Origin of the sequence: Streptomyces kanasensis (assembly GCF_043077165.1) — a bacterium.
Taxonomy (GTDB): domain Bacteria; phylum Actinomycetota; class Actinomycetes; order Streptomycetales; family Streptomycetaceae; genus Streptomyces; species Streptomyces changanensis.
On the sequence record NZ_JBIBSF010000018.1, the window covers coordinates 14,956 to 70,616 of the forward strand.

Below are 55,661 nucleotides of genomic sequence, written 5' to 3' on the forward strand. Positions count from 1 at the left end.
GTGGGGGGCCGGGGAGGTGGGGCTGGCGGGTCTTTGGTGGTTTTACTCACCGGACGCCACTCAAACGGCGGGGGCCCCGGCCCCCCCCCCGCCCCCCCCCCCCCCCCCCGGGGCCCCACGCGTTGATGCACCTCAGCCCGCCGACCCTGGCGGAAGGGTCGGGTTCAGGAGATTCTCAGGCGAACCTTCCTGAGCCGGCACCGTGGGCGATCCGCCGGGGGGCGGGAAGTCGTACGACTCCGCTGCGGGGGCCGTCTGTGTCGCGGGGGGCGCGACGTCTGTCTCGTCGGCGGACGGAGGCGAAGCGGCCGCATCGTCGGCGGATGGAGCAGGCGAAGCGGCCACGGTCGCATCGTCGGCTGTGGCTGTGACTGTGGCAGGGGAAGAGGCCGACGGGGTCGCGTCGTCGGCTGGACCCTCGGCGAGCGCCGCCACCATCTGCTCGAACGACTTCTTCGCCGCCCGAACCTGACCGACCGACATGCCCAGCCGCTCGGAAGCCTCCTGCGCGGGAACTTCGGTGTCGAGCATCTCCACCACGAGCGCGTCGAGCTTCTGCCGCTTCTCGACCAGCTGGCTGTTCCGCTCCTCACGGAGCTTGGCGACGCGACGCTCCGTCTCCGCGTCGAAGTCGTCGATCTCTTCCTGAATCAGGATCGCTGCCTCGGCGATGCGAAGACGCTCGTTCTCCAGCTCCCGGAACCGCGCCGCCTTCTCCCGCGCGGCCTCCCTTGCCAGCACTGCCTTCGACCTGCGTTGCGGCTTCTGCGCCATGTGCTGCTGCACCTCCGTGTCATGTGACTGCTCCGCTCATTCTGCCTGCTGCGGCCCGCTCTCCCGTGGCCGCCCGCCCGGGTGCCCTCGGCGTGGCGGGGACCAGAGCCGTTGCGGGGAGATGCGGCCGAAGGTGCACCCGCACCACAGGTGACAAGCCAGGCGGATGCCGGCGCGCGAGCTGAGGCCAGTTCTCGTGACACCGCACGTGCCCGTGCGCCGTTCCTGGCGGAAGGGTGCATGCCGCGCCGCAGGCGCAAGGGCCGTTGTCGCGCCGACCGCGCGTGCCCGCCCGATGCAGCGGGCCATGCGTCGGCATCGCCCGTGTCGCGCCGCAGGGGTGATGCGGGCGAGTGCCGGGGCCGGGCCCCCCCGCCCCCCCCCCGGGGGGGGGCGCGGGGGGGGGGGGGGGGGGGGGGGGGGCCCCCCCCCCCCCCGCCCGGGGGGGGGGGCGGCGCCGGGGTGCGGCGGGCGGGTGCACCCGCGACGCTGGAAGTACCGCATGTGAAGGAGGGCGGGCCGATGCGGGGCAACTGCACCGCGGCCGCACCGACATCGTCGGTGCGGCCGCATCCACCTGCACGGAGCGAGCGCATGGGCCCGCCCGTCTGTAGTGCACGTACGACGCACCGCCGTGCTGGCGACGAGCAACGAGGCGCTGCGGCAGCGATACGCCACGTCGTCTCGGCTCAGCACCTGACGCGTCCACAGGTGACGCTGCCGGTACGCCTTTCCACAGCCATGTCCGGAGGACCTGACTATGGAAAGCCGCCAGACGAAGTCTGTGACCGTCCTGCTCTTTCAGCACGTCGCCGTCCAGCCTCACCGTGATCGTCGCAAGCTCCTCCACGTCTCGTCTGGACGCGCAACGTGCTTCAAGATCATTACGGTCACACCTCTTGCATTATGAATGTCCCAGGTAAGATCCACCGCATGATGACCGTCCACAAGCTCAGCGCTGGGGACGGGTATGCCTACTACATCAGCGAGACCGTGAGCGCCGACCAGCAGCGCGAACGGGGTCAAGAGCTGGGCGATTACTACACCGCCAGCGGCAATCCGCCCGGCCTCTGGATGGGCTCCGGCATCGAGGCCCTGGGCGTCTCAGGCAACGTCACCGAGGCACAGATGAAGGCCCTTTACGGTGAGGGCCTCCACCCGGATGCGGACCGCATCATCGCCGATCGCATCGCCGCCGGAGACACGCGGAAGCAGGCGATGCGGGCCGCGAAACTGGGCCGCAAGTACATGACGTTCGTCGAGAAGGACACTCCGTTCGGGCGCAAGCTCACCGAGGAACTGGAGACCTTCAAGCGGCTGCACCACCGCGAGCCGAACGCCAAGGAACGGGCGGAGCTCCGGGGCAAGGCCGGGGCCGTGCACTTCCGTGCGGAGCACGGCCGCAGCCCTGCATCGAAGGAAGAACTGGGCCGGTTCATCAAGGAGCAGGAGGGCGGCAAGCAGCGCAATGCAGTCGCCGGATACGACCTGGTTTTCAGTGCACCGAAGTCCGTCAGCGTCCTCTGGGGGCTCGGGGACGACAGCGTGCGCAAGCTGGTTGAGCAGGCCCACGTGCAGGCCCTCACTGAGACCCTGGAGTGGCTGGAGCAGAAGGCCGCGATGACCCGCACGGGCACCAACGGCATCGCCCAGGAGGACATCGCCGGCGGCCTCATCGCGACCCGGTTCCGCCACTACAGCAACCGTCTCGGACAGGCCATGCTCCACGACCACGTCGTGGTCAGCAACAAGGTCCAGGGGCGTGACGGCAAGTGGCGTGCCCTGGACGGGCAACTGCTCTTCATGCAGGGCGTCGCCGCCAGCGAGCTCTACAACCAGCGCGTCGTCGAGGGCGTGTGCGAGCGTCTCGGCCTGCGCGCCGAAGCCCGCGAGGTGACCCCCGGAAAGCGTCCGGTCATGGAGATCGCCGGCGTCGGCCTGGACCTCATCGAGGCCCACTCAGGCCGGGCCATCTCCATCAAGGAGCGCACCGCCGAACTGGTCGAGGAGTACCGCGAACGGCACGGCTACGAGCCGTCGGCCAAGGCCCTGCTCGCCATCACGCAGCAGGCGACGCTGGACACGAGGCCGGACAAGGAGGCGGCCAAGCCGCTGTCCGACCTCCGTGACGAATGGCGCCAGCAGGCCATCGAGGCGTTCGGCGCCAAGCGGATCGACGGGCTGCTCGAAACAGCCCGAGCGGCGGCCGCCCAGGCCCGGCCCAGTGCCGAAGCCGTGCCCCATCTCGACATCGACAAGGCCGCGCGGGAGGTCCTGGAAACCGTCTCCGACCACCGCAGTGTGTGGGGCCGCAGGCAGGTCCTGGCCGAGGCCCGACGGTGGGTCCTTCAGGCCACGACAGGCGCGGCACCGGGCGGTGATCTGGCCGACCGGATCACCGAGCGGGTCCTGGGAACCCAGAGCATCGACATCACCCCGCCGGACCTGAACCCGGCCTTCGCGCCCCTCACCCGGGACGACGGCAGCAGCATCTACCGGCGCCGTGAGAGCGAGCTCTACACGAGCGCCGCGGTCCTCGCAGCCGAGGACCGGATCGTCGCCGCCGCCCGCACGCGAGTCATCCCCGCAGTCTCCAGCGAGGTGTACGCGGCAGTCGAGGCGGCCTACCAGGAGGCCAACCCGAACCGCCGCCTGGACGCCGGACAGCGCGCGCTCGCGCGGACCTTCGCAACGTCCGAGCGCCTCGTCGCGGCGGGCATCGGTCCCGCCGGCGCGGGCAAGACCACCGCCATGAAGGTGGCCGCCGACGCGGTCCGCGCCAGCGGCGGCCGCGTCATCGGCATGGGCCCCTCGGCCCGCGCCGCCGCAGAGCTCTCCGCCGGTCTTGAGGCACCCGCATTCGTGATGCACGACTGGCTCGGAGCACGCGAACGCGCCCAGGCGGGCAAGCGGATCGGGCCCGAATACGCCCTGGGGGCCGGGGACGTCATCATCGTCGACGAGGCGGGCATGGCGGGCAGCAAGCGGCTGGCCGCCGTCATCGCTGAAGCCGAGCGCGCGGGCGCTGTCGTGCGCCTGATCGGAGACCCCTTCCAGCTCTCCGCCGTCGAGAGCGGCGGCGCCCTGCGCCTCCTGGCAAACACCACCGACGTGGTCGAGCTGGAGAGCGTGCACCGCTTCCGCACCCCCGGCGAGGCCGCCGCATCCCTGACCCTGCGCAGCGGCGAACCCGACGCCGCATGGACCTGGTACCTGGACAACAACCGCGTCGTGGCCGGCACCCGGGAGCAGATGGTCCACCAGATTTTCGCTGACTGGCAGAGCGACATCGAGGCCGGGCGCACGGCCCTGATGATGGCCGACGACAACGCGAGCGTCGCCGAGCTGAACGCGCTCGCCCAGGCGTACCGGATGGGTGCCGGACAGCTCGACACGAGCCGCACCGTGGCCGTGCGCGAAGGCGTCGAAGCCCACCGCGGCGACCTGATCGTCACCAGGAAGAACGCCCGCACCAACCTGCTCAGGAGCGGCAAGGACTTCGTCAAGAACGGCGACCAGTGGCAGATCACCCAGGTCCTGGACAACGGTGACATCGAGGTCCGCCACACCGACCACGGCGGGCGCACCGTGCTGCCGACCGAGTACGTCGCCAAGCACGTCGAGCTGGGCTACGCGAGCACCGGCCACCGCGGCCAGGGCGCCACCGTCGACACCGGCAGCGGACTCCTCACCCGCCGTACCGCCCGTGAGTCGGCGTACGTCCAGACCACCCGGGGGCGCCAGGAGAACAGGCTCTACGTCGTGCTCGATGAGGGCATGACGATGCGCGACGTCCTGGACACCATCGCCCGGAACTCGCAGGCATCCGTCTCCGCGACCGAGGCCATCCGGGCCGAGCAGGACCGCGCTTGGGGCATCGGCCAACTGGCCGCCGAGTACAACGACGTGCACGCCCGCGCGCTGTCCCTGCGCTACCAGGGCATGGCCCGCAACGTCCTCGGGTTCGAGGCCGAGTCGATCATCGCTGAAGATGCCTGGCCGGCGGTCGAGCGCGCGCTGCGCGACGCCGAGCGTGCTGGATTCGCGCCCGAACGCATCCTCTCCACCGCCTTCTACGAGCGGGATTTCGCGGACGCCGAGGACAACGCCGCCGTACTGAGCTGGCGCATCGACAACCACGTGGCGGAGGCCCGCGACACCCTGCGCCGCCTGGAGGAGCAGGGCGTCACCCGCCCGTTGAAGGACCTCACCGACGCACAACTGGACAGCCTCGCGGAGCGCGCCGGCGAACGCCGCACCCAGGCCCTGGACGAGCTGCGCCGCGCGGACGCCCGGGTGGACAGTCAGCCCCGCCCGGTTGTCGTCGACGGTCTGCCCGTTCCGGCCTGGCCCGGCCGGGAGCACGGCGATCTCACCCGCGCCCAGCTCTCCCAGGCCATCGCCCAGGCACGACGTGACGGCCGGATGGCGGGCCGGGAAGGCGACCGGGAGGAAGCCCGCGCGGCCGCGCTTCGGCTCGGCGCGCTGAAGGAAGAGCAGCGCCTTCGCTCCTCGATGGACTGGCGGGACCGCGCCCGTGAGGAATGGCAGCGTGAGCCCGGTATCGGCCATGCCCACACCGCCGGCATGGACGGCGAAGCCGTCGCCGCCGAGATGCGCGCCAACCTTCACGACCAGGACGAGGCACGCCAGAAGCTGGACCGCGCCGCAGTCGTCGACCAGCGCGTGCAGGCCGAACTGCGCCTGCGCCGACTGCTGCCCGACGGCCCCGCGCCGACGCCGGACAACACCGGTCCGCTGCCGGAGTGGCTGACCCCGCGCGAGGTCGAGCGTGACCAGCACGCCCCCATGTCCTGGCTGGAGCACCTGAACGCTCGCCGCCAGGTCATCGACGCCCGCCTGACGCAGACCGGCCAGGCCCTAGCCGCCGATCCGCCCGCCTGGGCCAAGGATCTGGGGCCGGTCCCGTCACCCGGCACCGAACTGCGTGAACTGTGGGAGAGGACCGCCGCTCTCGCGGACGCGTGGAGGACGCAGCGTCAGTTGCGCGATTCCGAGAACGGCATCGGCGGCCAGCCCGTCGGCGGCCGAGACGCGGATGCCTGGCAGGTTCTGCACGACCAGGTGGCCGAGGTCGGACGCCGGGCCCGTGCCACCGAGGCCGCCGCCCGCCGAGGCGACGCGCTCGCCGACACCTGGACCACCCCGGACGCCGCGACCTCCCGGGACACGAGCACTGCGCCCGCGCCCGTCGCGGTCGCAGAGGAGAGCATCGAGCCGACGGAGACGGTCATGGAGGAAGGGGAGGACCTGGCCCTCGCGCCCGAGCCGCAGCAGGCAGTTGAGCCGGAGGCCGCGCCCACCGTCGAGGAGGAGCCGGCGGAGGTGGTCCGTGAGGACGAGCAGCTCGCCGAGCCCTTCGTCCAGGCGGTCCGCGAGGACGTCGACGAGGCGGCGGTCGCGCCCGCCGACGAGAACGAGGTGGTCGATGCGGCTGCCGACGTCGAGCTGCCTGCCGACGTCGAGCGGACCGAGGAGGTGGAGCCCGCCCGGCCCGAGGACACGCGCGCCGAGCCGCCCGCGCCGGAGTTCACCGTTCCCGAGGAAGATCCGCAGCAGTCCGTCCCCGCGTCCGACGCGGGGGAGATCCGCACCGGTGACGACCAGGTGGCCGCCGAGGACCCGCAGCGCAGGGACGAGGAGGACCGGCAGGAAACCGCGCCGGCCGTCGCCACGTGGGAGACGCGGCCATACGGCGCTCTGCCCGACTCCGCGCTCTCCGACGCCCTGGCCCAGACCGTGGAAGCGGCGGCCGCCGCCCAGGAACAGGCCGCCGCCCAGGAGGCACGTGCCGCCGAGCTCCTCGCGGCCATCGCCCCCGGCGGCCCGGTGGAGCAGAACGTCAACGCGCGCGCCGAACGCGTCCAGGCCATCCAGGACCTGCGGGCATCGGCGGGCCAGCTGGAGCAGCTCAGCGACCAGGCAGAGCGGCAGCGCGACGAGATGCGTCGCATCGAGGCGCGGCTGGAGGAGAAGAACCGGCTGGGCAGGCCCGCGGTGCGCGGTGAGGAGCGGCAGCAGATGGAGACGAGCCTGGGTCGTCTGCGTACGGCGGTCGAGGACACCACCACGGCGATCGAGAGCACCCGGCGCCAGGAGGAGGAGAGCCGCCGGGCGGCAGGCAACCCGGCGGAGCATGACCGGGTCCTGGCCGACTGGGAGAAGGCGGGCGGATCGCGGGAGGCCGTGCTGGAGCGCACCGTGGCCGCGCGCCAGCGCCGCGCGGAGAACGCGCTCGCGGAGGCCGGCGCGGCCCGGAACCGTGTGGGCCAGCTCGACGGTGCCGCCGCGCAGCTCCGGCAGGAGATGAACCTGCGCGATGCCCAGCCGTACGCGCAGCGCATCGCGGAGGACGCCCAGCGTCTCCAGGTGCAGCAGCAGGCCCTGGCGGCCGAGCAGCAGCGTCAGCAACAGCAGCAGGGACCGCAGATGCCCGGACCGGACCAGGGGCCCAGCCGGGGCACCCCGAAGGCGTAGCCGGACGTAGAGCGGCGCCCCACTGAACTTCGGTGGGGCGCCGCTCTATGTGTGGGGGTCGGTCAGCCTTGCGCCTTGGCCGCCTCCGCGGCCCGCGCGGCCGCCACCATCCGGGACACCTCCGCCTGCGCCGGGTGGTGGGCCGGGGCTGTGAGGAACTCGGGCTCGCCGTCCATCCACTGCTCCAGGAGCTCGCCGTCGGGCTTGGGCCGCGGCGGCGGGTCCTGATGGGTGCCGTTGGCCTGGCAGCCGGGGCTCCCCAGGTGCGGCGTGAGCGAGTGGAGCGAGGTGAGCCACTCGATCTCGGCCCGGGTGGACATCTTGGCCGGGTCGCCCGCGTACGTACGGACCCACGCCAGGAACAGGGCGGTCAGGTGCTCGACGATGTCCTCGTGCCGGTGCCAGCACTTCGGCATCTTCGAATGCAGCTTGGGGTGGGCCGTCAGCAGCCAGTCGACCCAGCCGGTCAGCTCCAGCAGCCGCGCCTCACGCTCTTCCGGTTCCATGGCCCGCCACACCCAGCGGGTGATCGGCTCCGGCTTGCTCTCCTCGCCGTTCACGGCACTCGGCCCCGCGGCCGGCGGCGCCACGGCGGTGGGGTCAGACATCGGACGCCTCCAGGGCAGTCGGGGCGGACTTCGTCAGCGACGGGCCCGGGGCGGGCCGTGCCAGCCACTTCATCAGGTCCTCGTCCCGCCAGGTGAGCCGCATGTTCACCTTCACCGGCGGCAAGTTGCTGTACTGCGCGATGGCCGTGAACTTCGGCATCTGCATCAGCTCGTGGATCGGCGCCAGGTCCGTCTCGACCTGGGTGGTCGACGAGGAGCTCTGTCCGCGGCCCGTCGACTTCGTGGTGCGCTCCACGTACGTACGGCCGTAGATGCCGGAGAAGTGGCGCAGGGTCTCGGGGTCGCCGCAGCCCGGCAGCAGCATCCGCAGCCCCGAAGCGCTGAGCACGGTGTTGGCGGCGTCGTGCCCGAACCGGGTCCGCAGCTGCGACAGGTCGTGCCAGACGGTCAGCACGGTGATGCCCATGCCCCGGCCCGTGGTGAGCACTCCCGGCAGTCCGGGGTAGCGCAGCATGTTGCCGGCCTCGTCGACCATGACACCCAGGCCGGGGGCGAGGGGGACGCCGGTGCGAAGGTAGCGCTGCTCGGCGCCGTGGATGATCGACGCGATGATGGCGGTCAGCAGCGGCGCGTACCGCTCGGCATCCGAAGGCGCGGCGACCAGGCAGACGGTCGCGTTCTCGTCGAGCAGCTGCTCCACCGTGAAGTCGGTGCCGGACGCGGTGGCCCGCACCTCCTCGTCCCTGTAGACGCTCGCGATCACGTTCAGCGTGAACTGGATGCTGCCGATGCCGTCGTCATGGAGCGTGACCCAGGGCCGGGAGTAGTCCAGGGCGACCTCGGGGTACTGCGGTTCGAGGACCGCCTTGACGTGCTCGACCGCGTCCTTGCCCAGGGCCAGCCACTCCCGGAACGCGTTGATGCCGCCGCCGGTGATGTTGGCGGCGAGCAGCAGGCCCTTGAGGATGCCGCGGGCCTGGTCGATCCAGGGGGCGGCGCGCTTGTCGTGGCCGGAGGTGGAGGCGTTGGCGAGCCACTCCGCCATTCGGTCGGCCGACTTCGGGTCCTTGGCGTAGTCGACGGGAGACCACCGGGCGGTCCTGCGGCCAGGGATTCCCGCCGGGGCGATGACGTACACCGGCCCCAGGTGCCGACGGCTCTCGTAGATCACATCGAGGTCCGCGGCCTTGACGGTGGTCACGACCAGCGGGCCCCTCCATTCGGCGGCGTTGCCGAGGACCAGGCCGGTCGTCTTCGTGGAGCCCGGGACGCCGAACACGGTCGCGCTGATGTTGGGCTCCGCGGCGAGGATCTTCTTCGTGAGCTGTCCCCGCCCGGCCGTGATCCGGTTCGGCCGGTTGACCGGGTCGGGATCGACGGCGAGTTCCTTCTCCGTCTTCACCCCGCCCCACTGGGCGCCGCCGAGGTCCTTTTTGCCGCCGAAGGCGCGAAGCAGCACGGCCGCCGCGACGATCAGGAGGACGACGAAGAGGACGACCACGAGCCAGAACGCCCAGGTGGGAGGAGCTGGTTCGTAGACCGCTCCAGGACCCTGGCTGACGGTCAGGAGGATGGTTTCGGGCAGGCTCTTGCTGGACGTCGCCCACCCGTTGCCGGTCACCAGCCCTGCCACGGGCGCAGCCGCCAGCACGATCGCGCTGGCGCCGAGGACGAAGCCGATGCCGAGGGCGGCTAGGAGGGTGTTGTCGTCCATGCTCTTGTCGTTGGCCACTCAGACCACCATTCGTTCGTCTGTCTCGAACAGCTCCTGCTCGATGTGGCTGAGCATCAGCTGGACGGCGTGGCTCCCGCCGCCGCGGCCCACCTTCCACAAGGCGCGGCCGCGCTGGCCGGCTCCCCAGCTTCCGATCAGCTCGCACTCGGCGTCTGTCAGGCCGATCGCCTCGCGCGTGATCTGGAGCGGCTTGGTGTCCTGGGCCAGCTGGATGCGGGTCTCGCAGGACGCGATTAGGTCCTTGGCGATGGCCACGGCCTCCGAGCCGGCCGCACCCACGGACTCGAAGTCGCTTAGGCGGTGCGTGGCCAGTAGCTGGATCGTGCCGGTCGCGCGGCTGAGCCGGAGATCGGCGTCGATCTTGCGGACCATCGCGGCGCCGCCGGATCGCATCTGCCGCCACAGCTCATCGCGCACGACGATCCAGGGACGCTCGCCGGGGCGGTCGATCGCCGACTGCGCCCAGGAGGAGACACAGGTCAGGACCATCGCCACGGTCTCGTCGCCGTACTGCTCCAGGGCGGAGATGTCGACGCTCTGGATCGGGGCGTCCCAGTCCAGGCCGATCGAGGTCTGCTCGTCGAACAGGCCGCCCAGGTGGCCGGTGATCATCCCGCCGAGCGCGGAGCGCAGGGACGCCATGTGTTCCCGGGCGAGCTGAATGTCGTCGTCCCGTACGCGCAGCTCCCGCGCCATGGCCTGGCTCGGGTCCCGCAGCTTGGCGTAGACCAGCGGGAGGGTCGGCACGCTCAGGTTGCTCTGCCCGTGCAGCTCACCGGTGACCTCCCGGACCGCGACGTCCAGGCACTCCTCCTCCTGCGGCTGGAGGTTGCGCCGCAGCTGGAGCTCCAGCAGGGCCTTCAGCAGGGTCAGCCGCCTGCGGTGGATCTCCTGGAGGCGCGCTTGGAGCACGGCCTGGTCCCTTATGTTCTCCAGGTCGTAGCCCAGGGGACCCGCGTCCAGGGGGTTGAGCCGGCCCGGCAGGCCGGGGCCGAGCCGGACCGGCTCGACCCCGAGGTGCTCGCACAGCCTCTTGTACTCGCCCTTGACATCCCCGGCGATCAGCGTGCGGTGGCCCAGGGCCATCAGCCGGAAGCACAACGCCTTGATGTGCGCCGACTTACCCGAGCCCGGAATGCCGGTGATCATGACGTTGGGGTTGGTGGCGAGGCCCTCCTTGACCCAGGCGGCCGGGTGCGCCGAGAACGCCTGCATGGTGAGGGTGTTCCACCCCATGTAGACGCCGATCGGCGGGAGGCTCGCCGCGTGCAGGAAGGGATAGATCCCGCTAGCCCGCTCGGTGTCGGCCCGGAAGACCTCGGCTTTCGCCAGCGAGGCGGCCCGGCCCGCGAAGGGCTGTGCCCAGCCCTTCCGCGGGGCGATCCGCATGGCCGCCTCGGGACTCTCCAGCAGGCGGGACCGGCGCAGCTCCCGTGCGGAGAGCTGCTTGGGGATCGGCGCACGCTCCATCTCGTCGAGGAAGTCCGCGAGGCGAGATGCCTTCAGCTTCGTGTCGTCGCCGGCGTCACCACGGCGGAAGAAGAAGCTCATCAGATGGCCATCCTGCGGTCGGGCAGGCCCTGGCCGAGCGGCAGGGCGGCGACGGTGAACGCGTCGTCCTGGGCGCCCCACACGCGCCTGATCTCCAGGCCCGCGGACGAGGCGTCCGCTTGGAGCTCGGCGCAGGCCGTCTCCAGCTGCTCCAGGTCGGTCACCGTGACGGCGATCAGCGCCGTCAGGCGGACGACACCGTGGCCGCTGGCACGGGCCACGTCCTGAGCCCGTGCGGTCATCGCCTCGCGGCGCTCGTCCTCACTCTCCGCCCGGCCGGTCTTGGCCCGCAGCTTCCTCGCTGCGTCTCGCTTGGTCTTCTCCCGCGCCAGTTCCTGCCGAGCCTTCGCCGGGCCGATCGGCTCGTACACCAGGGTCAGCGAGCGCCGTGCGTTGCTGCGGGGGCGGAGCAGCGGCTGGAGGAAGGTGGCGTACACCTCCGACTGGGGGAAGTCGCGGACCTGGTAGCTGACGGTCCATGCGCCATCGTGCTTGTAGAGGCCCCAGACGGTTTCCGTGGCCGCCGGCCCCGCGAGTTCCGGGGTGACGCCCTTCGCGGCGCCTTCCCAGTTCGGGTCGTCCGCCGCGGTGGCGCGCGCGGACAGCGCCAGTTGCGCCTCCGGGTCGAAGGCCGTGCGGATCACCTGCGCGACACCGCGGGGCGGGAGCCACTCGACGACCTGGAGACCGGCGCTCGACAGGGAGCCCGACATGGCGTTGATCTCGCGGACGAGAACGGCAGCGGCGCCGATCTGGCCGCCGCCGGCGCCCTTGATGGCGAGCCGTGCGCGCGGAGCGGACAGGGTGATGGACAGATAGGTCTCGCGGATGGTGGCGGCCGGGCCTGCGCCTTCCATCAGCTCGTCGAGTGCCTTCACGGCGACGGCGGGGGCGTCCGGAGAGGTGTGGCGCTCGGTCCACGAGCGCAGGGCGGCCCCGTCGTCGGGCAGGCTGCGCTGGTGGACGGAGATGCGGGTGATTGCCCCGTCCTCCTTGCACTGGGAGCGCAGGAACGCAGCCCAGCCCTTCACGCGGACGTTCTGCCTCTCCGTGTCGATCAGGGCGAGACCGGGGAAGGTGACCCGGCTCACTGCCGTGTAGGTGTTGTCGACCGGGTTGTGCATGATCCCGATCTGGCCGCCGAGCCCGTCGGGGGCTTCCAGCAGGTGAAGCCGGGCAAGACGTCCGGGCAGGTCCATCGGCTGACTGCCGTCTTTGGCCCGGGGAGCAAAGACCCCGGAGAAGAAGAGGTTGCGGTTCGTTGCCACTGCGATCTGGTGCCTTACTGCGAGGACGATCCATTCATCTGCCGACAGGCCGAGTACGCGGCCGTACGCGAGCAACAGCAGCAGGGCGGCCATGGGCAGGGCGAAGAAGGCCGAGCCCCACGAGCGGGTGTAGATGGGGATGAGAGCGATGACCGCAGAGGAGGCCACCAGGGCGAACCCCAGGCCGCTCAGGTTCCCCATGAAGCCGCTGCGTTCCGACTGCCAGCCGCCGTAGAGAGCCGGTTCGGTGTTGGACACAGGGCGTCAGCTCCCTTCGGTTGAGGTGGGCGGAGGCCCGGCCGGGACCTCGCGGCTGCCAGCGTCCGGCGGCCGGGGCGGTGGCGGCGCCGGAGTCTCCTGGTGGGGCGGTTGCGCGGCTGGTTCCGCCGGAGTCGAGGCCGCCGCCGGCGGCGGGCTTTCACTGCCCCGAGGGGATACGACCACGTGTCGGCCGCCCTGGGCGGGTGTGCCGAGGCCCGCGTTGGCCGCCGCGTTCTGGAATGACGACTCGGCCATGTCCTTGCCCATGGCCGCGACCTGGAGCCCGACGCCGACGACCCCGCCGGCCTTGCCCATGAAGCTGCCGCTCTTGGTGCCCTTCATGGCCTTGGACCAGAAGCCTCCGCCGCCTCCGCCGTCTGCGGCGGCGGACGTGGAGTTCTCGCCTTCCAGGGCCTTGGTGTAGTTGGCGCCGCCGCCGGAGGTGCCGGCGCCGCTGAGCGAGGGCTGGTTCCCGCCGAACATGGAGCTGACGGAGCTGCCGACGCTGCTGATCATCCCGGAGGCCGTGCTGTTGCCGTCGCCGTTGCTGGTGATCGTGATGAATTTGGCCAGCACGGGCCAGCTGGTGCCCGCGACGATGAAAATGATCAGGCCGACGATCACGTTGCCGACGCCTTCGGCGGACGACATCGAAGAGAATCCGATGCTGAAGACGAGGACGATCGTCGGCTTCATCAAGATCAGCGCGATGAGCGCGTTCCGCGTCTTCGGCCACCAGTCCTTCGTGGAGTCCGACATGGAACCGGCCAGGGCGATCGGGGTCATCACGAGCAGGATCATGATCCCGGCCTGGCGGACCAGCATCTCAATCCACAGCGCGCCGATGGCGAGGATGCACAGGATCGAGATGATGATCACGAAGCCCACCGCAGTCGGGGCGATGCCGCTGCCGGCGATCAGCGCACCGCCCGCCGCCGTGGCGCCTCCGCCGACGAGGCCCGCAAAGAGCGCGCCGAGCTGCTTCTCCATCGCCTTGGACGCGTCGCCGTTGGGGCTCCCGCTGTCGAAGGTGTAGTTGATCAGCGCCGTCGAGAGGGTGTCCGACCAGTCGAGAGCCACCTTCGTGGCGAAGAGGTACACGCCGAGGATGACCCCGTACTTCGCCAGGCCGACGACGGCAGTGACCAGCGGTCCGCCCGACTGGGAGACCGCCAGCTTCGAGAACTGCACGAGCAGCATGAAGGTCGCGATGATCAGTGACAACCCGGTGGTGATTCCCAGGACCGGGCCGATGCCCGTCTTCGACAGGTCGATGGTGCTGATCTCGTTGAAGGCTACGGCGAACTGCTTCAGCACCCACACCACGGAGTGCCCGAGCATCGCGGCCGCTTCTTCGAGGGCATTGGCCGCCATCTCGGAAATCTTGCCGGCCACCCAGTCCAGCGGTGTTTTCGCGGGCAGCGGGTACTTTGCCGCAGCTTCCGCGTTGCACAGCTGGAAGGACTTTTTGTCCGTCTTCACGCATTTGACGAGATATTCGTGGTATTTCTCGTAAGTCGGTGCGCTTTTGTCGGCCGTCTTCTCCCAGCGGGCGAGCTCCCTGAGCTCGAACTCGTTGGCCTCCTCCGGGTCAGTCGACCCTTCGCCGATGCAGACCGACCTGCCCTCGGGGAAGTCCTCGCAGTCCACGGGCGCCCGGCAGTTCAGGCGGTCCTTCTGGTTGGGCGCGTCCAAATCGCAGTACTCGCCGGTCTGCTTGTTGATGCCGATCCGCTGGCCGTGGCTCAACTCCGGCGGATACGGGTCCGGAGGCTTGGCGCCGGCCAGGGCTATCGACATCCCCGACGTCAGCACCAGCAGAACGGTGGCCAGCAGGGTGATCAGACGTGCGAGGTGCCTAACCATCGGCCACCGCCCTCCAGCCCTCCGCCCATGCGTACTTGCTGGCCGGGTCGTAGGCGTGGGGGTACTTCACCTTGGCCGTGTACTGGGTTTCGGTGGTGACCTTCCAGTCGTTGCCCTCCCACTTCAGGACCAGGTTGGTGACCTGGTCCTTCAGTGGGTTCTCGTCGGCTCCTTTGTCGCGGATGGTGGCATACCGGTCGAAGACCATCCAGACATTGACGATGTCTCCGCTGGTGTCGAGGGAGCGCGTGAGAGCCGCCTTCACGTGGGTGCTGAAGGTGATCCCGTCCGGGGTGCCGCCGGAGGGCGGCAGGCCGACGCCCTCGCGTACCTTGCGGACCTCGGTGACACCCTGGTCGATGGTCCCGGGGGAGTCCTTGGAAGCGATGGCAGTCCACTGCTTCCGTGCGATCACGTCGTCCAGGAGGTCGAGGTCCTCCCAGTAAGAGATCGCGGCCGACGTCGCGCCGAGTGAGGAGTGCTCGAACCCTGTACCGATCCCCTCGGCGTTCGACATCGGCTTGAGCCGCGGGATGCTGGGCGCGTTGGCCGGGGTGAACTCCTTGTGGGACGGCGCCGCCGAGCCGCCGCTCGAAGCGACGCTGGGCGCAGCCTTCGGGTCCTGCTTGAGGTCCTCGTCGCCAGCGTTGAGCGTCATGACTCCGAGGACCCCGCCGGCGGCGAGGGCGGCCACGACCGCGGCCCCCATCAGGGCCAGCCGCAACCGTGCCCTGCGGGCCTTGCTGTCGAAGTCCGCCATCACTGCGCCTGCGTCATCGTGTAGAAGCCCCATACCAGGCCGGACGTCACGCCGATGCCGATGCCGGCGATGAGCGACCACACGATGGCGGACTTGCCGCGCGAGGCGAGCTGCGCGCGCTCGCTGTTGTGCCCGATCGCCACGCAGGCCCAGCCGGTGAGGCCGCCCAGCACCGCGAGGGAGAGGCCGACGCCCGCTGTCCAGCCGAGGATCTTGCCGGTCGGGGTCTGGAGCGTCCCGGGCAGGGACGGGGTGAAACCCGGGATGACGGGCGCAGGCGGGTCAGCGGCCAGCGTGACGAAGTCGTGGGCGGTCTGGAGCATCTGGCTCATGACGTGAGGACCCCTTCAGGAGCAGGTTGGGCAGGTCGAACAGGGACTGCTTGAGTGGACAGGCTGGCTGGGGCTGCGGCTGGAGGCAGCGGATCGCCCCATGTGCGGTGCGCCGATGCGAGGACCGCCTTCACCAGGGCGGCGCCGGCTTCCGCCGTACGGCGGCCGAGGCGGTTCGCCTGGGCCAGCCCGTGGTTACGGATGTGCGGATCGAACGGCACGGTGACCACGGCCGACACCTGGGACTGGAGCATGGTGGCGGCTGCCTTCACCGCTGCGGGCAAACGCCCCTCACCCGGTGCGGTCAGCGCCACGACCATGCGCCGGAGCGGCAGCCCCTCGGCGGAGGCGGCTTTGACGGCGGTCTGTAGAGCGGCCACTCCGGGACCGGTCGTTGGGGCGCAGAGCACGGGGATCGCGAAGGGCAGCGAGCACCAGGCGGCCGTCAGGCCGGGCAGGCGCTCGGTGCGCGCGGTGACGATGTCGTGGGCTATCGGGTGGGAGGTGTCGGCCACAGTCGTCTGCCAGCCGCCCCCGGCCGCCAGCTGATACCAGGCAGCCGGCTCGGCGGGCAAGGGCAGAGGGCCGTGGTTCCACTCCCGGTGGTCGGTGAGTACGGCCCACTCACCGCCCGGTCCGATACACCGCGAGGCGGCCGCGTGGACCTGCGCACGGGTGAACGGCTGGTCCGGCGGAACGGACGCCAGCCCCGAGCCAGGACTGCTGGGCCAGGACGGCCACGGCGACGCGAGGCGTGGTGCGGTGTCGAGCACGACGCTGGTGCCCAGAAAGGTCGATGAACAGGCCAGGAGGCCCGCAACAGTTGTGCGGCCGCTGCCGCCGCCCGCGCCCAACACCGGTAGGAACAAACGGCTTCGGGCAGGCAACGTCACGACCGTCGGTGATTTCCTAGCCAACGCTCCCCCGCATTGCAACTGTAACCATCACGGCAATCACTGGATGTGAACACGTGTCCGGAAGTGTATGTCGGGCAGTCGCCACACTAGTGGTGCCCTTGGGGTGCACTGGGTGTCAATTCCTTTATGCGCCAGGCCACTTGTGGTCGTTTGTGAGTCTTGGCTCGTCTTTGAGCCCATATGTGGCAGCTCGTGCGGGTGATCACTCGGCCACCCGTCTTACTTGCTTTGGGGGTGGAAATGTGGTGTGGCAGGGTGACGTTGGTGCCGCCGCAGGGGGACTGGTGAACGGGCAACGTGCCGACGGACCCGCTCCGCCCTCTTGGCGACGGCGCCGACCGGCGCACGGCGTACGCAAGGGGGAGTGGCTTGGAGGCCAAACGGGGGATCGCGCTGCTGGCCGCGGCATTCGTCGTCAGTCCGCTGGCGTTGGGGCTCGGCATCGTCCTTCTCGTCGCAGCATCTGACGATGACGACGGCGGTAGTGGTGGCGGCTTCGAGCTGAGCGCTGGAATGCTGCGCGTGGGTCCGGGATACGTGCCAGCCGAGTACGCAGCGCTCATCGAGAAGGCCGCTGCGGCCTGCGACCAAGGCTTGTCTGCGGGCATTCTGGCCGCCCAGATCAAGGCAGAGTCGAATTTCAATCCCAAGGCCCAGTCGAAGGATCCCAGGACAGGAAAGCCGATCGCTGACGGAATTGCGCAGTTCATTCCGAGCACATGGGCGTCTTCGGGAATCGACGGAAACGGTGACGGTAGGAAGGACGTGTGGGACCCCGAGGATGCCATTCCGTCCCAGGGTAAAATGATGTGCGAACTGCTGAAGACCGCCAAGAAGCATCCGCAATACAACGGGTCACCGATAGAGCTGGCTTTGGCGGGTTACAATGCAGGATGGGGGCGGGTGCAGCAGTACAAGGGCGTTCCGCCGGCCTCTTTCGCCGATGGGCAGACATATAACTACGTCAAGTTCATCCTGGAAACCCAGGCAAAGCTGACCGCTCCGGACGCATCGGGAGACCCTGAGATGTCGGGGGAGTGGACGCGTCCCGTCAACGCTGCGCTGGGAACGCCATACCACCAGTCAGGCGGTATGTGGTCCAGTGGATATCACACGGGTATCGACTTCTCCGCAGGTGTCGGAACGCCGATAAGGGCAGCCGGGCCTGGGAACGTCGTTTCGGCCTCAAGGGTCAACGCCTATGGGCGGCAGGTGATCATCCGTCATGCCGATGGGATGTACACCCAATACGCTCACATGTCGGAGCTGAAGGTATCGGCCGGAGACACCGTCAAAGGTGGCCAGGTCATCGGTCTCTCCGGCGCCGACGGCAACGTATCCGGGCCGCACCTGCACTTCGAGGTACGTACCGGCCCCGAATACGGAACGGACATCAGCCCGGTGCCCTACCTACGCAAGAAGGGCGTCAACATTTAGCCCGCCGGGCACCGAGAGCGCAGCGAACAGGCACCTACCCCGAGGGACCACCGTGCACGACGAAGACCAGCAATTTCGGCCGTGGGGCACCGTGACGCCCGACTTCTGGGAGAGCAGACAGGCTCCGGCTTCCGGTCCCATCACGGACCGTCCAGTCCCGTCGTCGGAGCCCGCCGTCCCGCCCCAGCAGGCCCCGCCGGCCGAGGACACTGGGCGCCCTCCCGCTGTCCTCACCAAGACCGAGACCGTGGAGGAGGTTCAGCGCGAGGCCGCACCGGTAGCCGCAGATGCCGCTCCCGCCCGGCAGGCGGCCGCCGTATTGTCGAGTTCGCCGGAGGACGGGCCGCCCGCGGCTTACCAGTACCGGATAAACGCCGTCGTCGCCTCCTTCGGCCGGCCCGACGACCGCGAGGGCCTGGCGGCCGCGGCCATCGAGGCCGAGAAGCTCGACCAGGAGTTCACCGCGCAGTACGGCCAGCAGCACCCCCACACCGTCCGCCTCCGCGAGATCCGCGGCTGGCTCGCCCTCCTCGCGGGCCAGCCGGCCGTGGCCGCTCGCTGGTACCTGCACACCACCGGACTCCAGATCGCACTGCACGGCGCGGCCCACGCGGAGACCGAAGGCTCCGTGCGGCGAGCCGTCCACACCTGGCAGCAGGTCAAGGACCCCGCCGAGGTCGTGCAGATCGGGGGCGATCTGGTCAAGGTTGTGACCGCCGCGCTCGGAGAAGGCAGCGACGCCGCGCGCTACATCCAGGCCCGCGTCGCCCGATACCAGCAGCCCCCGCAGTAGATCAGCGCCGCCCACCGTGAGCCCCCGGCCCCGCCGGGGGCTCACGTGCGTCCTGGCCGAAACAGCCAGTCCGTCCTCGCCATTGGCCTGAGCCGCTTGACGCTTGTCGGGGTGCCCCGACAAACTCACCTCTTGTCGGGAAACCCAGACAGGGATTGCGGAGGGTATCTGTGACCACGTACAGCACCAGCTACACGGGCACGCAGTGGAAGATCGCGCAGGTCGAGCTGGACCCGGAAACCCGGACCCCTGCGACGACCGTGATGGAGCCGAACGAGTTCGCCGGCCCCACCGCCTTCTGGCCCGACGGCACCACGTCCTACGTCCTGCACTTCAAGGGCGGCCACACCAGCTGGACCGTCGCCGACGAGGCCGACACCGCGCTGCGGGCCCTGGAGGCCCTCCGGGGAGGAGAGGAAATCACCCCAGAGGCGCTCCGGGCGTACCTCCGCGACGTGCGGCGGCTGGAGACGCGCATGACCGCGCTGAAGGAGGAGTTGCTGCTGTTCGCCCGCGAGTCCGGTCCGAACGGTCGGGCCCGGCTGCCCTTCCGGGACATTGGCGAAGAGCTGCGGCAGCACCACAGCACCGTGGCCGAGCGCCACCAGCGCATCCTCGACGGCGACACCGCCCAGTGGCGCGGCTGGCTGACCCAGCACACGGAGCGCGCGTCCATGTACGCCAACGGCGGCGAGCTCCCCAGCCACCCTCAGCCGCAGCGCGAGCACGAGACCGGCGTCTACGACAGCCAGGAGGAGCCGGGGAAGGTGCACGCCCGCTGCCGCTGCGGATGGTCCGGCCCCGCCGGCACCAACACGGTGGCCGCCGCGCGGCAGGGCAAGGCCCATGAGGATGGTCCGAACGCGTGAACCCCGAGGCGGCCGACTGCTTGGAGGCGTGGCGGCCGCCCCGGGGGCCCTCAGTCCCGAAACGACGAAACGAGGAACATCCATGATGACCGACCGGCCCGCATCCGTGCAGGCCCTGGCCTTAACCGGTGCACTCCTGGCGACCTGGGACGCGCTGCATCCTCTGTTCGACCAGTGGTTCCAGAGCAGCAGGGACGCGGCGAACAAGGGCGCCTGCGGGCGCCACCTGGTCTACCGGGACGGCACACCCGTCGGCGAGGAAGTTGAGGGTGAGGACCGCACGGGCCAGCCCACCATGACCGCCACCCGCCTGGGCTGGATCAGCGCGGCCCGGCACGTCGCCAGCTACTCCGCGGGCCAGCTGACGGGAACGGTCCTCCTCACCCGCGTGCTCGGCTACCGCGTGCCCGCCTCGGCGCTGCTCGCCGGCGCGGGGATCAACGCCCTCACCCACCTGGTGATCGACAAACGCCAGCCGCTGCTCTGGCTGGCCGCCAGGGCGGGGAAGAGCGGATACGTCGAGCACTGCACCGTCGTGCGCCGCCTCGATGAGGACGGCGTCGCCCAGGTCGAGGAATCGGGCCCCGGGAGTGCGGCTTTCGAACTCGATCAGGCTCTCCACCGCGCCATCGGCGCCTTCGCCGCCGTCACCACGACGTGGCTGGCCATCCGCTCGATCAAGAAGGGACGTACACGATGACCGAGGACCTGTGGAGCCTTCTGCGCTGGACGTACAAGGTGCAGCGGATGGGGGACGACCTTCGAGTAAGCGATGCCGCCGGCACCACCACGCCCGAGCAGGAGCGGGAATACCGGCTGCACCGCGCCGTGCTCGCTCAGCGGCACCTCGCGGCCGCTGCGGCCACCGAAAGCGACCCCGAGGAGGCCCGCCAGGACGCCGACCTGACCGCGAGTCTGCTGTGGAAGCACGACACCCTGCACGGCAGCCACCGCGGCCCACTCCCCGCGACGCATCCGGGCTGGAAGGCGTCGAACCTTAGCGACTACGTCCGCCAGGAGGCCGACGCGGCGGGCCTGAACCCCTGCTGACCTGCCGCCGCGCACCGAACGCCCCCGCCAGTTCGTGGGGGCGTTCTGCGCGACTGTCTACGCCTTGGGGGACACCAACCCCCGGCCCGGATAGGGGTCCGGAACCTCGTGGAGGGCCGCACCTTGCCGTCCGGCTATCGGGATGCTCACCCCGTGCATCCACCGGTAGAGCTCCTCCCCGTGGTGCGTCCCGTACACGTACCGGACCTTGCTGCTGTCCGGAGCCGGGCTGTTCACACCGCGCACGACTGAGGGGCCCGACGGATCCGTCGGGCCCCTCAGTCGTGCCGAACCGCACCTTTACGCCAGCGCGGCCTCCTTCGCTGTCTCGCTCACATCAGCCGATCGCTGCTGCCCGACGGTGGGCTCTTCGTCCTTCTGGCGCTCCCGGGGAACATCCGCGTCAGGCGCCTGGGCTTCCGCGGCGTGATGCTGCGGTGCGGGCTCCGGAAACGCGGCGGCCGCCTCGCGGCGAGCTCGTGCGGTTTCCGCCTCCATCGCCACACGCCGCAATTCCGGCAGGAGCTGCTTGACGGCCGTACGCACCGCCCCCGGCTTCATGAGGCCCTCCTGCTTTCCGTCGCTGTCGATTCCCAGCCCTGCGGCCTGGCCCAGGGCCATGTTCGCCCGGTAGGCCGCCCCGTTGGCCACCTGGGCATTGGTGTCCAGCACTCTCAGGTCGCCGGCGAGGATCTGTGCCACCAGGGCGTCCCGGAGCTGATCCTTCTTCGGCTTGCTGCTCGAAGCGTCCAACGGCTGAACCGGCTCCGACTGGACGGGAGGCAGGGCGACGGCCGGGGAAGGAGCGGGAGCCGGCGCCGGTGCCGCCGGGGGGCCTATCGGCCCGGCAGCCGCCTCACTGCGTTCCGCGACGGGCGGGGCGACCGGTACGTGCCGGGCCGGAGCGGGACGGGGCTCTCGCGGTGCTTGAGGAGCGGGTACCGAGCGGGGCACCTCCTGCGGAGCCAGCCGGGGCTCTGCTCGTGGCGTCGGCTCTTCCTCGTCCGGCCTCGTGTCCGCTGCTGCGGCCGGCGCAGGCAGCGGCGTGCGCGAGCCGGGGGCGCGGACGTACTGCAAGGTGTCGTGCAGATCCGCACGCCACTGCTTCCACATCTCCCGGGGATAGCCGATGAAGGGAACCCACAGCAGCAGGCTGTAGCCCCGCTCGTGCTTCTTGGTCTTCTTCTTCGGGTACTTCCCCAGGACCAGCTGCTCGACCTTCTTGAGCAAGGACTCCAGGAAGATGGCATACACCAGCGGAGGGATGACCGCGACGAGTTGCCCGCCGAGGGTGGGCGATTCCCCGGGAGCGTGCGGGGTGTGCAGCAGGTTCATCACGGCCGAGGCCACGATGAACCCGACCAGGTAGAAGCGGGTCAGCTGGCTGGAGCGGGCAGTCAACGCCTCGAACAGCCGCAGCAGCGACAGGCCGAGAGCACCGGCGTCCAGCAGGAGAGCGAACCCCGTCGCGGCGGTCAACGATCCTCCGTTGCGGTCGAAGGCGTACGCCTTCTGTGCGCCGAAGCTGAGCCAGGCCGCGATGCCCGCGATGCAGAAGATGATGACGAAGGAGACCGAGAGGCTGATGACCGCGAGGCGCCGACGCCAGGTCTTGCGCCGCTCCTCCGCCAGCTTCTCGCGGTCTTCCGCGGACAGCTTGTCCTGCTCGCGCGTACGCCGGGAACGGAGTACCAGGGCCACGATGCCGAAGACGCAGAGCGCCGCGAAGCCGATGCCGGCGGGCAGCAGGAACTTCTCGTCCATCATCCTCGGGAACCCTTCCCCCGGTTCGTGGCCACCGCGGGCAGGAGGGGCCTGCGGCTGATGTCCGCCGCCTGGTGACGCATGGACACTCCAATCATCGGTTCAGGGGCTTCGGGCTCCATAACCCTAGGGCGCGGCACCCACAGCACCCGCAGCATCCTCCTCCAGCTCCGCAGCCTCAGCCGCCTCTTTTCCCAGGGCGTCGGGACGCCTGTGGACCTGTATCGCGTGATACAGGTCCACAGGGCGCGAAGTTGTATCGCGCGATACAGGCTGGAGCGCGGCTACTGCCCGGCCGGGTCCTCTCCGAGCTCGGAGAGGATGGTGCGGGCGACCATCAGAGCGACTTCAGGCTGAGCCCGTGCGACCTCGCGGACCCTGCCCTCGTCGAAGGTGCCGGGACTGGTCTGGAACCGCAGGACAGGCATAGTCGGCGACGGGGCCGGGTCCTCATTGCCGCCTGCCGGAGTCACCGCCAGGTCCAGCTGGTCACGGACCTTCTCAAGGGACGGAGCGCTGGTGTCGCCGGTGGCTTCGGCGGTGGTCCACACGAGGCGGACCTTCTCCTTGCCGTGATTGGTCAGTACAGGCGAGAGGACATCGATCTGGCGTACGCCGAGAGTTCCGACATTCAGCCCCGCCAAAGCCTCCATCAGCGGCTCCTCCTTCACCATGCGGAATGCATGTTGTCGGGAGACCTTCACCAGCCGGAGCCAGGCCGACCACGACCGGCACGGCTTGCCGGTCGACGGGTCGATGATGTGCTGCCAGGAACCGCTGGAGTGCGCGAGGCGAACTGCCGGCCCGGCGTAGTGGAAGTACGCGGCCAGCGCGCGCTTCTCCATCGCGTCACGCAGGGTCTGCGCGGCGTGCAGCCGCTTCTCGCACGCCGTGATGATCTGGCCCGGGGCGCCGTCCTGTGGCAGCTCCGCGACGAGCGCTTGGTGAATGGCCGTAGGAAGGCCCTCGGTCACGGCCGTCGGGATGGCCGACCTAGAGGGTTCGACCTGGGCCTGACTCCCGGCCCCCTGTGCTTGGCCCTCGGTACCGTGGGGCTCATCGCCGGTGCCCTGCGTCGGCACCGGCTGGGAGGCTGCCCCCGGCTGTCCGGCCTGGTCGACCGTGTCGCGTGTCACGACTACGGGGAACCCTGTCACAGGTGGGAAGACCTTGCGCCCGCTGCCCTGCGGGGCGGTGCCGGCGTGCGCCGCGTCCGACCCGGTGGGAACCTGTGCTCCCTTGACTGCCATCAGACCGCCACCTTCTCCAGCTCACGCTTGACGATCAGGCCCGTCCCCAGGGCCTCCTCCCGGGTGATGATCTGCGACTCGACGAGGAGCGGGATGAAGTTGACCAGGTCCTTCCAGCGGGGACGCTCTTCCTTGTCGGCGGCGGTCAACTTCTTGTCCTCGAACGAGTCGGTGGCGGGTCCGGGGATGCGCCCGTAGGTCCGCTTATAGGCGACCAGCATCGGAATTTCCGTGTCGAGAAGCGGGTACGGCCCGCCCTCTTGGTCCTCGTTGAGGAGGCGCTCGCGTGCGTCGATCCGATCGTTGCTGTTCTCGCAACGGCTGAGCACGTAGTACAAGGACAGCGGCTTCCCCGTGTTGTTCAGGGCCGCCCCCATGAATACGGCCTCCCTGGTCTGCGGAGCCTGCTCAGTGTCGCCCTCATCGGGGCACAGCGGGATGAGGAGGATGTGCACCCGGCGCACCGCCGCTAGGAAGCACTCGTAGTTGCCGCCGCCGACGTCAATCACGATGTCATCGACGTCCCCACGAGCCCGGACCTTGTCGATCTCCTTGTCGAGGTCGGCGAACGGGTGCCGGATGACCTCGAAGGGCCACGGGTAGTACCCACGCATTCGGGCCTTCACCGGCCACTTGCTGCTCGTCTGACTGGCACTGTCCGCGTCGAACATCACGACCTTCCGGCCGAGGATGACCGCCAGGAACAGGGCGATCAGCTTGGCCAAGCGGGTCTTGCCCGTGCCGCCCTTCAGGGCTCCAACTGCGATGACGCGGGGCTGTTTCCGCGGCGCGGTTTCAACGGCCGGAGGCCCGCTAGGCTCAGGAATGGCTTTCGTCACGGTCTTCCTCGCAAGGTGGATTCGGTGGGTGGCCTGTCCGGCGCTTGCCGTCTCTGGCAGGGGGCGGGCGCCGGAGCATTGCCCGCAGGGGAGCGTAGCGGCGCGGGCCCTGCGAGACGGGTAGGACCGTGTGAAACGGGCAGATGCGGTGCGTACGGAAACCCGCTCGATGACACGTCCCTCCAACAGCCCAACCGCCGTACCGAGCCGCTCAGCGTTTCCGTTAAGCATGCCGCACGCCCCCACGCCGGCACCCAGATGGAAGCTCGCCATGCTCGCTGATCTCGACATCTCCCGCCTGAGACTCCAGGTCCGGGGCCTTCCCGTGCTCAGCGCATCAGCTGAGCTGGTCCGCGGTCATTTCCACGACCTGGAAGACCTCACGGACTCGATCAGGGAGGGCTTCGGCCCCGGGGGCAGCTGGTGCGAAGTGGGGCAAGACCTGCACACAGTCACGCAAGGAGACGCGGAGATCCGTCTGCGCCAACGAGAGGACGGCTCGGCCTGGCATGCGGACTACTTCCAGGCTGGATGGCTCAGCGGCAGGTTCGACGGCGTGCCCGCGGAACGGCGGCTCGACGTGGCTTCCTACGTGGACCGCACCGACGCCCTGACCGAAGGGCTCCTCCAAGCGTCCGACCTGCGCGCTGCGGCAGCCGAGGGTGGGTTCCCCGCGGTGGACCGCCTGGTCCGCCACCACGTCCGCCTCGCCGACGAGAGGTACGCCGCGCTCGACGACCTCGTAAGCAACCTGGTCACCAACGAGGGGCGGCTCCCAGGATGGGCCCTCAACTTGGTGCACCGTGAGGCAGACGATCTCAACGCGACGCGCGAATGGATGACCAACGCTGTCGTGGAGTACCACCACGGCACCGCCGGCAAGCGCCCGGACACGATCTTCGGCGGCATCCAGTTCGACTTCACGCACTTCCTGTTCAACCTCGTCCCCGGCCGGGCAGCGTAGATCCCGGCCCGAGGCCAGACCTGCCGGTGGGGTCGCTGGTCCCCCTGGAGAAGCCCCTGGAGCATCGTTGAGGTGCGGTCAGCGGTCAGGTGGTGAATGGCGGCTGACAGGTCCGTCGGCGGTCGGAGCCGGCGCCGTGAGGGCGAGTCCTGGCACCGGACCGTCAGGCGTTCAGGCCGAGGACCACGGCGACGGACCCGGGGCCAGGTACTCCTGCAGCGCCCGCTCCCGCCACCGCTTCGCGCCCTCCGTGAAGTGCGTATCGCGCCGGTTCGTGGCCATGTGCGTCCGGGTCAGGTCGATGACCCAGTCGTCGACCTGGTGGCGCTTCTCCAGGGCGTCCAGCGCCTCGCGCATCCGCATCCGCTCGTCGCTGCCCTCTTCGGCGGCAAGACGCCTTTTGTTGAGGGCGTCCATGATGCAGATCTGCCCGACGCGCAGGAAGTCGCGGTACTCCTGCCCGCCCTTCTCCAGCCGGGCCGCGGTCTGCTCGGCGGTGAGCGCACCGCAGCTGCGCGCGGCGAGCGCGGCCGCCAGGGCTACCGCCTCCTGGCGGCGCTTCTCGTCGTAGCGGACGGTCCCCTCGGCGTACGACTCATCGGGGTGCCGGTCCATCAGCGCCCGGCCCTCCTGCGTCCAGTCGTGGGCCCAGGCGTCCGGGTAGCGCGGCCCCCACGTCTCGGCGAACGGGAACGGGCCGCCGGTGCCGACCCGCAGGAGGGCGGCGGCGATGCTCGCCGGGTTGCGGCCGCCGACGAACCAGCCGAGCGTCTCCCAACCGCTCTCCCCCGACCAGACCCGCAGGTCGTAGGTCGGCGGGTGCTTCTCGCCCTGGAACCAGGTCGGCTCCGGAGTCGGGTCGGTGGAGGCCGGGCGGCCCTTGGGCCAGGCGTTGAACAGCAGGCGGGGCACCACGGGGCGGTCCGGGTCGGCGTTGACCAGGTGGACGCGGGCGGGCAGGGTGCCCAGGTCGGTGGTGGAGTGCTCCCAGACCTCTGCGCGCAGGTCACCGCAGTCCCCGCCGGCCGGACGGGACGGGCTGCTCAGCCGGTGGGCGACCAAGGCGTCGGCCAACAGGACGGCCTTGTCGAGGCGGTCACACCAGGCCCGCGTCCTCCAGCTCGGCGCGCCGCCCGAGTGGTCCTCCCCGATGATTCCGTCGGGCACGTAGTAGCTCCGCACCTCGAAGGGCAGATCCGGGCTGGGGCACATCGGGTCGAGGGCGGCCGGGAAGGCGCCGGGCTGCTCCACCGACCAGCCGTTGTGGGCGTACCGCCAGAAAGGCTCCCGGTTCGAGCACCAGACCACCGGCCACAGAGCGGCGACTTCCACCCGGCCGTCGTCCAGGCGGTGCGGCACGGGCACCCGCGTGCCCTTGGGCACCGCCCTGATGCAGTCGGGTACCTCGTGGATGACGATGCCTTCGGCGACGGGGTCGGCGACGCCCCAGCGGACCCCGTCGTCCCGCTGGACCATTGTGGTGCGGGCGCCTTCATCCCACCGCACTGTCACCGGCACGGTGCCGTGCTCGGCGACGACGGCGGACAGCGCCGGCACCACCACGTCGTCCCACTCCGGGAACGGCTCAGAGGCCGGATCCTGGGCGGCTCGCAGGGCGGCGGTGAACTTCTCGCCCTGGCGCGCGGCGGCGCGGGCCTTCTTTGAGGCGCTCGGCTGCTTCTTCGGCGGCATGCGTACTCCAGACGCGGCGGTCTCCCACGCTTCCGCCGGCCAGGTACGTCGGGGCCGAGCAGGATGACACGGTGGTGCTTCTCTTCGCGGGCCCCGGGAGACCTTGACCGGCTGTGCCCGGGCGGCGTGGGCGCCGGGCGGCGGTGGACGGCAGTACGCGGCTAGCCGTGTGGTGCAGCACCACGGTAGCGCCCCAGATCAGGCGACGTGTGAGCATCGGCAGACTCCCCCTTCGGCGGGACGGGCCCACGCGGATTGCCGGTCTGCCGTGGTGCCGTATAGGCCGCTGCGGGGAGAACTGCACGAAGGTGGGCGACCGTGTCGAAAGTTGAGGCCGGTGTGACTGCGGTGGCGAGAGCCCACCGGGCGGGGTCGGCCCGGCCGAACGTCCGCGTCCGCACGCCCTCGTCCGCGGTCCAGAAGGCAGTCCGGGCCGTGACCGTGAGGGCTAGGCCAAGCCGGCGTACGCGATGGCCAACACGGTGAGCACCAGGGTGTCGCGGCCGATGAGGATGACGGCGGTGACGTGCCCGCGAGCGACGGTGCGGACGGTGCCGTCGTCGTGCCCGTAGGGCTCAGAGCAGCCGAGCGGGTCGCCTTGGGCGTCGACGAGGCAGACGGCGAGGTCGCGGCGCGCGCGGTCGGGGAGCTGCTTGTAGGTGTCGAAGACGTCGTCGGGGAAGTTCAGGCGGTAGGTCACGCCGCTCCCCGGCCGTGCTCGTCCCGGGGGTCGGCGTCGCGGAGAAGGTCGGCGGTGCGGTCCTCGCCCGCGAGCCCGTCCGGCAGGCTGCCGCCGCGCGCCGCCCAGGACCGGGCGGACTCGATGCGGCGCTCGGCGGCCTGGAGCTGCTCGGCGGCCGCCGCCCACCGTTCCAAGACCGCAGGGAGTTGGTCGAGGGGGGTGAGGTTGACGTCCTGGAGGAGCTGCTGGCGCAGCGCAGAGTGCGGCAGGGCGTGGTGGAGCCGGTCCACCGTCCAGGTCTCACGTCCAGTCATCTGGCACCTCCCCTGAGTCGCGTCACGGCATACAGTACGCCCGCCCAAGGGGCCGGCAGGAAGACAGCAGGCACCTCTGTGGAGAAACCCCTGGCCACCCGCTGATTCGGATGGCCGGCTCTGCTGCGCGGACTGCTTCGCGTCGCCGGATGGCGACAACTCTCGCATCAGCAGGGGTGCGGAGACCTCGCCGGCCCCGCGAATAACGTGACGAAGTGTCGTTCTGAGCAGCGAGCAACCGGTACCGAGGGACCATGACCACAAGAGGTGGGCCGATGGCCACTGGAGCGAGTGGGTCCGCTGGAGGCGCCGCGGCGACGACTGGCGTGCCGAGTAGAACCAGACGGCGTACGTCGCACCACTGACGGAAAGTTGGGCTCGGACCGAGTGATCGGGCCGAGCCCAGGTGCTTCCAGCTGCAAAATCTCAGCCGTCGGGGTCGAGGTCCACGAGTTCAGCTGCCTCCTCCAAGGTCCTTCTCCCCTGCTCCGTGGCCGCCGGGGGCTGCCCCGACCTCTTGGCGTACGCCCGCGTCTCGCGCACAACACCGCGCACGTACACCAGGAGGTTGGCGCGCTCGGAGGCGGTGCGCCGGTCGTCGATGGCCTCGGCGAGCTGCTCCCACCAGAACCCGTCGTCGTCGGGGTCGGCGGGGATCTCTCCCACCTCGTAGTGGTTCAACAGAGCACGTGCGACGGCGTCCAGATCGGCGTAGCGCGCTTCCCCAGCCGCGATGAACTGGGCTTCCGCGAGACGCGCCTCCATGGCCCGTCGGTCGATGAGGTGGGCGACCTGCGGTTGCCGCCGATCGCCGGGGCGGCCCTTGACGGTGACGTACAGCCGCTTCCGAAGGTTCATCGCGCTTCCAGGATTCGGCTCCCCGAGCCGGTCGAGGTACCGGAGCCTGAGGGCCAGTTCTTTCCACGAGGTCCCGCCGGCGCGGGCGTCGTCGATCGCGGAGAGCTGGAAGGGGTCGGCGGCAAGGCGCAGCCACTCGGCCAGCTGCATCCGTAGCACTGCCGCCCTCCGATACGTCTCGCCCGTGAGCCGATGGGCGTGCTCCTGGGCGAAGGTGAGTACACCGAACAGCTCCTGGTCACCGGGCCAGCGCTCCAGGTACTGCTCGTCCTTGCCGGCCTCGCGGTGCAGTTCGTACAGCTCGGCGGCCAGCACACGCGGTGTCTCCTCGGGGGCCTGCCTCGCGGGGCGTGTCTCGCGAGTTGTCGGCGGCGGGGACTTGCGGGAACGTCGCATCGTCGTCTCGCTCTCCTAGGGAGCGGCGCTGACCTGCGCGTTTCAGTCTGTCGTGCTACATCGCCGAACGGCCGCCCGCCGTAGCGTATCGCCTTCAACGCGCTCTTTTCCTACTAGGAAACGTCATGCGCATGACACGCCAAAGGTTGGCGAGAGCGCCCTATGAGCGGCCTTGCTCGGTGTCAACGAAATGGTGACAATGTGTACCCGGCGAGGTGCGTAAGGCGACACGACCGGCTGGTCGAGCACGAGGAAGCCGGCCGGGGACGGGACGAACGACCCGGAGACCGGTCGTTTAGCGGCGAACGACAAACCGGCAAGCCTGAGGTGCCTGGGGCCTACGATGAGCCGGTGACCGAGACGCTGCCCCCTGCGGGCATTGACCTCTTCGACGTTGCACGGCTCCAGTTCACGGAGGCCGAGGAGCCGCCGTTGTCACCTTCGGATGAATTGGCCAGAGACCGCGTGTGGACCGAGGCCACCCAAGCCAATCCAACGCTGTTCGACGGCCCTGTGGTGGCCTGTGGAGGGCTGGAGTGGACGGGCCCGCGCGTCCTGCGGCTCTCCTGGGTGCGTGTGACCTACCGGCACTACGCCCTTCGGCGTGTCCCCGGCGCCACGGCGCTGCCGTCGCTGTTCGTCAATGTGGTTCAGCCGACCGATGACGGCCGTGTGCTGGCCGCGCGGATGTCGTCCTCCACGGCCGCCCCGGGCCGCTGGCAGCTGCCGGGTGGATCTGTGGAGCCTCCTCAAGACGGGCAGGTCTTGGAGGCGTCGGCGCTGGCCGAGCAGGCCGCTCGGGAGCTGGCGGAGGAGCTGGGTGTCGGCACAGCCACCGAGGACCTGACGCTGTGGGTCGTCACCCGCGGCGAGAACGGCAGTGTCGGCGCGACGTACCTGGCCCCGCCGCTGCCCGAGGCGACGCTGCGCGCGGCGTTCTGCGCTGCGGCGGCGGCAGAGCGCGCGAAGGGCCGCATGCCTGAACTCGACGACATCGCGCTCCTCCGTTCGCCGGAGGAGCTGGCTGGCCTGACCGGTACGCACGCGGACTACCTGGAGCCGATCGTCCGCCGCTACGCCGGGCGCCGCTGAGGCTGGGCGGCCTCGTTCAAGCGCCGGTGAGGAGGTCGCGCCCCCGTTCGTCGAGGTCGGCCACGCACCGCAGGCCGCGGGCCCGGAACCTCGCCAGGTCGCTGCGCATGCGGGAGACGGCCTTGCGGGTGCGGACGGAGTGGACGCCGTCCATGTGGTCCAGCGCCCGATGCCAGGTGGCGCACGCCTGCTCGATGCTGCCGCGCTTGAGGTGCATCTCGGCACCCGCGACCAGGTCCAGGGCGACGATCCGCGCGTAGGTGTCCGCCGGGCGGGCCGCGGCGGCCAGTGCGTAGTGCTCGGCCGCGGCCCGATGGTCGCCGATGGTCTCGTGGACCTTGGCGGTGCGGGAGTACACGGACGCGGCGGGTGGGCCCCAGGCCAGCGCCCAAAAGGGCACCTCGTCGCCCGGGGCGCTGGTCAGGAGGGCGCGGGCGTGTTCGGCCTGGACCAGGGCGGCACGGTGCTTGCCGCTTTTGGCCAGGGTGTGGGCGTGGACGACGCGGAAGAGGGCTTCGGTCTGGGCGTCGACCTGTCCCTTGGCCCGGTTCAGGCCGGTCTCGGCCAGGCTCATGCAGTGCTCGGGGCGGTGGAGCTTGAGGCCCTGCATGGCCATGGTGCGCATCACGAAGCCGTCGTGTCCCGGGAGGCCGGATTCGGCGGCCAGGGCGTAGGACTGGAGGTAGTAGCGCTGGGCGAGGCCCTGCTGCCCGGCGTCGTAGCTCTTCCAGCCGAGCAGGTGCACGCCTCGGCTGGCGGCGGAGAGCATCTGCCGGCGGACTTCGTCGGTGCGGAAGCGGGCCCGGCACAGCGGGGCGACGTCGTCGCGAAGGTAGGTGACCAGGGCGCTGCGGCCGTGGCGGCCGCCGTGGCGCTCGTCCATCTCGGAGAACGCGCGGATCATGTCGCGGACGGCGGCGACTTCCCCCATGCCGACGGTGTAGCCGGTGCGGGCTGCGGCGGTGCGGTCAGCGATGTCGTGAAGGTGATGCAGGGGCAGGGCCGCGGCCGCCGTGGAGTAGGCGGAGGCCGTCAGGAAGCGGCGGCGGTCCAACTCGTACCTCCACATCGGCAGCAGGGCATCCAGGGGATCGGCCCCAAGGGACAGTCCGATGGTGTCATCTACGGCTTCGGCTGGGGAGGGCAAACCGAGGTCGGCGGGCGTCAGGAGGCGGCCCAGGCGGCGGGAGAGCGCGACCGCGAGGTAGCGCGGGGTGTCCCCGCGGGGCACGGAGCCGGAAACCCAGTGCTCGACGTTGGACTTGTTTGTGCGCAACCGGGCGCCGCATTCGGCGGCGACCGCGCGGACTGCCCTGGCTAACGCCTCGTAAGTGAACCCGGATTCTGCGACAAGCGCGCTGAGCTGGACGTTCGGCGTGCGCGTGGTCATGAGCACCTGCCCCGTATACGCGATATACCCCTTGCCCTGCCCGTTACCGTACCGCCGCGACCGCGCCGCCGGTTGACTTCTCATCAGGCACCGAGCCCGGCGGCCGGCGTCAGCGCCGCCCCGGATCTGCCCACCGCCCACGTTCGCAGACCGCATGTGCTGTGCCATGCGCTGAGGAGGGATCGCCATGGAGGAGTGGGATGAGCGCTGGATCGCAGGCAGGGCATCGGCGCTGCTGGCGGCGGAACACGAACGGGTCCCCATCGACGCGCTGAGCGCCCGATGGCCGGGGCTGTCGTTGGAGGCGGCCTACCGCGTTCAGGCCGCGGCGGTCGGACGGCGGATCGCAGCCGGCGCGCGCGTCGTGGGTCACAAGGCCGGTGTGACGTCAAAGGCCATGCAGGAGCAGATGGGCGTCGAGGAGCCGGACTCCGGTGTCCTGCTGGACGACATGGTGCTGCCCACCGGCAGCGCCTTGGACCGATCGGTGTTGATGCGGCCGCGGGTGGAGGCCGAGATCGCGTTCCGGCTCGGCTGCGACCTGGCGGGCCCGACCGTGGGCCTGGAGGAGGCACAGGCGGCGGTGCAGGAGGTGTTCCTCGCCCTGGAGGTGATCGACACCCGCTTCACCAGCTGGCGCATGACGGTCGCAGACAGCATCGCCGACAACGCTTCCTGCGCCCGGGTCGTCACCGGCCCCATGGTGCCTCTGACCGCGGACATGGACCTGGCCGCCGAGCCGCTGGTCGTCAGCGTCGGCGGCGCCGCCGTTGCCACCGGGGAAGGCCGCGCGGTCCTCGGCGACCCGCTGCGTGCCCTGGTCTGGCTCGCCGGGCGGCTGCACCGCTTCGGCGGCGGCCTGCGTGCCGGCCAGGTGGTCCTGGCCGGAGCCGTGCACGCCAGCCTGCCCTTGGAGAACCGCAACACCGTCCGCGCGCATTCGCCGCAGCTCCCACCGGTGGAGCTGCGCGTCGTCTAGCCCTGGGCGCCGGACAGCCCCCACCACCCCTACCCCTCTGAGCGAAGGAGCGGCCGATGGTTGCTGATGGACAGCGTCTGCGTGTCGCCGTACTCGGCGCGGGCCTGATCGGCATCGACCTTGTCGACAAGATCCGCCGGTCGGCGCGGCTGGAACCGGCCCTGGTGGCGGGCCGCGACCGAAACAGCCTGGGTCTACGCCGGGTAGCCGACATGGGCCACCCCACGACGGCCGGCGGGATCGACGCCGTGGTCGAGGCCGGACCCTTCGACGCGGTCTTCGACGCCAGCAACGCCGACAGCCACGCCGAGCACTGGGCGGCACTGCGCCCGACGGGCACCACCCTGATCGACCTGACCCCCACGGGCCTCGGCGCCGTCGCCATCCCGGGCGTCAGCAGCCACCGGTCGGCGGCCCGCCGGCACCTGAACCTGGTCAGCTGCGGCGGGCAGGCGGCCATCCCGATCCTGCACGCCATCTCCAAGAGCTGCACCCCCACCTACATCGAGGTCATCTCCACCGGGGCGAGCGCGAACGCCGGACGGGCCACCCGCCTGAACCTCGACCAGTACATCGCCACCACCTCCGACGCGATCCGGACCTTCACCGGCGTCCGGGAGGCGAAGGTCATGGTCAACCTCAGCCCCGCCCGGCCCGCCCCTCCGTTCCGGGTGGCCATGACCGTTCTGGCAGACGGCATCCGGCCCGCACCGGTGCGCACGAGCATCGCGGCCGCCGCCCAGGCCGTGCGTGCCTACACACCCGGGTTCAAGGTGGCCTCACTCTCCGTGGACACCGGCCGGATTTCGGTCGCGGTGGAGGTCACCGCCGTCGGCGGCCGCCTTCCTCGCCACGCCGGGAGCATCGACATCATCAACGCCGCCGCCGTCCTGCTCGCCGAGCAGACGGCCGCCGCCCCTCGATGAAGGGAACCGATCTCATGGACAGCACCGGGACCGAGCAGCCCCCGATCCTCCTGCACGACCCGACCCTGCGCGACGGCCACCACGCGGTCGGCCACCAGCTCGACGCCGACCAGCTCCGCGCCTACGCCACCGCCGCGAACGCCGCCAACGTGCCGGTGGTGGAGGTCGGCCACGGCAACGGGCTGGGTGCCTCCAGCCTCCAGATCGGCCGCGCCAAGCTGGATGACCCCACGATGCTCACCGTCGTCCGCGAGGCCCTGACCTCCTCCAGGATGGGCGTCTTCATGGCCCCCGGCTGGGGCACCGCCAGCGACCTCGCCGCCGCCGTCCGCCACGGCGCCGACGTCGTACGGATCGCCGCGCACTGCACCGAGGCCGACGTCACCGAACGCCACCTCGGCGCCGTCCGCGAGCTCGGCGCCGAAGCCCAAGGCGTCCTGCTCATGAGCCACATGGCCGGCGCCGGCGAGCTGGCCGAACAGTGCGCCCTCATGGTCAAGTACGGCGCCCAGGCCGTGGGCATCATGGACTCCGCAGGGCACTACCTCCCCGCGGACGTCACCGCACGCGTGCACGCCATCGCCGCCGCCGTCGACGTCCCGGTGATCTTCCACGGCCACAACAACCTGGGTCTGGCCGTGGCCAACTCCCTCGCCGCCGTGGACGCCGGCGCGTCCATCATCGACGCGACCGCCCGCGGGTTCGGCGCCGGGGCCGGCAACACCCAGCTCGAAGTCCTTGTCGCCGTCCTCGACCGCCGCGGCATCGCCACCGGGATCGGCCTGCGCGAGATCCTGGCCGCCTCCGACGTCGCCGCCGACCACCTGATGAAGACCCCGCCGTCCATCGACTCGATCGCCGTGGTCAGCGGGCTGGCCGGAGTGTTCTCCGGCTTCAAGCGGCCCGTCCTGGAGATCGCCCGCACCGAAGGCGTCAACCCCCTCGACCTGTTCCTCGCCCTTGGCGAGCGCCAGGTCGTCGCCGGGCAGGAAGACCTGATCGGTGATGTCGCCCGGCAGCTGAAGGCCGCCGCCCGATGACCCGTGCCACCCCAGTGTCCCCTCGCCCCGCCCCGCCGACGGGCGGGCACTCCTCCGCCTCGCGCACCTGACCCGGCCCCCACCACTAACCGCCTCGCTCCCCGGAAGGAACCCAACATGACCGATGACCTCACCCGCCTCCTGGTCGACGACCTCAGGCTGCCCGCCGACCGGCTCACCGACGACGCCAGCCCCGACCAGGCGGGTCTCGACTCTCTCGCCGTTGTCGAGCTGTCCTTCCTCCTCGCCGACCGCTACGGCATCGACGTCGCCTACAGCGACATCGAGCGCGCCGGCACCCTCGGCGACCTCGACCACCTCATCACCACCAAGCGCAGCGAAAGGTGAACAGCCGCATGGCCAGCACCAGCCGCAGGCCCGGACGGGCCTGGATCATCACTCCCGGCCTTCGCAGAGACCGCTTTGCCGCCGCACGCACTTCCGGCGCCGCGGTCGCCCTCGTCGACATCGAGGACTCCGTCGCCCTCCCCGACAAGCAGGCCGCCCGCACCGCCTCCGAAGACTTCTTCGCCGTCACCGACCCGCCGTGCACCCTCGGCATCCGAATGAACAGCCTCACGACGATCGAGGGCATCAAGGACCTCCTCGCCCTCACCAGCTACGCCGTCCGCCCCGACCTTGTCCTGGTACCCAAGGTGGAATCCCCCCGCGACATCGAGCTGGTCGCCGCCGCGCTCGACGCCGACGGATACACCCCGGACATCTGGGCACTGATCGAAAGCCCCCGGGCCTTCACCGCCCTCACGTCGATCATGCGTGCGCCCCGGCTTGGCGGCGTCGTCTTCGGTTCCGCCGACTATGCCGCCTCCGTCCGCTGCGGCCTGGGGTGGGACGCCCTGCGCTACGCCCGCTCGGCCCTCATCAACGCCGCCACCGCGGCGAACATCCCCGCCATCGACGCCCCCACCTGGGAGCTCGACGACCCCGACGCCCTGCTCCGCGACGCCGAGCGGGCCAAGGAGCTCGGGTTCTCCGGCAAGGGCTGCGTCCACCCCCGCCACGTGCAGGTGATCAACGACGTCTTCACGCCCACTGCGCAGGAGATCACCCAGGCCCGCGCCATCGTCGCAGCCGCCGACGCCAGCGGCGGAACGGTGACCACCGTCGACGGGCAGATGCGCGGCACCCCCTTCTTCAGCGCCGCCCGTGCGCTCGTCGCCGAAGCGGACCGCACCTCGTGAGCGCGCGCCTGCCCCAGGGCTACCGCCAGATCGGCGAGAACCGCGTCCGGGAGAACGTCGGCCTCTCCTACCCCGATCTCGTTCCCGGCCTGATCATCGAGCACCGGCCAGGTCGGACCGTCACTGAACTCGACAGCCTCCTCGGCGCCGCCCTGAGCGGCAACACCGCCCCCATCCACACCGACGCCCACTACAGCAGCCAGACCCGCTGGGGCCGCATCCTGGTCTGCTCCGGCGTCACCCTCAACCTCGTTGGCGGCATGACCGTCCGCAGCATCAGCGGCCTGACCACTGCCAACCTCGCCGTCGACCAGGTGCGCTTCACCGCCCCTGTCCACATCGGCGACACCCTGTACGCCCAGACCGAGATCCTCACCTGCCGGGTCTCCGAAAGCCGCCCCGACACCGGGGTCATCACCTGCCACACCACCGCCCACAACCAGGCGGGCACCAGCGTCCTGGCCTTCCACCGCACCTTCCTCCTCCCCTTGGACGCCGACGCCGCCCGCGACGCCACCCACTACTGAAGGCGGATCATGGACTGGCCACTGACCTTCGCCCCAGCCGATGACGGACTGTGGGAGCAGTACGACCAGCTCGCCACCCGCGCCTACGGGCACCCGATTAGCGACATCAACCACCTGCGCGCGCACGCCGACCTCCAGGTCGCCCTGCGCGGCGGCCGGGTCGTCGCCGGCGGCCTGGGCCTACTCGTCGACCAGTTCTTCGGCGGAGCTCCCGTTCCCAGCGCCTGCCTCGGCGACGGGTGCGTCGCCCCCGAAGAGCGCGGCGGCCACCTGGCCGCCGGCATGACGGCCGCCAGACTGCGCCCCCTCACCGAGCGCGGGGCGGTGATCTCCGCGATCACCACTTCCTCCACCGGCTACGCCCGCCGCCTCGGCTGGGAAGCCCCCGTCGACGTCCTCGCCTGGTCGATCGCCACCGACGACCTCAAGCGCTCCTTCACCAGCGAGGACTTCGAGATCGAGCACGGACTGACGGAGGAGGGCGAGGCACTCCAACGCCACCTCGCCCGCCAGTGGAACGGCCCCATCTGCCGGCCTGCCTGGTGGACGAAGTGGAAGCAGTCCAAGAACACCCTCACCACCTACCGCTTCGCCCGGCCGGGCCACCCCACCGCGGGCCTGCTCAACCTCGCAACCCAGCGGCACGAGCGGCACGGCATGAGCCTGACGGTCCACGACTTCTGGGCCGCCAGCCAGCCCGCAGCCGGGGCGATGCTCGCCTTCCTCGGCCGCCACAGCACCCGGGCCCGCGCCATCACCTTCCGGCGCGGCGCCCTCCCGCCCTACCCGACCCTCCTGCACGGCTTGCGCCACCACCGCGCCGCCGCCGAAGCGTGGCACCCCTGGATGCTCCGCGTCCTCAACGCTCCCGACGCCATCCGGCTCCGCGGCTGGCCCGCTGACCTGACGACGGCCATACCAATCGAGATTGAGGACGGGACCGGCGCCTGGGGCCGCTGGATGCTGCGGATCGAAGGCGGAGCCGCCGAGATCGCACCCACACGCGTCGAGGGGCAGGTCACCTTCACTCGGCGCCAACTCGCCGTCTGGTACGCCGGCGGATACCGGTCCACCACCTCAGCCCGCATGGCCGGAGTCCACGCCGTATCGGAGAAGGCGCTCGCCACCCTCATCGGCAGCACAGCGCAGTTCGAGCCCTGGCTGCCCGACCACTTCTGACGCCTGCCGGTAGGGGCCCACGCCCCCCGGTCGATACCCCCTGGGGTCGGCCGGGGGGCGCACGTACGCTTCAGACCCGTCGAAGGGCTCGCCATCCAACTGCGAGCCGTCCGGCTCGTGCTGGAGCATGCCGGTGCCGTCCGCGGAGATGTCGATGTAGTCCGGACGTTCCCGGCGGCGGGGTCAGCAAGCAGTTGGGGCGCTGGCTCACCCCCCCCCGCAGCCTGAGTGGAGACGCCGAGGAGGACGCGGCCGCCGGGGCGGCTCTGCAGGTTCGTGACGCGCGCGATGTCGGCCTCCGGAAGCGGAACAGTCCCCGCCCGGCGGCGTAGCCGAGGGCGGCCGCGGCGCCCCACAGCGCGCCGGACAGCCACAGGTGGTCGAACAGGAGCCGGGAGTGGGCGGTGACCGTGACGGCCGCCGCAGTGCAGGCGACGGCCGTAATGGATGCGACGAAGGGCAGGCTGCTGTCCGATGCCGGAGCGCCGAAGCGCGGCCTCACGGCCCGGTGCGTCACGGTCTACCTCCTGGTGGCAGGAGCTCCTACAGCATCAAACGGCCGCCGACACTCCAGCGCCTGTCACCGAAAAGTTGACACTGCTACCGGTCGGGCTACGCCACCCGCTTGATCCCCGCCACGAGGTCCCTCATCTCCGCGCTGGCGCCGCTCTCGTCCAGGTGCTGGGTCAGGAGGTCGTGCTTGTCGGCGTCCAGTTCGCCGACCGCCAGGCCGGTGTGCAGGAGGGCGCTGGCGATCAGCGTCCTGATCACCTTCTCCGAACACGTCTGCGTGAGGATGGTCTGGAACAGCGTGGCTGTCGCTTCGTCGCCGGCCGCAGAGGCGTCGATCTGCGCCCGGAACAGCATGGACGCCCGGAGCTGGTCCCGAAGGGCCTCGCGCTCCTCGGGGCCGTCGGCCGCCTCCGCGAGCAGGTGGTCCTCCAGCTTCTTGGCCCGCTCGACATCCCCGGCCTTCAGCGCTTTCAGGATGGCCTTCGCCTGCCGGGTCTCGTAGGTGTCCGGCAGCTGCTGATTCGTCACGCGCGGTCCCCCTCGTTGGTGGTCTCCGTCGAGGCTAGGGCGCTGCACCTGCGCCAGGCGGGGGATCGGCGGGAAGCGGCCTGAATGTCTCGTCTCAACGAACCGAGTCGGCATACCAATCTGTCTCATCGAACTCAGTCGGCGCAGGTCGGCTGGCCAGAGCGAACAACCCACGCCGAGGACGGCCGTCTCAACGAAGTCAGTCCGCCCTGATCAGCGGTTTGGAATCGACTGACTTCGTTGAGAACGGACACCTGAGCTGACACCCGATGGTGCAGAATGACCAGCCGGCAAAGGGATAATTAACCTGTCACCGTGATCCCCGGAGGGAACCGGAGTGTCCACGAGCACTGACGAGGACCGCTATCCGGCGGTCGAAGAGCTGTCCGCGCTAGTCCAGAAGGTGCTGGCCGACCCGGACACCACTGACTCCGTCGCCCATCACGTCCGCTGGGTCTACCGCATCATCCGGAAGGCGCTGGAGCGGGAGGACTACAAGGAGCGGTACGGCACGTCGCTCCGGGAACTGCTCGGACCCGGGGCCACCGCCTTGTGCGAGCTGACCGACAACGGGGAGCTGCGCCTGCGGGGATACAAGAACAACCCCAAGGGTGTGACCACCTCACAGCGGCGCAGGTCGAGCATCCTGCGCCGGCTGGCCCGCGAGGCCGGAGTCCCCAGCGGCGCCATCTCCTACCCCAAGCCGCCCCGGAAGCCGACGATGCCGGCCTGGGCCCGAAGCCAGCTGCACAACGGGCTGAAGACGCAGGTCGAAAAGCAGCCCTCCGACCCCGGCCTCGCCCGGCTGCTCGTCGTTGTCGGCCTGGTCCTGGACGCCGCCCCCCGCACCGGCGAACTTTGCACCTGCGGCATCGCCGACCTGGCTCCCGATCTGTCCTGGGTGAAGATCATCCGCAACCCGCAGGCGGTCAGCTCGGACCTGCACCTCACCGAGGTCTGGCCCGTCTCACCCATCACCCAGGCGGCGCTGGAGAATTGGCTGCCGATCAGGGCCAAGCTGATCACCGGCCTGCAAGGCAGCAAGAACGCCCTGCTCGTCTCGCACGGTCACGGCGCCTACCGGCGCGGCACCCCGCTGGGCAGGAAGGGACTCATCGAGAGCTACGTCGCCCAGGTCGGGGAGCTGAAGGGCGCGGTGACCGGCAGCGGCGGGAAGGGCTGGGAGCTGCCGGAGGGCCTGGAGCAACTACGGCTCGGGGTACAGGAGCAGCGCAGCGCCTACACGGCTGAGCAGGCGGCCGGAGCGAAGACCCCGCACTGGGGTCCGGCCGTGGTGCTCAACCCGCTGCTGCCGGAGGACGTCGAGAAGAAGAAGACGGCCGCCGCGATGGCGAAGGTCGTCCAGGCCGTCGACGCTTTCCACGCCGCTCGCGAATCTGCCGGCGACGAGACCGACCCCGCAGTTCTTCGGGCCCGGCGCACGCTGCGGGACGCGACGCGGATGGCGTGGGCGCGGGCCGACCACAACACCACCCTCAAGCTTCTCCACCAGGCCCAGCTCGCCAACGATGACCTCTCGGCCGCGGGCTACAGCACAGCGCTGCTCAACGCGTTGGAAAGGTCATAAGAGCGGTCGATCATTACCTGCCGGTGCGTGTTGCTCGCCCGCGCTGGGTGTGACTCCCTCCTGGAAATCTTGGAGCGCGAGTTCCGCACCACCAGCGCCCGTCCGTCCACGACAGCCTTGCCCACCCACCTCTAGCGTGCGGCGGGAGTCCGCCAGGACGGCCAGTCGAGGGTGCCGGAGTGTACCCCGAGGCCGCCGCAGTGCAGCCTGCTCTACCGTGGGCGCGCCGGCGTTGACGCGGGCGGAGTGGGATGAGCCTGTACGGTGCCGACCAAGGCTTGGGCGCGTTGGCTGGTCCGCCCCCCCCGCCCGACCTGCTACACCGGGACCCTGACCCTTGAGCGTCGGGCGGGAGGCGGGGCTTGGGTCAGCCCGTCCGCCGAGGAAGACGGGCCGGGGCCTGGGCGGACGAGGCTCGGGCCGAGAACGCCGCGTGGTCGCGGCGCAGGATCCGGTCCATCGGTCGGAGGGGACGGGGCCGGGCGCGGCGGGCTGCCGTGAGGCACAGCCACCGGGCGCAGCGCACGAGCACGAAGGTCACGCCGCTACCTCCACGGCCGGCGCCTGGGGGATCTGCTGCGCCAGGTGATGGACCTCCGACCAGCTCGCCGGCGTCACCTCGTGCAGGCTGAGAATGGTGTGCGCGCCGATGGTCCAGTTGATCCCGGGGGAGTAGTACGGCACGTGGACCAACTGCTTGGTCGCGATCCGTTCCAGGGTGGTCGGGTCGTACACGTCCCCGGTGACGCCCCAGGACTCCGGGCGCTTGACCCAGGCGAGTACACAGGCCCGCCGCAGATGCGGGCATGCCTGGGCCGCTTCGATCGCGCACGGAGGGCACACCGGCGGCGACACCGTCCGCTCACCCTCGCGAACCGGCTCCGCGGCGCCCACGAGGAACAGGTACCGCTGGGCGCCGTCGACTTCGAGGCAGGGCCGGGTGCAGACCTGACACAGCAGGTCGAGCATCGCCCGCCGCTGCCGCAGAGCGTGCACGCGGGCGAGGTGCGGCACGCCCTTCCCCCGGGCGATGGCCATGCGCATTCGCAGCGCACCATGGGTGTCCCGGTCGTAGGAACTCTCCGCCTGGAAGCCGAGGGCCACTCCGCCGCCGGGGCCGGGGCGCCGCAGCAGTGGCGGCACGGGCAGGAGCTGTTCCTTGCTCCAGGCCGTGATGTAGGGGACGGTGACGCCCTGGTACCGCAGGCGCCGGGGGGTCATGGTCATGGCCGAGCTGCTTCTTGGGGGCCGTGGTCGGGCCGACGGACGGTGGTGTGCGGCACCGGACTGGGCGCCGGCGGCACCTGGTCGAGAGCGTTGAGGAGGGCATGGACCAGACGGGCGAGGTTCTGCGCGCGCACGACGATCCCACCCACCGAGCGTGCCGAGAGGGGCGCCCGTAGGCGCCCGCCCGCCTCGCTGAGCGTCGCGCCCGTCCGGGACCACAGCGGCGAGCGAGGAGCCAGCGAAGAGCGCGCGGTCCTCAGCTCCTCTTCAAGGACGAGGCCGTGGGCCTTGAGCTGTTCGACAGCCTGCGCCGCGGTGTCGGCATCCGGGAGGCCGCCGGTCAGTCGCCAGGCGAGCACCGTGTCGGCGAGGTCCCGGATGTCGGTCCTCAAGGCGGTGTTCACAGCTTCCACGCGAGCACCTCCTCCCGGGTCAGGAGCCGGTACTGCCAGGCGAGCTTGGCCAGGTGCGCGGAGTTGCGGGCCCCAAGGGCGGCCATCAGTCCGCGGATGTCCTCGCTGACCAGCGCCGCGGGCCGCCGCACCGCCGCCGCGATCTCCGCCGTCCGCTCGCCTCGCACGACCAGCGGCACCAGCACCCGCTGCTCGCGGGAGATGCACAGCCCTTCGACGTCCAGAAGGTCCGGCGGGGTGATGGACTTGGTGGCGTACGCGGTGGCGATGGCGGCCGCGGTCCGGCGCATGCCACCCAGCTTCTCCTTGGCGTGCTGGAGGTAGCCCTTCGCCGTCATCTCGCGCAGGCCGATGTGCTCGGCGGCCGCGGCCAGCGTGCTGCCGTCGGCCAGGGCCTCAAGGAGTTGCCTCTCCCGAGGAGCGAGGGGAATCTTCAGGGCGGTGGTCGCGGACACCGTGGTCCTTCCTGTCGTGTCGAGTGAGTGGTTCGTTCGTCTGTCCGGGAGTACGGGTCATGGGGCGGCGTCTCCCAACAGGTCGAGGACGGAGAGGACGGCCAGGGCGAGACGGCGCACGTGCCCGAGCGTCTCGTCGGGCTGGGGGTGGCGGGCGCTGACGTCAAGCAGGCGGAGCATCGCCTCAGTGGGGTAGGGGTGGACCAGGCGCGGCACCACGCCGATCAGCAGGACAGTCGTCGCCCGCAACCGCTCGGTGATGAGGAGAATTTGGTCCGACGTGGGGTCGGCGTGCCAGTCCAGGACCGCGTTCAGGTCGGAGTAGACCTGGTCGGTGACCGCCTCGGCGGCCAGCGACCGGCGCAGGCCCGCCAGAGCCCGACGCACGGTCGCAGTGTCGTTGCAGACGTACCCCGCGAGGGCCGGGTGGGTGGTGGCGCTGCCGGTGACCGTGACCATCACGGCCTCCCCGAGGGGAGCGGCAGGACGGCCCAGGTGGTGTGGCCGTCGGGGCTGACGCCCCACGTGGTGGCCAGGGCGGCGACGAGCAGCAGCCCGCGGCCGCACTCGTCCGCCTCGTCGGCCGGCCGCAGCCGCGCGGGGGCCGGGTTGTCGTCGCTCACCTCGATGCGTAGCCCGTCGGCGCCCGCGGCGACCGTGAGCCCGACCTCGCCCCGGCCGTGCCGGATGGCGTTGGTGACGAGTTCGGACACGACGAGCTGGGCGGTGTGCAGCACCGGCAGCAGGCCGCGCGAGCGCAGGTAGGCGGCGGTGATCCGGCGCATCTGCCGCACCCGGCAGTCGTCGGGGAGGAAGCAGACCGCGAAGCCGGGGCTGCCGATCGCGGCCGCCGGCGCGGCGGGGACGAGGTGGCCGGTCACCGGCGCCTCCCCGGCACACGGGCGGGGGCGACCAGCGCGACGAACAAGCCCCGCGCGTGGAACCAGGCGAGCTGCCGCTCGTAGACGGCGGCCGCCGGGCTGATGACGACGGGGGAGAGGACGAGGGCGCCGTCGGCGTACCCGGCGGCCAGGTGCATGCGCAGCCCGCACCAGCCCGGCCGTGCCTCCGGGTCCGGGCCCCGGTCGGTGTCGGTGTAGCGTCCGGCGACCTGCCACTTCTGCTCTTCGGCGTATGCCTGCGCGCGGTCCAGGAGGTGCGGCGGCGTGTACAGGCACACCCGCGGCGTCCGACCGGTGGCCTGCAGCCGCTGGAGCGCCGCGTCGAGGTGTTCGCGGCGTGCGGCCGCGAGCCGGACGTAGGGGTCGGGCACGAACCGCGCCCGGCCGGGGTCCGGCCCGTCGAAGTAGAGATCCTCGTCCGGGTCGTAGGCGGTGCTCTGGCACATGCGGTGGGCCTCGGCTTCGTCTCGTCGTGAGGGGGGTGCGGAAGAAGGGGCCGGCCGCCCCCCTGGCCGATGGAGGGGGCGGCCGGGACCCGCGCCGCGGCGGGCACCCGGGTTACGCCTGCGGCGGGGCCGGCCCACCGAGCGCTCCCCTCGCGCGTCGTGACGGGGACGGCGAGGGGGCGGCACGCACTGGGTGGGCCCGCTGGTACCGGCCGCCGCGGGGGAGGCGGCGGCCGGCGCTTCACTGCCGCTCGACCGAGCGGCTCAAGATGCCCGGGAGGTCTACGTCGTGCGGGGAGGGCGCCGGCTGGTACCTCCACAGCACCCGCCGCAGCAGGCTGGGGTCCGTGAAGTGGCGCACCGGGGGCCGCAGCCAGAACCGGCCGGGCCCCTCCCTACGAGCCTGGGGCGGCACGGCGAACTCCACGGGGCCGCTGAGGCACAGGCCGAAGGGGTGGTCCATCCAGTGGCGGATGGTGCCGGGAGGGACCAGCCAGCACAGCCAGTCCTCCGCGTCGATCACCGGCCCGCACCCACCCGGCTGTATGCGGCTCATCACCTGGACGGCGAAGAGCGCGTCGACAGACGCGGCGGTGACCACCAGATCGAACGCCCCCACGCCCAGCCGCATCGTGCCGCCCTCGCTCGGCAGCCACGTCTCCAGCTCCGCGCCGAAGACCGGGCCCGGGATCCGGAGCGGGTGCGCTCCGGCGGCGCGAACAGCGGAGCGGTGGCCTACGGCCATCCGTTCTCCCCCGGTCTTGGGGGTGGTGCTCTGACGCATGCTGACCTCGGCTTCATCAGGTGGAGACCGAGCCTCCAAGACGCTGTCCCTTCGGCGTGGTCTTCCAGCGAGAGGATCGCGCCGACGGAGGGTGCCGATCCCGGAGAGCCCTGTGGGAGTCGGCACCACGAGGAAACCGCGTCGGCGCCAACCTCAGCCAGGAAATTCGGACAGCAACTGGCTTGTGGATACCGGAAATTCTGCATTCAACAGCGAGACTCGCCACCTGGTGCTCGATACGCTGTGTGCATGACGGCTAACGTCACCCTGAGCGCGCATATGGAGGCGGCTGGCCTCGGGCAGGCACACCTTGCCCAGCGCTTAAACGATCACATCGCACGGCTCTACGGCGAGCCCGGGAAGGTCAGCGACCGCCATGTGCGCAACTGGCTGACCGGAAAAACAGCCTGGCCTCAGCGAAGACAGCGGGCAGCACTCGAAGCAGAATTCGGCCTGAGCGCGGAGCGTCTTGGCTTCACCCCCCCTCCGCCCCGCAGCCGCCTTGCGCAACTGGCGTCGGCTGCTTCCGTCACAACAGAGCCGTTGGAGGATCCCGTGAGGCGCCGCAAGTTCGCCGTCGCCGCGACCTCGCTTGCCGCCGCGAGTCTGCTACCGCCACAGGCTGGGGCTCGACCTCGCGTCGGCATGAGCGACGTCAAGCGGCTGGAGACGGCCTTCCTCGACCTCGTCGCCTCGGACAACGCGCATGGCGGCAGCGTGAGCTTGGAAACCCGTGCTGTCGCGTTCGCCCAGCATGCGCTGGAACGGCAGAAGGTCGGCACTGCCACCAGCCGTGTCCGAAGCCGCCTGTATTACTTGGCCGCCGCCTTCAGCGGGACCGCGCTGTGGGCGGCCGTGGACAGCCGCCAGGCCGAACGGGCCAGGACGCACCTACACAACGCCCTGTACCTCGCTGACCTGTCTGGCAGTTCCCAGATGAAGACGCGCCTGTGGCTTCACGCATCGTTGCTCGCTGCGCAGGAGCCGGGAGGTATGCGTGAGGCGCTGGATGCCGCATACGAAGCCCGCTCGACGTATGCGTGCAGAAGCGACGCCCTGCTCCACTCCTTGGCCTCCGCACGCCTAGCCGGCATCCAAGCCGATGCCCGTGCGGGGGAGCCGCGGCTGGGTCTGGCCGCGCTCAAGAACCTGGAAAACGCACACGAGTCGTTCGATCGGGCGGAGGGGAACGATGCCCGACCGGCCTGGATCTCCTTCTACGACGACGCCGAGCTCGAAGGACTGTCGGCACTCGTCATGACCCGCCTGGGTCGCCATGAGGACGCCGAGGCACACCTGCACAGGACACTCGGCAAACTCCGCCCCGAGTACCGTCGCAATCGCATGTATTACACAGCTACCCTGGCGCTGGTGCAGCTCCGTCAGGGGGAAGTCGAATTGGCGTGCAGTACAGCGGGGCGCGCAGTCTCCGGCGGTCACTCGCTGGCGGGGCGCACGAGCCAGCTGCTCGCCCGATTCGGCAGGGAGCTGACAGCGGCCGCGCCGGGGTCACGCTACGCGGCCGATTGGAAGGTCCACTATCCGCGCGAAGGGGAGCACAGGACGTGACGGTCGAGTTCAGCCAAGCAACCGCCGAGCACCTTGAGGTAGTCAAACAGGAGATCCTGGACATACACGTTGAGGTCCGGCATCGCGACTTCGGCATGACCGGTGACTTTCACTCCGCCGAGCGCTTCGCCGAGCGGCTGGCAACATACGCATCGCGCCCGGGTTGGAGCGCCGTCATCGCCCACGAGGATGGCGTGCCGGTGGGGTTCTGCTTCGGTCACCCACTCGCCGCTGACACGAAGTGGTGGGCCACCATGACGACACCGCTCGCTGCCGATGTCACCCGAGAAGACGGTTCCCGCACGGTCGCACTCAACGAGATCGTCGTACGCCGCCCCTGGCGAGGAAGTGGCACGGCTTGGCAACTTCACGAGACCTGGCTCACGGGTCGCGACGAGGAGCGGGTCACCCTCCTGGTGAACCCGGAATCCGGTAACGGCGCCCTTCAGGCCAACTACGAGGCGTGGGGGTACCGGAAGATCGGCGAGCAGAAGCCCTTCCCCGACTCCCCGGTGTACTCCGTGATGCTGCGTCCCGTGACGCAGAGCGCCTAGCGGACCCGGGTCGCGGTGACGACTGCGTGTCGGGTCGTACCGGCGAGCACCTCCACCACCACCGTCTCGGTGGTGGTGGAGGTGTACTGCTCGCCGGCGTCCGTGTGCGCGCGCGGGCCGGGGCCGGCCGCGACGAGGTGCTCGGCGGCAGCCGCCGCGAGGGGGCCGGTGAGCCGCTGCGTCAGCGCGACGCGGCCGCCGGGAAGCCGCACGGCCAGGTGCCGCGGGTGGGCGGCCGTCCCTGTGTGGCCGACGACCGGCACATCGACCGTCTCCGCGTGCCGCACCCGGCACCCCAGCCGGAGCCGTTCGTTGTACTCCCCGGGGCCCGTCACGGGGCGGGCCGGACAGCGGGAGGACTCCGGATGGGTGAGATCGATCCGTACGACGAGCTGCAGAGGCAGATGGCTGCGGCGCAGGAGCGGTTCGCCTCCGAGGTCGAGGGCGCGACGATGACCGTGGTCAAGGACGACGGCGTCCACCGGCACCTGTACTTCAAGTTCCCGAGAGCGTCCTGGGACTGGTGCGAGGTCGTCACCTGGCCCGGCATGCTGACCCTGCGCGGCGGCCTGGGCTGCTGGTCATTCACCCGCGTCACCGACATGTTCGACCTGTTGCGGCCGAGCCCGGGTACCAAGCGGATCGACCCCGTCTACTGGGCCGGGACACTGGTCCCCGGCTCCGGAAGCGAGGTCAAGGAATACGACGCCGACCGCGCCCGGACCTACGTGCGGCAGGCGGTGGCCGACGCAATCGAGGCACACACGCACATCACGGCCGAGTACGCCGAGGACTGGCTGTTCTCGGACTGGTGCGGCGCCGACTTCGGCACCGAGGCCGCTCTGATGCGCACCCTGGGCCGATTCGAGGCCCGCGTCGACGCGGACCGTCCGACCTCTTCCTTCCTGTCGGGCGCAACTCACGAGGAGTTCGTCTTCCCGGTGCACGACTGGGACCTGTACCGCTACAGCCACTGGTTCCTGCTCTCCTGCGTGGTGCTGCCCTGGGCCGTCGAGCAGTACGACGCCGCCCTGGTGCCGGTCGCCTAACCCAACCGGCAAGCATCACCGTGGCGCCGGGCCTGCCGCCTCGACCCCCAGGGGGCGTGCAGCACCTCCCACTGCGCGTCTCATCCGGGACAGGTGAGCTGGTGCGCGACCAGCCCAGCCACCCCGACGGCCTGGGCTACCCGGCGTCGAGGATGCCCAGCTCGGTGTCCGGCCGGCACACCTCGCACGCTTGGACGCCCTCGGCCAGAGTCCGCCTCGCCGTGTCCGCGGAGACGCGGTGGGCCTTGCGGCTCTTCCCGCAGGCGCCGACGTTGACCTGGACGGGCGTGCGCCCGGCGCCGGGGCTGAGCTGGATCCGGTAGACCGGTGTCGAGGGCGGCGGCGAGGCGGGCCCGGGTGGCGGCTGCTGGGCCTGGAGCCGGGCGATCTGGCGCGTCGGCCTCCACCAAGGCCAGCGCGAGCCAGTGCCGCACGACGAGCAGGCGGTCGAGGTAGGGGAGGGAACGCAAAATCGTTCACACGTTCGATATTGAGAGGAGAGGGTTCCGGATGCGAGGGCAGGGCGCCTGTCCGCGGGGTGAAAGAGGATCCAAGCCGAGGCGTTGCGGTTCTTCCGTCCGCCAGTCGCTTCGGTCGCTGCTCGCTCGCTGCGCTGCCGAGGCTGGGCTCGGACCCCGGTCACCAGGTCCAGTCCTCAGAGTGCGCGTGTCGGCGCCGTACCGCACGAAGGGCCCTGATCCCCTCGGCTTGGGGGGCGTACCGCGACAAACCGGACATGAGGTGGCGCCCGATGCGTCAGGCTCACCCTGACGAGCGGCATAGTCAGGAAAGTCCTGACGTGATGTCGGGTCAGGTGTATCTTGACGTCCATGACCGACACCACCGACATGCCGGAGACCCCGCACGTGTTGTCGCCCCGCGACGAGGCCCGCGTGCGCTTCGCCCTGCGAGCCGAAATGATCAGCCGGGAGGCGCTCGACCTGCTGCCCATCGACCCCGACGCGCCGCGCGGTGAGCGGCTGCGCCAAGTCCTGGATCTGAAGGCGCACCTGGATACGCTCATCGGGCATGCCGTCATCGCCGAACGGGAGGAGGGCACCACCTGGTCGCAGCTGGCCGACGCCGCCGGGGTCACCAAGCAGGCCGCCCACGAGCGATGGGCCGGCACGGTCAGCGCCTGGGCCGCAAGCGGCCGCACCGCGTACGGGAGGGGCGGGAGGTACTCCGCCCTGGACGCCGCTCGCCGCCTCGACCAGGTGTACGCCGACTGCCATCCCGGCCACCCGCAGCGCGTGGTCAGTTCGGGCCTGGACGCCGTGCGATTCCCCGGCGCCGTTGCCGCCGAGGCCGCCCGCCGGGAGCGCGCGAAGGGCCTGCATGCCCGGTTGAAGCCGCTCCAGGACCGCATCCTCAGCCTGAACGAGGAGTGGAACCTGCTCACTGCGGGCGCAGCCCGCCCGAAGGCCCGGGCCGCAGTGCTGATCCGGCAGGCCGAGACCTACCAGGAGATGGCCGACCTGTACGAGGAGCTGACCGGCGCCGAGCCGGAACTCGCCGACGAGCACCGGACCAACGCCGAGAGCTCCTGCGCCGCCGTCCTCTCCAGCCGCGAGTACGCCGAGCTGCTCCTGGCCAAGACCGAGGAGTGCACGTGACGCCGGCCTTCCTCATCGTCACCGGCGTGGTGGCCACCGCGCTCATGGCCCGGTTCTACGTGGCCCTGCTGCGGGTCCACTCCGGACGGGCGAAGAACGTGTTCGAGGGCGTGGCGCCCCAGCGGCTCGTCTACCGCCGCCTGAGCCGCCAGATCCGACGGGAGCACGGCCGATGAGCGACCGCACCGCGACCCCGGCGCCGCAGACACCCCCCGTCCACCCGGGGCAGCTTGAACTGTTCCGCGTGCGGAGGCGCCCGAGCACCACCATCGACTACGCCCGCCCCGACGGCGGGCCGCTCGCCGACGCTGACTTCGATCACCTCGCCCGGATCGCCCGGGCCGCCACCACTCGAAAGGGTGACTGAGCGCATGCCGCTGAACGTGCCCGTCATCATCCACCGGTCGCCGAGGGACCGCGCGTTCACGGTGCACACCGACCGCCAGCGCTGGAGCGCCGGGCAGCTCGCCGCCAGACCGGACGGCCGCGCCGCGCTGGAGGCGGCGGTACGCGAGGGCGTCCGCGAGGCGGCCCCCACCTGCGCCTACACCCAGCTCACCGAGCCGGACATCGGCGTCACCGCGCACGCCGACGGGTCGGTGACGATGACCGGCCGCGTGTTGTGCGACGCGACGGACTGCCACGCCGCCGCCCGGCGCCACCACTTCCAGGCCGCCGAGTCGATGGAGGCCAAGGCCGCCACCGAGTGGGCCGCGCAGAAGGAACTGCCCCCCGGCCCCGGCGAACACGTGGTGGTGCAGAAGCGCGTCCTCACCGACCACGACCGGCGGCAGCGCCGCGCGTCGCTCGGCTACGTCTTGGTCGGGCTGCTCTGCTCGGCCGCCGGCGCGGGCATGAGCCAGTACGACTACCACCGCCGCCCCGACATCGCCCCCGGCGACAGCTTCCTCTCGTTGAGCGGCGAGAACTTCGACGCGATCTGCAACTTCCTGACGCTCCCCGCGCTCCTTGCCGGACTCCTCTTCCTCCTTTTCGGCTTCACCCGCCTCGCCCTCACCAGCGCCCCCCACGCAGATCGGACGGGAAGTGACCGATGAGTAGTTCCGACGCCCTCGCCGCCCACCTGGAGTGGCAGCCGTTCGCCCACCGGCCGGACTGCGCCAAGCCGGTCTGGGAGGTCGACTAGCAGACCGTCTCTGACGCACCGTAACGGCATCGGCCCCGGACCTATCGACCGGCCGAGCATGCCCGCCGCCCGACGGGCGGATCCAGCTCACCTTCGCCGTCTGCGGACCGGCGTTACTTCAGGGTGAAGCAGGTGCTCGGGGACAGACCCTTGTGCTGGATGCAGACCTCCGTCCCGCGCGCGTACGCCCGGCCGGTCCGGCCGCCCTTCCCCCACCCCACCTCCGCGAAGTCGGATCGGGGCACGTGGGTGAGGCGCTTCCAGGCGCTGGTGTGCCAGGAGCCGCCCGGCTCCCGGTACGACCACCGCGCCATGTAGGTCCTCCCCTTCGAGACCGGCTCACGGGAGGCATACACCCACGACAGGGACCGGGTCCTGGACCCGCGGTGATACCAGTAGGTGACCACCGCCCCCTGGGCGCAGCCGCCCCCGCGCAGCGGCGCGCAGGCGTTCAGCCGCTGGTCGATGATCTTCGCTTTCGCCGCCGGGGCCGCAGCGGCCGGCGCGGTGCCCGCCCCAGCCGCAGGAGCCAGACACACCAGGACCGCTACCGCAGAGGTGGCCACCGCCGTGATTCGTCGTCGCATACCCGGGCCAACTCCCCCGCCGGCTCGGCGGTACGGGCCAGGCGGCGGATTCCCCCGGTCGAGGTGACCGGAGCAGCCAAGACGGGCCAGAGGACACACCTTCCCCAGGCAATGGCGCGTCTCGGCCAAGAGCGTGCCGTATCCGTCCCGAGAGGGGCCTGAGCTGTGGGTGCTCCTCTGCGGGTGGGGGCCGAGGACCCGGTCGGGGCCGATCACCACCACGAGGGCGGGGCGGCAGGTCGCCTGATCCGATTCAGTCCGTGGCCGTTGCCAGCGCGCCAGCGAGGTCGGCCGCGAGGCCGTAGCCGGGGCTGTCGTCCAGGAGTTCTCGGCGCCGGTTGTAGAGCTGGGTGGTGCGGGAGTCCTTGTGATCGGCCCACTGCTGCACCTTGTCGGGGCGGGCGTCCGGCTTCGCCAGGGCGTGAGTGACCGCGTCGCCCTTCACGCCATGAGGGCCGCGCAGCGGGAGCCCGGCGCGCTTGGCCAGGGACTGGAGGAGCCGCCACACGGCCGGTTCGTCGAGCTGGGCGCCGGACGCGGTGCAGAACAGCCAGCCGGTGGTGCGGCCGTCGAGGTATTCCATCAGCGCGTCCCAGGTGGCCGGCGGGATCGGTTTCTTCTTCCGGCCGCCGCCCTTGACCTTCTCCAGCAGCAACACGCGGTGCCCCTTGTCGTACCCGAGGTCTTCCACGCGGGCGTTGAGCAGGGAGTCGATGCGCAGGCAGCAGGTGTAGAGCGTCAGCAGCAGGGCGTACGCGCGCTTGCGGTAGGCCGCGACACGGTGCTCGTCGCGGGCGACGGCCACAAACCGGGCCCACTCGGCCTCGGTGTACCCGGGGGTGGGGGAGTAGGTCGGGTCGACGTAGGGCCGTTGGACCGCGTCGAAGGGGTTCTTCACCCCGTCGTCGCTGACCTTGTCCAGGTAGACGAAGAAGGAGGAGGCCGCCGACAGCACGTTCTTGCGCGAGGCGTCCGAGTACGGCTTGCCGGTGCGGGCCATCTCGCCCCGCCGGCCGCCCTTGACCCGCATCCAGGTCGGGGTGGTCTCCAGGTACATCCGGAAGGTGTCGGCGAGGACGAACTTCACGGCCATCGGGTGCTCGCCGTGGTCCCGGGCGAACTCCTCGAAGGCGCGGAAGCCGCGGGCGTAGGACTTCTGCGTGTTGACCGAGCGCTGATGCGCGATCCAGGCCGCCGCGAGCGTCGGCAGAAGGTCGTCCTCGCCATAGATGGCGACGAGGTAGTCGTACAGCTTCCGCGCGTGCTCCGGCCACAGAGCGCGAGGGTCGTGACGGAACGTCGAGAGCGTCGACCGGGGCGAGCAGGCAACCTTCGAACTCGGCATGTCGGGTGATTCACCTGATTCCAGCACATCCTGATCGGGCGTCAGCATACGCACAGGATAACTGTAATTATCCTGTGCGTTCACGGGACGGCTCGGCACGTCAGCCCTCGCATGACGGCACGGGAGCGTCAGGTCGATCGTGACGTTTCTTGGTCGTCAGCTTTCATCGGACAGACAGATTTGGTCAGCTTTGCTCTGACGCTCACAAAGCGTCAGAGAGTGGCTGACAAAGAGGGTTCGTCAGTCCTACGGTGACGCCATGACCGAGACGAGCCCGACGGGCGACGTGACGCCCGAGCCGCCCCCGCATCCGTTCACCGAGACGGCGCTCGCGCGCCTGATGCTCTCCTACGCCCTCCGCGAGACCGCCGAGTGCGCCCTCGGCGGCATGGCCACCGGCGACGACGCCTCCAGCACTGTCCGCCCCGGCGACTACATCCGCGAGGCGGCCCGCCTGATGCGCCTCGCCGAGGACGTCCAGCGCTGGGCCGCCATCTACGAGCGCGAGCGCGGTACCAGCTGGGAGGAGATCGGCGAGGCCCTGGGCATCACCCGCCAGTCCGCGCACACCCGCTTCGCCGAGCACGTCAAGAAGTGGCGGGCGCCGCTCGACCAGCCGGACAAGCTCCTGCCCGACGGCACCCCCGACGACGAGCGCATCCCCTACGGCGCCCGCTACGCCCCCGGCCACCCCCGCCCCTACTACGGCACCGCCGAGGACACCGCCCGCGTCCTGGACAACTGGCTGCGCCACCACGGCGGGCCCACCGACCACTGGACGGACCAGGAGCACCCGGTCAGCGGCGGCCTGCCCCGGCACTCCACCACCTCCATGCTGCTGCTCGCCGACGGCGCCAGCCACCGCCTGCTCCAAGACCAGCTGGTGCCCGACCCGCAGGCGCAGGCAGACCTGTGCGACCACCGAGTGGCCCTGTACGAGCGGCTCATCCTCGAAGGCGGCCCCGTCCCCCCGGAGGTCCACCAGTGGATCGCGAAGGACAGGGCCCGGGCCGCGGCCCTGCGCGCCACCCCCGGCCGCGGAGTCACCTGGGACGAGATGGCGGGCGCCGAGCACGCCCCCACGCAGAACGGGGACGACCGGTGAACGAGCAGCAGCCCAGCCGCGAGGAGGTACTCGCCCAGTCCGAGACCGCCGTCGCCCGGTTCAAGCAGGGGCTTCCGGCAGCGCGCGAGGTGACCACCACCGGCGAGCTGGCCGCCATCCTCGCCGCCCTCCCCGCGGACACCCCGCTCTTCCTCGCCGACCAGGTTCTCGCCCGCCCGGACCTCAAGCACGGCACCGATGTCGTGCAGACGATCGTCGCCCACCTCACCCCGTCCGCCGAGCCGGTCGACCCCGACGACCTGGACGGCCCGCACCGGATGATGCCCGCCCTCGGCCTCACCACGGTGTATGTCGTCCAAGGTCAGGACGCCGGCGAGGAGTTCGAGCAGCACGCGATGCAGCCCGTCGAGACGGTGCTCCGCGCCGAGGAACGGCTGTCGGCCGGTGACCTGGACGGTGGTATCCGGGACGCCGCCGACGCCGTTGACCAGATCGCCGCACTGCTCGACGAGGGCGCCCAATTCATCCCGGATGACCACGACGCGCACACCACCGTGGAGGTCGAGACCTCACGACTGCGGCACGCCGCCGAGAGGCTGCGCAAGAGCGCCGCGGAAGCCCAGCAGGCCAGCGAGTGACCTACGTGAAGGAGAGCCCAATGTCGTACGAACCGACGGAGCCCGCCTCGCCAGTCGACGTCCACCTCGGCCAGGGCGTGCTGTTCCCGCTGCCCAAGCCCCCCATCGTCATCGACTACGCCCGCGCCGACGGCGGCCCGCTGACCGACGAGGACTTCGCCCGACTCCAGGAGCTCGCCCGCACCGCCTCCACCCTTCCCACCCCGTCCGGAAAGGTCACCATCCGATGCCGCTGAACGACACCGCACTGACGCTGCTGCCTGCCGAGGAGCACTTCCTCGGTGACCTCTTCGACCTGGATGAGCCGCTGTTCATGTGGCTCGAAGGGACCACCAGCGACGCCCGCGCCGGGGCGGACGACGTCTACCGGCTGCCCGCCGACCTGGACGGCGTAGCCGTCCGAGCTGCCTGGATCAGCATCTACGGCGCCCTGCCCAAGGGCCTGGTCGACGAGCGGCACGCCTTGCGCACCGGAAAGGAGGTCAGCGGGGGCAACCGGGTCTTCGGCCCCGATGGGTACGAGCACACCCCGTTGTACGCCGCGCCCATCGACCGCGCTGACGTCGAAGTCCTGGCTTCGCTGCTCGACCACTTCCGGCGGGCCCTGGCAATGGAGCCGGGGTACACCGACCTGCGCAGCCTGCTCGCCGACGCCGGAGAATGGTACGGCGAGGAGAGCGGGGAGCGGGTCCCGGAGACCGCCGAGCAGGTTGTCAACCGACTCTCCCGCGCCCTCACGGTTCTCCAGCTGGACGACGGGGACACCCGTGCCCTGCTTCCTGCCGTCACCATGCCCGGACCCGACGGGCGGATCCAGCTCACTGTCGAGCAGGAGCAGGCCGCGCGGGGCTACTTCGAGCGCGTCATCACCGTTGTCACCGAGGGCAAGGGCCGCCTGGAGCGTGAGCTCGCTCGCTTCGTCGAGTTCGGCGACTGCGGCTGACCTCCTTCCCCGCCCTGCTCCGGAGGTCTGGACCTCGGCCCGCACCCGAAGTCCAGACCCCGGTGCCGTCCGGCGCGAACGGCAGGCACCACTCACGACCTGCCCGCGCCGGGCGGTGCCGGGGGGAGCGGGGGTCTGGGGGCCGGCGAAGGCCCCCAGCGGCCACCGGCTTCGCCCCGTGCCAATCCGTTCTTCCGTGAGGAGATCCCCTTGTTCCCCGACGTCTTCGTCGCCACCCAGGCGACCGCGAACGCGTGGCGACACCTGACCGCCGTCGCCCGCACCTTCCAGCGCAACCCCGCGCTGGAGGCGGACCGGTACGCCCGCGCCATCCAGCAGACCGTGACCGGCGGCGACGCCGAGAAGGGCGGCCGGGGCTTCGAGGTCGCCCTGTTCGGCGCCTCCCAGCTCATCCAGTTCGAGGAACAGCACGGCCGCCACATGCTGGGGTCGGCGGTCAGGGCCACCCTCGCCGAGCGGGTCGGGCACGACCGGCCCGCGTGGGCGGCCGTGGAGG

57 protein-coding genes (1 of these 57 running past the window's edge) are annotated in these 55,661 nt (G+C 70.7%); 28 read left to right on the top strand and 29 right to left on the bottom strand.

Annotated features, from left to right (window positions below):
* Window positions 1–132: 132 nt before the first annotated feature.
* Window positions 133–774, bottom strand: coding sequence for a hypothetical protein (locus tag ACF053_RS29365; protein ID WP_391956782.1), 642 nt, complete (start codon window positions 772–774; stop codon window positions 133–135).
* 933 nt (window positions 775–1,707) lie between these two features.
* On the opposite strand from ACF053_RS29365, the gene mobF reads away from it, so the two are divergent.
* Window positions 1,708–7,272 carry a MobF family relaxase gene (gene mobF / locus ACF053_RS29370; protein WP_391956783.1) on the top strand — a complete coding sequence of 1,855 codons (5,565 nt, stop codon included), beginning with the start codon at window positions 1,708–1,710 and terminating at the stop codon, window positions 7,270–7,272.
* A gap of 62 nt (window positions 7,273–7,334) precedes the next feature.
* Here the strand turns inward: mobF and ACF053_RS29375 are convergent, their stop codons facing one another.
* From ACF053_RS29375 to ACF053_RS29410, 8 genes are read right to left on the bottom strand one after another with little or no spacing between them, the layout of a single operon-like run.
* Window positions 7,335–7,880: a hypothetical protein gene (locus ACF053_RS29375; RefSeq protein ID WP_391956784.1), complete on the bottom strand. Its 546-nt coding sequence runs from the start codon at window positions 7,878–7,880 to the stop codon at window positions 7,335–7,337.
* Window positions 7,873–9,555: a type IV secretory system conjugative DNA transfer family protein gene (locus ACF053_RS29380; protein ID WP_391956842.1), complete on the bottom strand. Its 1,683-nt coding sequence runs from the start codon at window positions 9,553–9,555 to the stop codon at window positions 7,873–7,875. Before ACF053_RS29380 ends, ACF053_RS29375 begins: the two co-directional genes overlap by 8 nt.
* A gap of 18 nt (window positions 9,556–9,573) precedes the next feature.
* Entirely contained in the window at window positions 9,574–11,127 is a 1,554-nt protein-coding gene (locus tag ACF053_RS29385; protein ID WP_391956785.1) for a type VI secretion protein, read from the bottom strand.
* Window positions 11,127–12,653 (bottom strand): SCO6880 family protein, encoded by a 1,527-nt coding sequence (locus ACF053_RS29390; protein ID WP_391956786.1) that lies wholly within the window; start codon window positions 12,651–12,653, stop codon window positions 11,127–11,129. Before ACF053_RS29390 ends, ACF053_RS29385 begins: the two co-directional genes overlap by 1 nt.
* Window positions 12,654–12,659: 6 nt before the next feature.
* On the bottom strand, window positions 12,660–14,522 hold the full coding sequence (locus tag ACF053_RS29395; protein ID WP_391956787.1) for a hypothetical protein: 1,863 nt from the start codon (window positions 14,520–14,522) through the stop codon (window positions 12,660–12,662).
* Window positions 14,515–15,282: a hypothetical protein gene (locus tag ACF053_RS29400; RefSeq protein WP_391956788.1), complete on the bottom strand. Its 768-nt coding sequence runs from the start codon at window positions 15,280–15,282 to the stop codon at window positions 14,515–14,517. Before ACF053_RS29400 ends, ACF053_RS29395 begins: the two co-directional genes overlap by 8 nt.
* Window positions 15,282–15,614, bottom strand: a complete 333-nt coding sequence (locus ACF053_RS29405; protein ID WP_391956789.1) for a hypothetical protein — start codon at window positions 15,612–15,614, stop codon at window positions 15,282–15,284. Before ACF053_RS29405 ends, ACF053_RS29400 begins: the two co-directional genes overlap by 1 nt.
* The gene (locus tag ACF053_RS29410; RefSeq protein WP_391956790.1) at window positions 15,611–16,507 is read right to left on the bottom strand and encodes a hypothetical protein; all 897 of its coding nucleotides are present in this window, start codon (window positions 16,505–16,507) and stop codon (window positions 15,611–15,613) included. Before ACF053_RS29410 ends, ACF053_RS29405 begins: the two co-directional genes overlap by 4 nt.
* Window positions 16,508–16,900: 393 nt before the next feature.
* On the opposite strand from ACF053_RS29410, the gene ACF053_RS29415 reads away from it, so the two are divergent.
* From ACF053_RS29415 to ACF053_RS29435, 5 genes are all read left to right on the top strand, one after another.
* The gene (locus tag ACF053_RS29415) at window positions 16,901–17,968 is read left to right on the top strand and encodes a peptidoglycan DD-metalloendopeptidase family protein (protein WP_391956791.1); all 1,068 of its coding nucleotides are present in this window, start codon (window positions 16,901–16,903) and stop codon (window positions 17,966–17,968) included.
* A 319-nt stretch (window positions 17,969–18,287) separates the two neighbouring features.
* On the top strand, window positions 18,288–18,761 hold the full coding sequence (locus ACF053_RS29420; protein ID WP_391956792.1) for a hypothetical protein: 474 nt from the start codon (window positions 18,288–18,290) through the stop codon (window positions 18,759–18,761).
* Between the two features lie 170 nt (window positions 18,762–18,931).
* Window positions 18,932–19,630: a hypothetical protein gene (locus ACF053_RS29425; protein WP_391956793.1), complete on the top strand. Its 699-nt coding sequence runs from the start codon at window positions 18,932–18,934 to the stop codon at window positions 19,628–19,630.
* Window positions 19,631–19,712: 82 nt separating this feature from the next.
* Window positions 19,713–20,330, top strand: a complete 618-nt coding sequence (locus ACF053_RS29430) for a hypothetical protein (protein ID WP_391956794.1) — start codon at window positions 19,713–19,715, stop codon at window positions 20,328–20,330.
* The gene (locus tag ACF053_RS29435) at window positions 20,327–20,680 is read left to right on the top strand and encodes a hypothetical protein (RefSeq protein ID WP_391956795.1); all 354 of its coding nucleotides are present in this window, start codon (window positions 20,327–20,329) and stop codon (window positions 20,678–20,680) included. The genes ACF053_RS29430 and ACF053_RS29435 overlap by 4 nt, the downstream gene beginning before the upstream one ends.
* Before the next feature lie 300 nt (window positions 20,681–20,980).
* Here the strand turns inward: ACF053_RS29435 and ACF053_RS29440 are convergent, their stop codons facing one another.
* The 3 genes from ACF053_RS29440 to ACF053_RS29450 form a co-directional block, all read right to left on the bottom strand.
* Window positions 20,981–22,447 carry a DUF2637 domain-containing protein gene (locus tag ACF053_RS29440; RefSeq protein WP_391956796.1) on the bottom strand — a complete coding sequence of 489 codons (1,467 nt, stop codon included), beginning with the start codon at window positions 22,445–22,447 and terminating at the stop codon, window positions 20,981–20,983.
* A 281-nt stretch (window positions 22,448–22,728) separates the two neighbouring features.
* Complete coding sequence (locus ACF053_RS29445) at window positions 22,729–23,694, bottom strand: hypothetical protein (protein ID WP_391956797.1); 966 nt, start codon at window positions 23,692–23,694, stop codon at window positions 22,729–22,731.
* Window positions 23,694–24,533 carry a nucleotide-binding protein gene (locus ACF053_RS29450; RefSeq protein ID WP_391956798.1) on the bottom strand — a complete coding sequence of 280 codons (840 nt, stop codon included), beginning with the start codon at window positions 24,531–24,533 and terminating at the stop codon, window positions 23,694–23,696. Before ACF053_RS29450 ends, ACF053_RS29445 begins: the two co-directional genes overlap by 1 nt.
* A 271-nt stretch (window positions 24,534–24,804) precedes the next feature.
* Here ACF053_RS29450 and ACF053_RS29455 point away from each other — a divergent pair, with 271 nt between their 5' ends.
* Window positions 24,805–25,497, top strand: coding sequence for a hypothetical protein (locus ACF053_RS29455; protein WP_391956799.1), 693 nt, complete (start codon window positions 24,805–24,807; stop codon window positions 25,495–25,497).
* A gap of 171 nt (window positions 25,498–25,668) precedes the next feature.
* On the opposite strand, the gene ACF053_RS29460 is transcribed toward ACF053_RS29455, so the two are convergent.
* The 4 genes from ACF053_RS29460 to ACF053_RS29475 form a co-directional block, all read right to left on the bottom strand.
* Window positions 25,669–27,189 carry a hypothetical protein gene (locus ACF053_RS29460; protein ID WP_391956800.1) on the bottom strand — a complete coding sequence of 507 codons (1,521 nt, stop codon included), beginning with the start codon at window positions 27,187–27,189 and terminating at the stop codon, window positions 25,669–25,671.
* 448 nt (window positions 27,190–27,637) lie between these two features.
* Window positions 27,638–27,889, bottom strand: a complete 252-nt coding sequence (locus ACF053_RS29465; protein WP_391956801.1) for a hypothetical protein — start codon at window positions 27,887–27,889, stop codon at window positions 27,638–27,640.
* A complete protein-coding gene (locus tag ACF053_RS29470; RefSeq protein ID WP_391956802.1) occupies window positions 27,886–28,185 on the bottom strand; it encodes a hypothetical protein in 300 nt (99 codons plus the stop codon). Before ACF053_RS29470 ends, ACF053_RS29465 begins: the two co-directional genes overlap by 4 nt.
* Before the next feature lie 426 nt (window positions 28,186–28,611).
* Window positions 28,612–29,358, bottom strand: coding sequence for a hypothetical protein (locus ACF053_RS29475; RefSeq protein WP_391956803.1), 747 nt, complete (start codon window positions 29,356–29,358; stop codon window positions 28,612–28,614).
* Window positions 29,359–29,790: 432 nt separating this feature from the next.
* Between ACF053_RS29475 and ACF053_RS29480 the strand changes: the two genes are divergently transcribed.
* Complete coding sequence (locus ACF053_RS29480) at window positions 29,791–30,531, top strand: NUDIX domain-containing protein (protein WP_391956804.1); 741 nt, start codon at window positions 29,791–29,793, stop codon at window positions 30,529–30,531.
* Window positions 30,532–30,547: 16 nt separating this feature from the next.
* Here the strand turns inward: ACF053_RS29480 and ACF053_RS29485 are convergent, their stop codons facing one another.
* The gene (locus ACF053_RS29485) at window positions 30,548–31,921 is read right to left on the bottom strand and encodes a hypothetical protein (RefSeq protein WP_391956805.1); all 1,374 of its coding nucleotides are present in this window, start codon (window positions 31,919–31,921) and stop codon (window positions 30,548–30,550) included.
* Between the two features lie 187 nt (window positions 31,922–32,108).
* Here ACF053_RS29485 and ACF053_RS29490 point away from each other — a divergent pair, with 187 nt between their 5' ends.
* The 7 genes from ACF053_RS29490 to ACF053_RS29520 all read left to right on the top strand — a co-directional run bounded on the left by ACF053_RS29490 (window position 32,109) and on the right by ACF053_RS29520 (window position 37,774).
* On the top strand, window positions 32,109–32,900 hold the full coding sequence (locus ACF053_RS29490; protein WP_391956806.1) for a 2-keto-4-pentenoate hydratase: 792 nt from the start codon (window positions 32,109–32,111) through the stop codon (window positions 32,898–32,900).
* A 56-nt stretch (window positions 32,901–32,956) separates the two neighbouring features.
* Window positions 32,957–33,826 carry an acetaldehyde dehydrogenase (acetylating) gene (locus tag ACF053_RS29495; protein ID WP_391956807.1) on the top strand — a complete coding sequence of 290 codons (870 nt, stop codon included), beginning with the start codon at window positions 32,957–32,959 and terminating at the stop codon, window positions 33,824–33,826.
* A 14-nt stretch (window positions 33,827–33,840) separates the two neighbouring features.
* A complete protein-coding gene (gene dmpG / locus ACF053_RS29500; protein ID WP_391956808.1) occupies window positions 33,841–34,866 on the top strand; it encodes a 4-hydroxy-2-oxovalerate aldolase in 1,026 nt (341 codons plus the stop codon).
* A 117-nt stretch (window positions 34,867–34,983) separates the two neighbouring features.
* Window positions 34,984–35,214, top strand: a complete 231-nt coding sequence (locus ACF053_RS29505) for an acyl carrier protein (protein WP_391956809.1) — start codon at window positions 34,984–34,986, stop codon at window positions 35,212–35,214.
* A gap of 8 nt (window positions 35,215–35,222) precedes the next feature.
* Complete coding sequence (locus ACF053_RS29510; RefSeq protein WP_391956810.1) at window positions 35,223–36,068, top strand: HpcH/HpaI aldolase/citrate lyase family protein; 846 nt, start codon at window positions 35,223–35,225, stop codon at window positions 36,066–36,068.
* Window positions 36,065–36,595 carry a MaoC family dehydratase gene (locus ACF053_RS29515; RefSeq protein WP_391956811.1) on the top strand — a complete coding sequence of 177 codons (531 nt, stop codon included), beginning with the start codon at window positions 36,065–36,067 and terminating at the stop codon, window positions 36,593–36,595. Before ACF053_RS29510 ends, ACF053_RS29515 begins: the two co-directional genes overlap by 4 nt.
* 9 nt (window positions 36,596–36,604) lie before the next feature.
* Complete coding sequence (locus tag ACF053_RS29520; protein ID WP_391956812.1) at window positions 36,605–37,774, top strand: GNAT family N-acetyltransferase; 1,170 nt, start codon at window positions 36,605–36,607, stop codon at window positions 37,772–37,774.
* A gap of 612 nt (window positions 37,775–38,386) precedes the next feature.
* Here the strand turns inward: ACF053_RS29520 and ACF053_RS29525 are convergent.
* Window positions 38,387–38,815 carry a hypothetical protein gene (locus ACF053_RS29525; RefSeq protein ID WP_391956813.1) on the bottom strand — a complete coding sequence of 143 codons (429 nt, stop codon included), beginning with the start codon at window positions 38,813–38,815 and terminating at the stop codon, window positions 38,387–38,389.
* Window positions 38,816–39,152: 337 nt separating this feature from the next.
* On the opposite strand from ACF053_RS29525, the gene ACF053_RS29530 reads away from it, so the two are divergent.
* Window positions 39,153–40,403, top strand: coding sequence for a hypothetical protein (locus tag ACF053_RS29530; RefSeq protein WP_391956814.1), 1,251 nt, complete (start codon window positions 39,153–39,155; stop codon window positions 40,401–40,403).
* A gap of 537 nt (window positions 40,404–40,940) precedes the next feature.
* On the opposite strand, the gene ACF053_RS29535 is transcribed toward ACF053_RS29530, so the two are convergent.
* From ACF053_RS29535 to ACF053_RS29565, 7 genes are all read right to left on the bottom strand, one after another.
* Window positions 40,941–41,630, bottom strand: coding sequence for a hypothetical protein (locus ACF053_RS29535; RefSeq protein ID WP_391956815.1), 690 nt, complete (start codon window positions 41,628–41,630; stop codon window positions 40,941–40,943).
* Window positions 41,627–42,043, bottom strand: a complete 417-nt coding sequence (locus tag ACF053_RS29540) for a DUF6415 family natural product biosynthesis protein (protein WP_391956816.1) — start codon at window positions 42,041–42,043, stop codon at window positions 41,627–41,629. The genes ACF053_RS29535 and ACF053_RS29540 overlap by 4 nt, the downstream gene beginning before the upstream one ends.
* Window positions 42,031–42,498 (bottom strand): LuxR C-terminal-related transcriptional regulator, encoded by a 468-nt coding sequence (locus tag ACF053_RS29545; protein WP_391956817.1) that lies wholly within the window; start codon window positions 42,496–42,498, stop codon window positions 42,031–42,033. Before ACF053_RS29545 ends, ACF053_RS29540 begins: the two co-directional genes overlap by 13 nt.
* 57 nt (window positions 42,499–42,555) lie before the next feature.
* Window positions 42,556–42,957 (bottom strand): DUF6415 family natural product biosynthesis protein, encoded by a 402-nt coding sequence (locus tag ACF053_RS29550; RefSeq protein ID WP_391956818.1) that lies wholly within the window; start codon window positions 42,955–42,957, stop codon window positions 42,556–42,558.
* Window positions 42,957–43,379, bottom strand: coding sequence for an ATP-binding protein (locus ACF053_RS29555; RefSeq protein WP_391956819.1), 423 nt, complete (start codon window positions 43,377–43,379; stop codon window positions 42,957–42,959). Before ACF053_RS29555 ends, ACF053_RS29550 begins: the two co-directional genes overlap by 1 nt.
* The gene (locus ACF053_RS29560) at window positions 43,376–43,846 is read right to left on the bottom strand and encodes a hypothetical protein (RefSeq protein WP_391956820.1); all 471 of its coding nucleotides are present in this window, start codon (window positions 43,844–43,846) and stop codon (window positions 43,376–43,378) included. Before ACF053_RS29560 ends, ACF053_RS29555 begins: the two co-directional genes overlap by 4 nt.
* A gap of 241 nt (window positions 43,847–44,087) precedes the next feature.
* The gene (locus ACF053_RS29565) at window positions 44,088–44,630 is read right to left on the bottom strand and encodes a hypothetical protein (RefSeq protein ID WP_391956821.1); all 543 of its coding nucleotides are present in this window, start codon (window positions 44,628–44,630) and stop codon (window positions 44,088–44,090) included.
* Between the two features lie 249 nt (window positions 44,631–44,879).
* Here ACF053_RS29565 and ACF053_RS29570 point away from each other — a divergent pair, with 249 nt between their 5' ends.
* Window positions 44,880–46,199 (top strand): XRE family transcriptional regulator, encoded by a 1,320-nt coding sequence (locus ACF053_RS29570; RefSeq protein ID WP_391956822.1) that lies wholly within the window; start codon window positions 44,880–44,882, stop codon window positions 46,197–46,199.
* Window positions 46,196–46,753 (top strand): GNAT family N-acetyltransferase, encoded by a 558-nt coding sequence (locus ACF053_RS29575; protein ID WP_391956823.1) that lies wholly within the window; start codon window positions 46,196–46,198, stop codon window positions 46,751–46,753. Before ACF053_RS29570 ends, ACF053_RS29575 begins: the two co-directional genes overlap by 4 nt.
* On the opposite strand, the gene ACF053_RS29580 is transcribed toward ACF053_RS29575, so the two are convergent.
* On the bottom strand, window positions 46,750–47,088 hold the full coding sequence (locus tag ACF053_RS29580) for a hypothetical protein (protein WP_391956824.1): 339 nt from the start codon (window positions 47,086–47,088) through the stop codon (window positions 46,750–46,752). The two genes, ACF053_RS29575 and ACF053_RS29580, sit on opposite strands and share 4 nt — an antisense overlap.
* Before the next feature lie 30 nt (window positions 47,089–47,118).
* On the opposite strand from ACF053_RS29580, the gene ACF053_RS29585 reads away from it, so the two are divergent.
* On the top strand, window positions 47,119–47,802 hold the full coding sequence (locus ACF053_RS29585) for a hypothetical protein (protein ID WP_391956825.1): 684 nt from the start codon (window positions 47,119–47,121) through the stop codon (window positions 47,800–47,802).
* Between the two features lie 136 nt (window positions 47,803–47,938).
* Here the strand turns inward: ACF053_RS29585 and ACF053_RS29590 are convergent, their stop codons facing one another.
* On the bottom strand, window positions 47,939–48,445 hold the full coding sequence (locus ACF053_RS29590) for a DUF6233 domain-containing protein (RefSeq protein ID WP_391956826.1): 507 nt from the start codon (window positions 48,443–48,445) through the stop codon (window positions 47,939–47,941).
* Between the two features lie 187 nt (window positions 48,446–48,632).
* Here ACF053_RS29590 and ACF053_RS29595 point away from each other — a divergent pair, with 187 nt between their 5' ends.
* The 4 genes from ACF053_RS29595 to ACF053_RS29610 are packed head-to-tail and all read left to right on the top strand — an operon-like array spanning window position 48,633 to window position 50,476.
* The gene (locus tag ACF053_RS29595) at window positions 48,633–49,418 is read left to right on the top strand and encodes a hypothetical protein (protein WP_391956827.1); all 786 of its coding nucleotides are present in this window, start codon (window positions 48,633–48,635) and stop codon (window positions 49,416–49,418) included.
* Complete coding sequence (locus tag ACF053_RS29600) at window positions 49,415–49,594, top strand: hypothetical protein (RefSeq protein ID WP_391956828.1); 180 nt, start codon at window positions 49,415–49,417, stop codon at window positions 49,592–49,594. The genes ACF053_RS29595 and ACF053_RS29600 overlap by 4 nt, the downstream gene beginning before the upstream one ends.
* A complete protein-coding gene (locus ACF053_RS29605; protein WP_391956829.1) occupies window positions 49,591–49,785 on the top strand; it encodes a hypothetical protein in 195 nt (64 codons plus the stop codon). Before ACF053_RS29600 ends, ACF053_RS29605 begins: the two co-directional genes overlap by 4 nt.
* Window positions 49,786–49,789: 4 nt before the next feature.
* Complete coding sequence (locus ACF053_RS29610; protein WP_391956830.1) at window positions 49,790–50,476, top strand: hypothetical protein; 687 nt, start codon at window positions 49,790–49,792, stop codon at window positions 50,474–50,476.
* 202 nt (window positions 50,477–50,678) lie between these two features.
* Here the strand turns inward: ACF053_RS29610 and ACF053_RS29615 are convergent, their stop codons facing one another.
* Both ACF053_RS29615 and ACF053_RS29620 read right to left on the bottom strand, forming a co-directional pair.
* Complete coding sequence (locus ACF053_RS29615) at window positions 50,679–51,152, bottom strand: hypothetical protein (RefSeq protein ID WP_391956831.1); 474 nt, start codon at window positions 51,150–51,152, stop codon at window positions 50,679–50,681.
* A gap of 253 nt (window positions 51,153–51,405) precedes the next feature.
* Window positions 51,406–52,497, bottom strand: coding sequence for a tyrosine-type recombinase/integrase (locus tag ACF053_RS29620; protein WP_391956832.1), 1,092 nt, complete (start codon window positions 52,495–52,497; stop codon window positions 51,406–51,408).
* Window positions 52,498–52,756: 259 nt separating this feature from the next.
* Between ACF053_RS29620 and ACF053_RS29625 the strand changes: the two genes are divergently transcribed.
* From ACF053_RS29625 to ACF053_RS29645, 5 genes are all read left to right on the top strand, one after another.
* Window positions 52,757–53,602: a hypothetical protein gene (locus tag ACF053_RS29625; RefSeq protein ID WP_391956833.1), complete on the top strand. Its 846-nt coding sequence runs from the start codon at window positions 52,757–52,759 to the stop codon at window positions 53,600–53,602.
* Window positions 53,599–54,201, top strand: a complete 603-nt coding sequence (locus tag ACF053_RS29630; RefSeq protein ID WP_391956834.1) for a hypothetical protein — start codon at window positions 53,599–53,601, stop codon at window positions 54,199–54,201. The genes ACF053_RS29625 and ACF053_RS29630 overlap by 4 nt, the downstream gene beginning before the upstream one ends.
* Window positions 54,202–54,221: 20 nt before the next feature.
* Window positions 54,222–54,437, top strand: coding sequence for a hypothetical protein (locus ACF053_RS29635; protein ID WP_391956835.1), 216 nt, complete (start codon window positions 54,222–54,224; stop codon window positions 54,435–54,437).
* Entirely contained in the window at window positions 54,428–55,144 is a 717-nt protein-coding gene (locus tag ACF053_RS29640) for a hypothetical protein (RefSeq protein WP_391956836.1), read from the top strand. Before ACF053_RS29635 ends, ACF053_RS29640 begins: the two co-directional genes overlap by 10 nt.
* A gap of 210 nt (window positions 55,145–55,354) precedes the next feature.
* Window positions 55,355–55,661: the beginning of a hypothetical protein gene (locus tag ACF053_RS29645; RefSeq protein WP_391956837.1), read on the top strand. 1,118 nt of this gene lie beyond the right edge of the window; 307 of the gene's 1,425 nt are visible here — the first part of the coding sequence; the start codon lies at window positions 55,355–55,357; its stop codon lies beyond the right edge, outside the window.

Bases quoted from the DNA above. Each gene is read 5' to 3' on its own strand.
- ACF053_RS29400 (WP_391956788.1), bottom strand. From the start codon at position 15,282: ATGGCGGACTTCGACAGCAAGGCCCGCAGGGCACGGTTGCGGCTGGCC.
- ACF053_RS29485 (WP_391956805.1), bottom strand. From the start codon at position 31,921: ATGACCACGCGCACGCCGAACGTCCAGCTCAGCGCGCTTGTCGCAGAA.
- ACF053_RS29585 (WP_391956825.1), top strand. From the start codon at position 47,119: ATGGGTGAGATCGATCCGTACGACGAGCTGCAGAGGCAGATGGCTGCG.
- ACF053_RS29435 (WP_391956795.1), top strand. From the start codon at position 20,327: ATGACCGAGGACCTGTGGAGCCTTCTGCGCTGGACGTACAAGGTGCAG.
- ACF053_RS29380 (WP_391956842.1), bottom strand. From the start codon at position 9,555: ATGGACGACAACACCCTCCTAGCCGCCCTCGGCATCGGCTTCGTCCTC.
- ACF053_RS29430 (WP_391956794.1), top strand. From the start codon at position 19,713: ATGATGACCGACCGGCCCGCATCCGTGCAGGCCCTGGCCTTAACCGGT.
- ACF053_RS29520 (WP_391956812.1), top strand. From the start codon at position 36,605: ATGGACTGGCCACTGACCTTCGCCCCAGCCGATGACGGACTGTGGGAG.
- ACF053_RS29395 (WP_391956787.1), bottom strand. From the start codon at position 14,522: ATGGTTAGGCACCTCGCACGTCTGATCACCCTGCTGGCCACCGTTCTG.
- ACF053_RS29440 (WP_391956796.1), bottom strand. From the start codon at position 22,447: ATGATGGACGAGAAGTTCCTGCTGCCCGCCGGCATCGGCTTCGCGGCG.
- ACF053_RS29375 (WP_391956784.1), bottom strand. From the start codon at position 7,880: ATGTCTGACCCCACCGCCGTGGCGCCGCCGGCCGCGGGGCCGAGTGCC.
- ACF053_RS29365 (WP_391956782.1), bottom strand. From the start codon at position 774: ATGGCGCAGAAGCCGCAACGCAGGTCGAAGGCAGTGCTGGCAAGGGAG.
- ACF053_RS29640 (WP_391956836.1), top strand. From the start codon at position 54,428: ATGCCGCTGAACGACACCGCACTGACGCTGCTGCCTGCCGAGGAGCAC.
- ACF053_RS29565 (WP_391956821.1), bottom strand. From the start codon at position 44,630: ATGCGTCAGAGCACCACCCCCAAGACCGGGGGAGAACGGATGGCCGTA.
- mobF (WP_391956783.1), top strand. From the start codon at position 1,708: ATGATGACCGTCCACAAGCTCAGCGCTGGGGACGGGTATGCCTACTAC.
- ACF053_RS29535 (WP_391956815.1), bottom strand. From the start codon at position 41,630: ATGACCATGACCCCCCGGCGCCTGCGGTACCAGGGCGTCACCGTCCCC.
- ACF053_RS29560 (WP_391956820.1), bottom strand. From the start codon at position 43,846: ATGTGCCAGAGCACCGCCTACGACCCGGACGAGGATCTCTACTTCGAC.
- ACF053_RS29445 (WP_391956797.1), bottom strand. From the start codon at position 23,694: ATGGCAGTCAAGGGAGCACAGGTTCCCACCGGGTCGGACGCGGCGCAC.
- ACF053_RS29635 (WP_391956835.1), top strand. From the start codon at position 54,222: ATGTCGTACGAACCGACGGAGCCCGCCTCGCCAGTCGACGTCCACCTC.
- ACF053_RS29625 (WP_391956833.1), top strand. From the start codon at position 52,757: ATGACCGAGACGAGCCCGACGGGCGACGTGACGCCCGAGCCGCCCCCG.
- ACF053_RS29385 (WP_391956785.1), bottom strand. From the start codon at position 11,127: ATGAGCTTCTTCTTCCGCCGTGGTGACGCCGGCGACGACACGAAGCTG.
- ACF053_RS29570 (WP_391956822.1), top strand. From the start codon at position 44,880: ATGACGGCTAACGTCACCCTGAGCGCGCATATGGAGGCGGCTGGCCTC.
- ACF053_RS29490 (WP_391956806.1), top strand. From the start codon at position 32,109: ATGGAGGAGTGGGATGAGCGCTGGATCGCAGGCAGGGCATCGGCGCTG.
- ACF053_RS29615 (WP_391956831.1), bottom strand. From the start codon at position 51,152: ATGCGACGACGAATCACGGCGGTGGCCACCTCTGCGGTAGCGGTCCTG.
- ACF053_RS29505 (WP_391956809.1), top strand. From the start codon at position 34,984: ATGACCGATGACCTCACCCGCCTCCTGGTCGACGACCTCAGGCTGCCC.
- ACF053_RS29470 (WP_391956802.1), bottom strand. From the start codon at position 28,185: ATGACTGGACGTGAGACCTGGACGGTGGACCGGCTCCACCACGCCCTG.
- ACF053_RS29550 (WP_391956818.1), bottom strand. From the start codon at position 42,957: ATGGTCACGGTCACCGGCAGCGCCACCACCCACCCGGCCCTCGCGGGG.
- ACF053_RS29510 (WP_391956810.1), top strand. From the start codon at position 35,223: ATGGCCAGCACCAGCCGCAGGCCCGGACGGGCCTGGATCATCACTCCC.
- ACF053_RS29495 (WP_391956807.1), top strand. From the start codon at position 32,957: ATGGTTGCTGATGGACAGCGTCTGCGTGTCGCCGTACTCGGCGCGGGC.
- dmpG (WP_391956808.1), top strand. From the start codon at position 33,841: ATGGACAGCACCGGGACCGAGCAGCCCCCGATCCTCCTGCACGACCCG.
- ACF053_RS29405 (WP_391956789.1), bottom strand. From the start codon at position 15,614: ATGAGCCAGATGCTCCAGACCGCCCACGACTTCGTCACGCTGGCCGCT.
- ACF053_RS29605 (WP_391956829.1), top strand. From the start codon at position 49,591: ATGAGCGACCGCACCGCGACCCCGGCGCCGCAGACACCCCCCGTCCAC.
- ACF053_RS29595 (WP_391956827.1), top strand. From the start codon at position 48,633: ATGACCGACACCACCGACATGCCGGAGACCCCGCACGTGTTGTCGCCC.
- ACF053_RS29620 (WP_391956832.1), bottom strand. From the start codon at position 52,497: ATGCCGAGTTCGAAGGTTGCCTGCTCGCCCCGGTCGACGCTCTCGACG.
- ACF053_RS29460 (WP_391956800.1), bottom strand. From the start codon at position 27,189: ATGCCGCCGAAGAAGCAGCCGAGCGCCTCAAAGAAGGCCCGCGCCGCC.
- ACF053_RS29455 (WP_391956799.1), top strand. From the start codon at position 24,805: ATGCTCGCTGATCTCGACATCTCCCGCCTGAGACTCCAGGTCCGGGGC.
- ACF053_RS29610 (WP_391956830.1), top strand. From the start codon at position 49,790: ATGCCGCTGAACGTGCCCGTCATCATCCACCGGTCGCCGAGGGACCGC.